Source organism: Pseudomonas kitaguniensis (genome assembly GCF_049199985.1).
Taxonomy (GTDB): domain Bacteria; phylum Pseudomonadota; class Gammaproteobacteria; order Pseudomonadales; family Pseudomonadaceae; genus Aquipseudomonas; species Aquipseudomonas kitaguniensis.
In genome coordinates, this window is sequence record NZ_JBLZPT010000023.1 from 1 (window position 1) to 57671 (window position 57671).

General features: G+C 59.9%; 39 protein-coding genes, 1 tRNA gene and 4 pseudogenes (1 of these 44 running past the window's edge). 25 read left to right on the plus strand and 19 right to left on the minus strand.

The genetic code is table 11. The features are described from left to right. Positions 1-644: 644 nt before the first annotated feature. Positions 645-842 (plus strand): carbon storage regulator CsrA, encoded by a 198-nt coding sequence (gene csrA / locus ACOZK9_RS22360; RefSeq protein ID WP_058415665.1) that lies wholly within the window; start codon positions 645-647, stop codon positions 840-842. Between the two features lie 7 nt (positions 843-849). Here the strand turns inward: csrA and ACOZK9_RS22365 are convergent, their stop codons facing one another. The 5 genes from ACOZK9_RS22365 to mnmC form a co-directional block, all read right to left on the minus strand. Beyond that, positions 850-1077 (minus strand): YheU family protein, encoded by a 228-nt coding sequence (locus tag ACOZK9_RS22365; RefSeq protein WP_058415664.1) that lies wholly within the window; start codon positions 1075-1077, stop codon positions 850-852. Between the two features lie 59 nt (positions 1078-1136). Beyond that, positions 1137-2321 carry an osmoprotectant NAGGN system M42 family peptidase gene (locus ACOZK9_RS22370; protein ID WP_058415663.1) on the minus strand — a complete coding sequence of 395 codons (1185 nt, stop codon included), beginning with the start codon at positions 2319-2321 and terminating at the stop codon, positions 1137-1139. A 78-nt stretch (positions 2322-2399) separates the two neighbouring features. After that, positions 2400-4169 carry an N-acetylglutaminylglutamine synthetase gene (ngg, locus tag ACOZK9_RS22375; protein ID WP_421556583.1) on the minus strand — a complete coding sequence of 590 codons (1770 nt, stop codon included), beginning with the start codon at positions 4167-4169 and terminating at the stop codon, positions 2400-2402. Between the two features lie 3 nt (positions 4170-4172). After that, positions 4173-5945 (minus strand): N-acetylglutaminylglutamine amidotransferase, encoded by a 1773-nt coding sequence (locus ACOZK9_RS22380; RefSeq protein WP_421556584.1) that lies wholly within the window; start codon positions 5943-5945, stop codon positions 4173-4175. 163 nt (positions 5946-6108) lie between these two features. Continuing rightward, the gene (gene mnmC, locus ACOZK9_RS22385) at positions 6109-8097 is read right to left on the minus strand and encodes a bifunctional tRNA (5-methylaminomethyl-2-thiouridine)(34)-methyltransferase MnmC2/FAD-dependent 5-carboxymethylaminomethyl-2-thiouridine(34) oxidoreductase MnmC1 (RefSeq protein WP_122249546.1); all 1989 of its coding nucleotides are present in this window, start codon (positions 8095-8097) and stop codon (positions 6109-6111) included. 154 nt (positions 8098-8251) lie between these two features. Here mnmC and pap point away from each other — a divergent pair, with 154 nt between their 5' ends. The 3 genes from pap to ACOZK9_RS22400 all read left to right on the plus strand — a co-directional run bounded on the left by pap (position 8252) and on the right by ACOZK9_RS22400 (position 12170). Beyond that, the gene (gene pap / locus ACOZK9_RS22390; protein WP_058415659.1) at positions 8252-9766 is read left to right on the plus strand and encodes a polyphosphate:AMP phosphotransferase; all 1515 of its coding nucleotides are present in this window, start codon (positions 8252-8254) and stop codon (positions 9764-9766) included. 159 nt (positions 9767-9925) lie between these two features. Further along, entirely contained in the window at positions 9926-11110 is a 1185-nt protein-coding gene (locus ACOZK9_RS22395; RefSeq protein ID WP_421556585.1) for a thiolase family protein, read from the plus strand. Between the two features lie 112 nt (positions 11111-11222). Continuing rightward, complete coding sequence (locus tag ACOZK9_RS22400) at positions 11223-12170, plus strand: DMT family transporter (protein WP_421556586.1); 948 nt, start codon at positions 11223-11225, stop codon at positions 12168-12170. 735 nt (positions 12171-12905) lie between these two features. Here the strand turns inward: ACOZK9_RS22400 and ACOZK9_RS22405 are convergent. Next, a complete protein-coding gene (locus ACOZK9_RS22405; protein WP_152746715.1) occupies positions 12906-14294 on the minus strand; it encodes a class II fumarate hydratase in 1389 nt (462 codons plus the stop codon). A 194-nt stretch (positions 14295-14488) separates the two neighbouring features. Here ACOZK9_RS22405 and ACOZK9_RS22410 point away from each other — a divergent pair, with 194 nt between their 5' ends. From ACOZK9_RS22410 to ACOZK9_RS22420, 3 genes are all read left to right on the plus strand, one after another. Next, positions 14489-15007 carry a DUF2059 domain-containing protein gene (locus tag ACOZK9_RS22410; protein ID WP_003236690.1) on the plus strand — a complete coding sequence of 173 codons (519 nt, stop codon included), beginning with the start codon at positions 14489-14491 and terminating at the stop codon, positions 15005-15007. Positions 15008-15013: 6 nt separating this feature from the next. Continuing rightward, a complete protein-coding gene (locus ACOZK9_RS22415; RefSeq protein ID WP_152746716.1) occupies positions 15014-15307 on the plus strand; it encodes a BolA family protein in 294 nt (97 codons plus the stop codon). A gap of 136 nt (positions 15308-15443) precedes the next feature. Then, on the plus strand, positions 15444-18437 hold the full coding sequence (locus tag ACOZK9_RS22420; RefSeq protein WP_421556587.1) for an RHS repeat-associated core domain-containing protein: 2994 nt from the start codon (positions 15444-15446) through the stop codon (positions 18435-18437). A gap of 54 nt (positions 18438-18491) precedes the next feature. Here ACOZK9_RS22420 and ACOZK9_RS22425 read toward each other — a convergent pair whose 3' ends face one another. The 3 genes from ACOZK9_RS22425 to ACOZK9_RS22435 are packed head-to-tail and all read right to left on the minus strand — an operon-like array spanning position 18492 to position 30723. Continuing rightward, positions 18492-23075, minus strand: a complete 4584-nt coding sequence (locus tag ACOZK9_RS22425; protein ID WP_421556588.1) for a SpvB/TcaC N-terminal domain-containing protein — start codon at positions 23073-23075, stop codon at positions 18492-18494. Continuing rightward, positions 23072-27886 (minus strand): Tc toxin subunit A-related protein, encoded by a 4815-nt coding sequence (locus ACOZK9_RS22430; RefSeq protein WP_421556589.1) that lies wholly within the window; start codon positions 27884-27886, stop codon positions 23072-23074. The genes ACOZK9_RS22425 and ACOZK9_RS22430 overlap by 4 nt, the downstream gene beginning before the upstream one ends. A 44-nt stretch (positions 27887-27930) precedes the next feature. Then, the gene (locus ACOZK9_RS22435; protein WP_421556590.1) at positions 27931-30723 is read right to left on the minus strand and encodes a Tc toxin subunit A; all 2793 of its coding nucleotides are present in this window, start codon (positions 30721-30723) and stop codon (positions 27931-27933) included. Between the two features lie 235 nt (positions 30724-30958). On the opposite strand from ACOZK9_RS22435, the gene trhO reads away from it, so the two are divergent. The 5 genes from trhO (at position 30959) to ACOZK9_RS22460 (ending at position 37887) form a co-directional block, all read left to right on the plus strand. After that, positions 30959-31900: an oxygen-dependent tRNA uridine(34) hydroxylase TrhO gene (trhO, locus tag ACOZK9_RS22440; RefSeq protein ID WP_122250581.1), complete on the plus strand. Its 942-nt coding sequence runs from the start codon at positions 30959-30961 to the stop codon at positions 31898-31900. A gap of 3 nt (positions 31901-31903) precedes the next feature. Further along, positions 31904-32539: a DsbA family protein gene (locus tag ACOZK9_RS22445; RefSeq protein ID WP_122250582.1), complete on the plus strand. Its 636-nt coding sequence runs from the start codon at positions 31904-31906 to the stop codon at positions 32537-32539. Positions 32540-32546: 7 nt separating this feature from the next. After that, positions 32547-34364 carry an ABC transporter ATP-binding protein gene (locus tag ACOZK9_RS22450; RefSeq protein ID WP_421556607.1) on the plus strand — a complete coding sequence of 606 codons (1818 nt, stop codon included), beginning with the start codon at positions 32547-32549 and terminating at the stop codon, positions 34362-34364. 196 nt (positions 34365-34560) lie between these two features. Beyond that, positions 34561-37035, plus strand: a complete 2475-nt coding sequence (locus ACOZK9_RS22455; RefSeq protein ID WP_122250583.1) for an EAL domain-containing protein — start codon at positions 34561-34563, stop codon at positions 37033-37035. A gap of 78 nt (positions 37036-37113) precedes the next feature. After that, complete coding sequence (locus tag ACOZK9_RS22460; protein ID WP_421556608.1) at positions 37114-37887, plus strand: iron-containing redox enzyme family protein; 774 nt, start codon at positions 37114-37116, stop codon at positions 37885-37887. Between the two features lie 55 nt (positions 37888-37942). On the opposite strand, the gene ACOZK9_RS22465 is transcribed toward ACOZK9_RS22460, so the two are convergent. Next, positions 37943-38869: a GGDEF domain-containing protein gene (locus ACOZK9_RS22465; protein ID WP_058411929.1), complete on the minus strand. Its 927-nt coding sequence runs from the start codon at positions 38867-38869 to the stop codon at positions 37943-37945. A 416-nt stretch (positions 38870-39285) separates the two neighbouring features. Here ACOZK9_RS22465 and ACOZK9_RS22470 point away from each other — a divergent pair. Beyond that, positions 39286-39361 (plus strand) — tRNA-Asn (locus ACOZK9_RS22470). Between the two features lie 144 nt (positions 39362-39505). Here the strand turns inward: ACOZK9_RS22470 and ACOZK9_RS22475 are convergent. Further along, a complete protein-coding gene (locus ACOZK9_RS22475) occupies positions 39506-40171 on the minus strand; it encodes a TetR/AcrR family transcriptional regulator (RefSeq protein ID WP_152750571.1) in 666 nt (221 codons plus the stop codon). Positions 40172-40290: 119 nt separating this feature from the next. Between ACOZK9_RS22475 and ACOZK9_RS22480 the strand changes: the two genes are divergently transcribed. Then, complete coding sequence (locus tag ACOZK9_RS22480; protein WP_421556591.1) at positions 40291-41508, plus strand: MFS transporter; 1218 nt, start codon at positions 40291-40293, stop codon at positions 41506-41508. Between the two features lie 57 nt (positions 41509-41565). Here the strand turns inward: ACOZK9_RS22480 and ACOZK9_RS22485 are convergent, their stop codons facing one another. Further along, positions 41566-42627: an SDR family oxidoreductase gene (locus tag ACOZK9_RS22485; RefSeq protein ID WP_421556592.1), complete on the minus strand. Its 1062-nt coding sequence runs from the start codon at positions 42625-42627 to the stop codon at positions 41566-41568. Between the two features lie 189 nt (positions 42628-42816). On the opposite strand from ACOZK9_RS22485, the gene ACOZK9_RS22490 reads away from it, so the two are divergent. After that, on the plus strand, positions 42817-43614 hold the full coding sequence (locus ACOZK9_RS22490) for a DNA/RNA non-specific endonuclease (protein ID WP_058411924.1): 798 nt from the start codon (positions 42817-42819) through the stop codon (positions 43612-43614). Between the two features lie 34 nt (positions 43615-43648). Here ACOZK9_RS22490 and ACOZK9_RS22495 read toward each other — a convergent pair whose 3' ends face one another. Continuing rightward, complete coding sequence (locus ACOZK9_RS22495; RefSeq protein WP_152746728.1) at positions 43649-43828, minus strand: DUF1289 domain-containing protein; 180 nt, start codon at positions 43826-43828, stop codon at positions 43649-43651. Between the two features lie 262 nt (positions 43829-44090). On the opposite strand from ACOZK9_RS22495, the gene ACOZK9_RS22500 reads away from it, so the two are divergent. The 3 genes from ACOZK9_RS22500 (at position 44091) to ACOZK9_RS22510 (ending at position 46974) form a co-directional block, all read left to right on the plus strand. Next, positions 44091-45302, plus strand: a complete 1212-nt coding sequence (locus ACOZK9_RS22500; protein ID WP_421556593.1) for a YeeE/YedE family protein — start codon at positions 44091-44093, stop codon at positions 45300-45302. Between the two features lie 141 nt (positions 45303-45443). Next, entirely contained in the window at positions 45444-45986 is a 543-nt protein-coding gene (locus tag ACOZK9_RS22505) for a cysteine hydrolase family protein (protein ID WP_152750578.1), read from the plus strand. Between the two features lie 4 nt (positions 45987-45990). After that, a complete protein-coding gene (locus ACOZK9_RS22510) occupies positions 45991-46974 on the plus strand; it encodes a GlxA family transcriptional regulator (RefSeq protein WP_421556594.1) in 984 nt (327 codons plus the stop codon). Here the strand turns inward: ACOZK9_RS22510 and ACOZK9_RS22515 are convergent. Then, positions 46945-47112 carry a DUF2986 domain-containing protein gene (locus tag ACOZK9_RS22515; RefSeq protein ID WP_122250591.1) on the minus strand — a complete coding sequence of 56 codons (168 nt, stop codon included), beginning with the start codon at positions 47110-47112 and terminating at the stop codon, positions 46945-46947. The genes ACOZK9_RS22510 and ACOZK9_RS22515 overlap by 30 nt on opposite strands. A 188-nt stretch (positions 47113-47300) precedes the next feature. On the opposite strand from ACOZK9_RS22515, the pseudogene ACOZK9_RS22520 reads away from it, so the two are divergent. The 3 genes and pseudogenes from ACOZK9_RS22520 to ACOZK9_RS22530 form a co-directional block, all read left to right on the plus strand. Continuing rightward, positions 47301-47600, plus strand: a pseudogene (locus ACOZK9_RS22520) (methyl-accepting chemotaxis protein); the annotation flags it as partial. Between the two features lie 214 nt (positions 47601-47814). Then, positions 47815-48549: pseudogene (locus ACOZK9_RS22525) on the plus strand (MCP four helix bundle domain-containing protein); the annotation flags it as partial. Positions 48550-48750: 201 nt separating this feature from the next. Next, positions 48751-49455 (plus strand): methyl-accepting chemotaxis protein, encoded by a 705-nt coding sequence (locus ACOZK9_RS22530; RefSeq protein ID WP_478372216.1) that lies wholly within the window; start codon positions 48751-48753, stop codon positions 49453-49455. Positions 49456-49622: 167 nt separating this feature from the next. Here the strand turns inward: ACOZK9_RS22530 and ACOZK9_RS22535 are convergent. The 3 genes and pseudogenes from ACOZK9_RS22535 to ACOZK9_RS22545 form a co-directional block, all read right to left on the minus strand. Next, positions 49623-50620 (minus strand): annotated as a pseudogene (locus ACOZK9_RS22535) (type II toxin-antitoxin system HipA family toxin). Then, positions 50613-50858: a helix-turn-helix domain-containing protein gene (locus ACOZK9_RS22540; protein ID WP_058411918.1), complete on the minus strand. Its 246-nt coding sequence runs from the start codon at positions 50856-50858 to the stop codon at positions 50613-50615. The pseudogene ACOZK9_RS22535 and the gene ACOZK9_RS22540 overlap by 8 nt, the downstream one beginning before the upstream one ends. A gap of 197 nt (positions 50859-51055) precedes the next feature. Next, positions 51056-53077 (minus strand): methyl-accepting chemotaxis protein, encoded by a 2022-nt coding sequence (locus tag ACOZK9_RS22545; RefSeq protein WP_421556595.1) that lies wholly within the window; start codon positions 53075-53077, stop codon positions 51056-51058. A 207-nt stretch (positions 53078-53284) separates the two neighbouring features. On the opposite strand from ACOZK9_RS22545, the gene msrA reads away from it, so the two are divergent. Continuing rightward, positions 53285-53791: a peptide-methionine (S)-S-oxide reductase MsrA gene (gene msrA, locus ACOZK9_RS22550; RefSeq protein ID WP_058411916.1), complete on the plus strand. Its 507-nt coding sequence runs from the start codon at positions 53285-53287 to the stop codon at positions 53789-53791. A 149-nt stretch (positions 53792-53940) separates the two neighbouring features. Continuing rightward, positions 53941-54297: a DUF7079 family protein gene (locus ACOZK9_RS22555; RefSeq protein WP_421556596.1), complete on the plus strand. Its 357-nt coding sequence runs from the start codon at positions 53941-53943 to the stop codon at positions 54295-54297. 388 nt (positions 54298-54685) lie between these two features. Here ACOZK9_RS22555 and ACOZK9_RS22560 read toward each other — a convergent pair whose 3' ends face one another. After that, the gene (locus ACOZK9_RS22560; protein WP_172979427.1) at positions 54686-55114 is read right to left on the minus strand and encodes a VirK family protein; all 429 of its coding nucleotides are present in this window, start codon (positions 55112-55114) and stop codon (positions 54686-54688) included. A gap of 124 nt (positions 55115-55238) precedes the next feature. Continuing rightward, positions 55239-55778, minus strand: coding sequence for an ATP-binding protein (locus ACOZK9_RS22565; RefSeq protein WP_421556597.1), 540 nt, complete (start codon positions 55776-55778; stop codon positions 55239-55241). Positions 55779-56173: 395 nt separating this feature from the next. Here ACOZK9_RS22565 and ACOZK9_RS22570 point away from each other — a divergent pair. Together ACOZK9_RS22570 and ACOZK9_RS22575 are read left to right on the plus strand one after the other, a co-directional pair. Continuing rightward, positions 56174-57079: pseudogene (locus tag ACOZK9_RS22570) on the plus strand (GAF domain-containing protein); the annotation flags it as partial. Positions 57080-57082: 3 nt separating this feature from the next. Further along, positions 57083-57671, plus strand: the 5' portion of a protein-coding gene (locus ACOZK9_RS22575; protein ID WP_421556610.1) for a PAS domain S-box protein. The gene runs 1418 nt beyond the window's last position; only the first 589 of its 2007 coding nucleotides appear in the window; the start codon lies at positions 57083-57085; the stop codon falls past the right edge of the window.

The window sequence follows — 57671 nt, forward strand, 5'->3', positions numbered from 1 at the left end:
GCTTGCTCCCGATAGCAGTTTTACAGTTGATACATGAATTGACTGACCCACCGCCATCGGGAGCAAGCCCCCTCCCACAGTTGACTGCATTCAGCCTGGAAGATTGGGTCGGCTTTCAGGCCGCCTGCTTTTGATTTTGAGTGGTTGAAGCGGATCAAATGCGGCTTTGCATACACAGCAGATCTGCTTTTGCATTTTGTGGGAGGGGGCTTGCTCCCGATAGCAGTTTTACAGTTGATACATGAATTGACTGACCCACCGCCATCGGCATCAAGCCCCCTCCCACAGTTTGACTGCATTCAGCCTGGAAGATTGGGTCGGCTTTCAGGCCGCCTGCTTTTGATTTTAATACCCGCCGTAAGGGCGCAACCCAAAACCCAAGGAACAAACCTAAGCGGGAGGTGCGCAATATCGTATGTAATCGATTGAATAAGCATAAATTCCAATAGCGAAAACAATAGGTTATTTGTAGTTTGATAGGCGCGCATTCGGCTTGCGAGATTGGGTTGGCTGAATATACACGCGCGTCTGTCAGGCAAATTACCGTCGCGTGTAGCCCCCGCCTGTTTTCAGCGCAAGGCATTGTTGTCGTCCATCCAAAAGGGCATGGTCAAGCCTCTGTCACTCCCAAAAGGACAACTGCCATGCTGGTCCTAAGCCGCTCCCCGGGCGAAAGTATTTCCATCGGCGATGACATCGCCGTGCACATCCTCGAGCTAAACGGTAAACAGGTGAAATTCGGCATCGACGCACCCAAGGGCGTCAAAGTCCACCGCGCCGAGGTGTATCAAAAAATCCTCGCGCGCCAATCCACACCAGGCCAAACCGAAACCCGTTCCTAGAACCGTCTCAGTCGAACAAATGCTTGGGCACGTCGTGCTTGAGCATCAATTGGCATTGCTCGCTGTCAGGGTCGAACACGATCAGTGCCTGGCCCTTGGTCAGCGCATGGCGCACGCGCAACACACGGGTTTCGAGTGGCGTTTCATCGCCGTTATCGGTGCCGTCGCGGGTGACGAAATCTTCGATAAGCCGGGTCAGCGTATCGACTTCAAGTGCGTCGTAGGGAATCAGCATACAAGCCTCAGAGGTAAGAACCCGGCGATCCTACTGCGCCGGGCTCGTCGTTGCCAGCGTCAGGATTTTTGACCGACCAGGCTGTCCACCGATGGCACGCGCGTGTCGCTCTCCATCTGTGTCTCATGCTCGATTTGATGACTGAAGCGGTCCAGTGAACCCTGCGCCGGTTGCGCGTCGCTGGCGAATACCGGCGGGCTGAGGATGTACGCACCCAGCAGGCGGCTCAGCGCGGCCAGGCTGTCGATGTGCGTGCGCTCGTAGCCATGGGTCGCGTCGCAGCCGAACGCGAGCAATGCGGTACGAATGTCGTGGCCGGCGGTCACCGCCGAATGCGCATCGCTGAAGTAATACCGGAACAGGTCACGACGCACCGGCAGGTCATTGTCAGACGCCAGGCGCAACAGGTGGCGCGACAGATGATAGTCATACGGCCCGCCGGAATCCTGCATGGCCACGCTCACCGCGTGTTCGCTGGAGTGCTGGCCGGGCGCGACCGGGGCAATATCAATGCCGACAAATTCGCTGACATCCCAGGGCAGAGCGGCCGCTGCGCCACTGCCGGTTTCTTCGGTAATGGTGAACAGCGGGTGGCAGTCGATCAGCAGCGGTTCACCACTGTCGATAATTGCTTTGAGCGCCGCCAACAGCGCGGCGACACCGGCTTTATCGTCCAGGTGACGGGCACTGATGTGCCCGCTTTCGGTGAACTCGGGCAGCGGGTCAAAGGCTACATAGTCGCCAATGCTGATGCCCAGCGAATCGCAGTCGGCGCGGGTGGCGCAGTACGCGTCCAGGCGCAATTCGACGTGGTCCCAGCTCACCGGCATTTCATCCACAGCGGTGTTGAATGCGTGCCCGGAGGCCATCAACGGCAACACACTGCCGCGGATCACGCCGTTGTCGGTGAACAGGCTGACCCGGCTGCCTTCGGCAAAACGGCTGGACCAGCAACCCACCGGCGCCAGGCTCAGGCGGCCGTTGTCTTTGACCGCACGCACGGCGGCGCCGATGGTGTCCAGGTGTGCGGACACGGCGCGGTCGGGGCTGTTTTTCTGGCCCTTGAGGGTGGCGCGAATGGTCCCGCGCCGCGTCATTTCAAAGGGTATGCCGAGTTCTTCGAGGCGCTCGGCAACGTAACGCACGATGGTGTCGGTAAAGCCTGTAGGGCTGGGAATGGCGAGCATTTCCAGCAGCACTTTTTGCAGGTAGTTGAGATCCGGTTCGGGAATGGTTCGGCTCATAAAGGTTTCCTTTAGGTGCAAGCTTTTAGCGGTAAGCTTTTAGCGGCAAGCTTCAAGCTAAATGCGGTCTCAGAGGTTTCACTCTTGTGGCTTGCAACTTGTGACTTGTGGCTTCCCGCTGTGGGGAAACAACAAATCCACAAATTTCTCGGCAGTCGGTTGCGGCTCGTGATTGGCCAGGCCAGCGCGTTCGTTGGCTTCGATAAACACGTACTCGGGTTGGTCGGCGGCGGGCACCATCAGGTCGAGCCCCACCATGGGAATGTCGAGTGCGCGGGCGGCACGCACGGCGGCGTCCACCAGCGTGGGGTGCAGAATCGCGGTGACGTCTTCCAGGCAGCCGCCGGTGTGCAGGTTGGCGGTGCGACGCACGGCCAGGGTTTGCCCGCGCGGCAGGATGCTGTCGTAGTCGTAACCCGCGGCTTTCAGCGTGCGCTCGGTTTCGCCGTCGAGGGGTATTTTGCTTTCGCCGTCGGTCGCCGCCTGGCGACGACGGCTCTGCGCTTCGATCAGCGCGCGGATGGAATGCTGACCGTCACCGGTCACTTCGGCGGGGCGTCGAATCGCCGCGGCGACCACTTCAAAACCGATCACCAGAATGCGCAGGTCGAGGCCTTGGTGAAAGCTTTCGAGTAACACGCGGCTGTCGAATTGGCGCGCCGCTTCAATCGCTTGCTGCACCTCTTCGATGGTCTGTAAGCCCACCGCCACGCCATGGCCTTGCTCACCGTCGAGCGGCTTGACGACGATGCACTGGTGCGCGTCGAGAAACTCAAGATTGTCATCGGCACTGCCCGCCAATTGCTGCTCGGGCAGCTTCAAACCGGCGGCTTTCAGCACCTTGTGGGTCAGGCTTTTGTCTTGGCACAAGGTCATGCTGATGGCGCTGGTCAGGTCACTCAGCGATTCGCGGCAACGCACACGGCGGCCGCCGTGGCTGAGGGTGAACAGGCCCGCGGCGGCGTCGTCGACCTGCACATCGATGCCGCGCCGATGGGCTTCCTCGACAATGATTCGCGCATACGGGTTGAAGTCCGCTTGTGGCCCCGGGCCGAGAAACAGCGGCTGGTTGATGCCGTTCTTGCGCTTGATCGCAAAGGTGGTCAGCGCACGAAAACCCAGCTTGGCATACAGGCTCTTGGCCTGACGGTTATCGTGCAGCACCGACAGGTCGAGGTAACTCAGGCCACGGCTCATAAAGTGTTCGACCAAGTGGCGCACCAGCACCTCACCCACGCCGGGGCGCGAGCATTGTGGGTCGACCGCCAGGCACCACAGGCTGCAGCCGTTTTCCGGGTCGTGAAAAGCCTTTTGATGGTTGAGGCCCATCACACTGCCGATCACCGCGCCGCTGTCTTCATCCTCGGCCAGCCAATACACCGGCCCACCTTGATGGCGTGGCGTCAGGCGTTCGGGGTCGACGGGCAACATGCCGCGCCCTTGGTACAACTGATTCACCGCCAGCCAATCGGCCTCGGTCTGCGCGCGACGGATACGAAAACCGCGAAATACGCGGGTGGCCGGGCGGTAATCGGTGAACCACAAACGCAGCGTATCGGACGGGTCGAGGAACAGTTGCTGCGGGTCGATGCCGAGGATCTGTTGCGGCGCGGCCACGTACAACGCGATGTCGCGCTCGCCCGGTTGCTCATTCAGCAACTCCACGGCCAGGCTCGACGGGTCTGGAAACGTGTGGCCGATCAATAGCCGGCCCCAACCGCAATGCACCGCAATCGGTTCGGCACCCAAGGGGCTGCCGTCTTCCGCCAATCGGGCTTGCAGGCGCTCGTACGACGGCGCCTGGCCCTTCAGCAAGCGTTGGCTGTAAGCCGCTGCATGGGATTTCATCAATCAGATTCCTTGTTCGCTGAGCCACAGGTTCAGCGCTGCCAGTTGCCACAACTTGGAGCCGCGCAACGGGGTCAGTTGGCCTTGCGGGTCGGTCAGCAAGCGGTCGAGCATCGCCGGGTTGAACAGGCCGCGATCCTGGCTCGGGTCCAGCAGCAGTTCACGCACCCAGTTCAAGGTGTCGCCCTGCAAGTGCTTGAGGCCCGGCACCGGGAAGTAACCTTTTTTGCGGTCGATGACCTCGCTCGGAATGACCCGGCGCGCCGCCTCTTTCAAGACTTGCTTGCCGCCGTCGGGCAGTTTGAACTTGCCTGGCACGCGCGCTGACAGTTCCACCAGGCGGTAATCCAGAAACGGCGTGCGCGCTTCCAGGCCCCAGGCCATGGTCATGTTGTCGACGCGTTTGACCGGGTCGTCGACCAGCATCACCGTGCTGTCCAGGCGCAGCGCCTTGTCCACGGCGGCCTCTGCGCCCGGCATGGCGAAATGCTCGCGCACGAAGTCACCGGCGGCGTCATTCGCGGTCAGCCATTTTGGGGCGACAGTGGCGGCGTAATCGTCGTAGCTGCGGTCAAAAAACGCATCGCGGTAGGCGGCATACGGGTCGCTGGCACCGTCGACTTGCGGGTACCAGTGGTAACCGGCGAACAGCTCATCGGCGCCCTGGCCGCTCTGCACCACTTTGCAATGCTTGGCCACTTCGCGTGACAGCAGGTAGAACGCGATGCAGTCATGGCTGACCATCGGCTCGCTCATTGCGCGGAACGCCGCCGGCAGTTGCTCGATGATTTCGCGCTCGGCAATGCGCAGTTGGTGGTGGCGCGTGCCGTAGTGCTTGGCGATCAGGTCCGAGTACTGGAACTCGTCGCCGCGCTCGCCACCGGCGTCTTCAAAACCGATCGAGAAGGTCGACAGGTCTTGCACGCCGACTTCGCGCAGCAGGCCCACGAGCATGCTCGAATCGACACCGCCGGAGAGCAACACGCCCACATCCACGGCCGCGCGTTGGCGGATGGCCACGGCTTCGCGGGTGCTGTCGAGCACGCGGTCGGTCCAGTCTTCCAAGGTAAGATTGCGCTCATCCTCACGCGGGCCGTAGGGCAGCGTCCACCAGGTTTTCTGCTCGGTCTTGCCGCTCGCATCAATGCGCAGCCAGCTCGCCGGCGGCAGTTTTTCGATGCCCGCCAGCAAGGTGCGCGGTGCAGGCACCACGGCGTGGAAGTTCAGGTAGTGGTTAAGCGCCACCGGATCAAGGATCGGGTTGATGTCGCCGCCTTTAAGCAGCGCCGGTAACGCCGAGGCAAAGCGCAGGCGCTGGCCGGTACGCGACAGGTACAGAGGCTTTACGCCGAGGCGGTCACGCGCAATGAACAAGCGCTGCGCGTCGCGCTCCCAAATCGCAAAGGCAAACATGCCGTTAAGTTTTGGCAGCAGTGCTTCGCCCCAGGCGTGGTAACCCTTGAGCAGCACTTCGGTGTCGCCACCGGAATAGAAGGCGTAGCCCAGGGCTTCCAGCTCTTCACGCAATTCCGGGAAGTTGTAGATGGCGCCGTTAAAAGCCAGGGAAAGCCCCAGTTGGGCGTCGACCATCGGTTGGGCTGAGCCGTCCGACAGGTCCATGATTTTCAGGCGCCGATGGCCCAGCGCAACCGGCCCTTGGGCATGGAAGCCCCAGGCGTCGGGGCCACGCGGGGCCAGGTGATGGGTGATGCGCTCAACGGCAGCCAAGTCGGCAGGTTGGGCATCGAAACGTAATTCTCCAGCTAATCCGCACATAAATTCCTTACCGGTTTTTCCGTTGGGGAGGGTCAATACTCAATACGCCCAAAGGGCGCGTACCCAGAAACTGACCCAGTGCTATGCGCGGAGTTTTAGACCGATAAGTTATAAGGCCAATCGCCTTGACGGTGTGAACGAAGCATTTTGCAGCGATAACGGCTCACGCTTTCAAGGCCTTGCCGCGCACCAATGCACGCAAAGCAAACCGGTTCGGGTGGCAGGCCTCGGCCACGCTGGAGGGCACCGGCAGTGGCTCATCCGTCAACCAGGCGGCCAACAATTCGCCGCACAATGGCGCGGTGATCAACCCGCGTGAACCGTGGCCGCTGTTGATGTATACGCCGGGCAGCCATGGGCAGGGCGTCTCCGGCACTTGGCGGGCGTCTTTGCTCAGCACGGCATAAGCCTGTTGGAATGCCGCGTGTTCAGCCAGCGGCCCGACGATCGGCAGGTAGTCCGGGCTGGTGCAGCGGAACGCGGCGCGGCCCTCAAGCTGTTCGGCGGGTAACTGGTCAGCGCCCAAGCGCGCCAGCAGGTCTGCGGAAATCTCGCGCAGCATCTGCAGGTTGCCGGCATGTTCGGCGACCGTGGGCGTGAGGTCTTGGTTATTGAAATCAAAACTGGCGCCCAAGGTGTGTTCGCCCAGCCTTGCCGGTGCAACGTAGCCTTCGGCGCAGACCACGGTGGCCAAGGCCGCGCTGGCCGGGGTTTGCGTCAGTCGGGTGATTTGCCCGCGTATGCGCTTGAGCGGCAAGTCGGCGCTGAACGCGAACTGCTTGATCTCGGCGGCACCGGCCAGCACCACCACACTGGCGCTGGCCAGCACGCGCTCGCCGTCGCGGGCTTGCCACTGCTCGTCGACGCGCTGCAGTTCCAGCGCTTGGTGATGCGTCAGCACTGTAATCAGCGGGTGCGCCGCTTGCCATTCGCACAGCGCCGGGGGATGCACCCAGCCGCCCTGCGGGAAAAACAGGCCGCCCTGGGCCAGGTCGATTCCGGCCTGTTGCCGGGCCTGGTCGCGGCCCAGCAGGTGCAACAAGTCTGGCGCAAAGGCCTCGGCCAGTTGCGCCTGGCGCTGCGCTTCCTTGGCATCAAACGCCAGTTGCAGCACGCCGCAGCCATCCCAATCGACGCCGCGGTGCAAGTGCTCCAGCAGGCGCCGGGTGTGGCCAAAACCGCTGAGTATCAACTGCGACAACGCCGTACCATGTGCCGAAAGCTTGAGGTACAGCACGCCCTGCGGGTTGCCTGACGCTTCCTGTGCCAGGCCGCCATGGCGCTCCAACAGGCTGACACGCCAACCCCGCGCGGCCAGGCTGGCGGCAGTCGCGCACCCGGCCAGGCCGCCGCCGATGACCATCGCGTGGCGCTCGCCCTCAATGGGCGCAGGCCGCGCGAACCACGGCTTGGCGGCAACGGCTGCGGGCGCCTGCGCGGGCCAGCCGAGGAACTCCCCACGGAGGATTTCCCACTTGTGGCCGATGCCTGGCGTGCGCTTCATTTTGAAGCCTGCCGCGTTGATCAAGCGGCGCACCCAGCCGGTGCTGGTGAAGGTGCTGATCGTCGACCCCGGTGCGGCCAGCCGCGCCAGTTCGGCAAACAGCTCGGCGCTCCACATGTCGGGGTTTTTCGCGGGTGCAAAGCCGTCCAGAAACCACGCATCGACCTGCGCATCCAGTTGCGGCAATTGCTCCAGGGCATCGCCGATCAACAGGGTCAGGGTCACGCGGCCGTTGTCCAGCACCAGGCGCTGAAAGCCTTGGTGAATGGCGATGTACTGCGCCAGTAATTGCTCGGCCAAGGGTTGCAGTTCCGGCCAGAGGGCGAGGGCGCGTTGCAGGTCGGCGTGGCTCAGCGGGTACTTTTCGACGCTGACAAAGTGCAGCCGCGCGCCGGCCACCGCGTGTTGCTCGAAGAGTTGCCAGGCACACAGAAAATTCAAGCCGGTGCCGAAGCCGGTCTCGCCAATCACCAATCGCCCGCCCACCGGCAACGCGGCAAAGCGCGCCTGCAAACGGTTCTGTTCGAGGAACACATAACGGGTTTCTTCAAGGCCCGACGTGTCGGAAAAATACACGTCGTCGAACACCCGCGAGTGCGGGCGACCTTGTTCATCCCAGTCGAGTTGGGCGTGCGATACGGGGTTCATGGGCGACTCATAAATAGAAGCAGGCAAAGGCAAGGCGGCCATTCTAGCCGATCAACCGGCGTTGAATTGACCTATGGCAAGTCGCCGGGGAATTTCCTCCCGCGCGCCGTTGCCCAATCCGCTAGTCTTGATCCATCTTGAAACGGAGCTGCCCATGTTCGAATCCGCCGAAATCGGTCACGCCATCGACAAAGACACTTATGAAGCGCAAGTGCCGGCCCTGCGCGAAGCCTTGCTGGAAGTGCAGTACGAGCTGCAACAGCAGAAGCGCTTCCCGGTGATCATCCTGATCAACGGCATCGAAGGCGCCGGCAAGGGCGAGACCGTCAAGTTGCTCAATGAATGGATGGACCCGCGCCTGATCGAGGTGCGCACCTTTGACCAGCAAACCGATGAAGAACTGGCGCGGCCACCGGCTTGGCGCTACTGGCGGCAACTGCCCGCCAAAGGCCGCATGGGTATTTTTTTCGGCAACTGGTACAGCCAGATGCTGCAAAGCCGGGTGCATGGCCAGATCAAGGATGCGCGGCTCGACCAGGCGATTGCCGGCGCCGAGCGCCTGGAAAAGATGCTCTGCGATGAAGGCGCGCTGATCTTCAAGTTCTGGTTCCACCTGTCCAAAAAACAGATGAAGGCGCGGCTCAAGGCCTTGGCCGATGACCCGCTGCACAGCTGGCGCATCAGCCCGTTGGACTGGCAGCAGTCCGCGACCTACGACAAATTTGTGCATTTTGGTGAGCGTATCCTGCGCCGCACCAGCCGCGACTACGCGCCGTGGCATGTGATTGAAGGCGTCGACGCGCATTACCGCAGCCTCACCGTGGGCAAGATTTTGCTCGAGAGCCTGCAAAATGCCTTGAAGCTGGCCAAAGGCAAGGCCAGCGGCATGAACCCGGCGCCGTTGCTGGCGTCGGTGGATCAGAAGAGCCTGCTGGACAGCCTCGACATGACCTTGAGCCTGGACAAGGACGATTACGAAGAACAACTGATTACCGAACAGGCGCGTTTCTCCGGGCTGATGCGCGACAAGCGCATGCGCAAGCACGCGTTGGTCACGGTATTTGAAGGCAATGACGCAGCGGGCAAGGGCGGTGCGATCCGCCGTGTGGCGGCAGCGCTGGACCCGCGCCAGTACCACATCGTGCCGATTGCCGCGCCGAGTGAAGACGAGCGCGCGCAACCTTACCTGTGGCGGTTCTGGCAGAAGATCCCGGCGCGCGGCATGTTCACCGTGTTCGACCGCTCGTGGTACGGCCGCGTACTGGTGGAGCGCATCGAAGGCTTCTGCTCCCCGGCGGACTGGATGCGTGCCTATGGCGAGATCAATGACTTTGAAGAGCAACTGCGCGATGCCGGTGTGATCGTGGTCAAGTTTTGGTTGGCGATCGACAAGCAAACCCAGTTGGAGCGTTTCCAGGCCCGCGAGGATATTCCGTTCAAGCGCTTCAAAATCACCGAAGACGACTGGCGCAACCGCGACAAATGGGACGATTATCGCGCCGCCGTCGGCGACATGGTCGACCGCACCAGCACCGAGATTGCACCCTGGACGCTGGTGGAAGCCAACGACAAGCGCTGGGCGCGGGTCAAGGTACTGCGCACCATCAACCGCGCGCTGGAAGAGGCGTTCGACAAAACCGACAAGCACGATAAAAAGAAAAAGAAATAACCCGCGCGCGGCCCGGCCAGGCTCACTGGCCGCTATCAACCGGCTTTGCACAAGGTGAGCTCATGCTTTTGCATACGCCGGATGAATGATCGTCGCGGTCGCCAATGCCTTGCCTCTATCCTCGGTTCAACACACCCAACAACAAGATCGAGGCAGCTTATGCGGGAAGTAGTGATCGTCGACAGCGTGCGAACCGGCTTGGCCAAATCCTTTCGCGGCAAGTTCAACCAGACCCGCCCCGATGACATGGCGGCGCATTGCGTCAATGCGTTGCTTGCGCGCAATGGCATCGACCCGGCGACGGTGGAGGACTGCATCGTCGGCGCCGGCTCCAACGAAGGCGCGCAGGGCTATAACATCGGGCGTAATGTGGCGGTGCTGTCGCAGTTAGGCACCGGTACGGCGGGCATGACCCTCAACCGTTTCTGCTCCTCGGGCTTGCAGGCGATTGCGATTGCGGCCAACCAGATCGCTTCAGGCTGCAGCGAGATCATCGTCGCCGGCGGCGTCGAATCCATCAGCCTGACCCTGAAAAGCGTCAACACCGACCATCTGATCAACCCACTGCTGCAAGAACAGGTGCCGGGCATCTACTTGCCGATGGGCCAGACTGCCGAAATCGTCGCGCGCCGCTATAACGTCAGCCGCGAAGAGCAAGACCTGTACGCCCTGCAAAGCCAGCAACGCACCGCGCAGGCTCAGGCCGACGGCTTGTTTGACGATGAAATCGTGCCGATGGCGGTCAAGTACCGCGTAGAAGACAAGCACACCGGCGAGGTTCAGATGCTGGAGGGTGTGGTCGACCGCGACGACTGCAACCGCCCCGACACCACGCTCGCCAGCCTGCAGGGCTTGAAACCGGTGTTTGCCGACGACGGCTCGGTGACGGCGGGCAACTCGTCGCAGTTGTCCGACGGCGCCTCAATGACCCTGGTGATGAGCCTGGAAAAAGCCTTGGAACTGGGGCTGAAGCCCAAGGCGTTTTTCCGTGGTTTTACCGTGGCCGGTTGCGAGCCGGATGAGATGGGCATCGGCCCGGTGTTCTCGGTGCCCAAGTTGCTCAAGGCCAAGGGCTTGCAAGTGGCGGACATCGACCTGTGGGAACTCAACGAGGCGTTCGCCTCGCAATGCCTGTACGCGCGTAACCGCTTGGGCATTGATAATGCCAGGTACAACGTCAATGGCGGTTCTATTTCTATCGGGCACCCGTTCGGCATGACCGGTTCGCGGCAAGTCGGGCATTTGGTGCGCGAGCTGCAGCGGCGCACTCTGCGTTACGGCATCGTCACCATGTGCGTGGGCGGCGGCATGGGCGCCAGCGGGCTATTCGAAGCCGTTGGCTAATTAAAAATCGGCAAGGCGGTTTGTGCGGCTACCCATTTGAGCTGCGGCGTATCCTGATGTGATGACTTGCCCCTAGAATGCCGGTTCCACTTCCTCTGGCCTTGGGGCACTCATGCATATCTCTTCCGGTCGCTGGGTCTATGGCTTTGGCTTGACCCTGCTGACCGCGTTGCTCTGGGGCATTCTGCCGATCAAACTCAAACAGGTGCTGCAAGTGATGGACCCGGTGACCGTCACCTGGTTTCGCCTGACCGTCGCCGGTGGTTGCCTGTTCCTGTACCTGGCGGCCACCAAGCGCCTGCCGCGTCGTGCTGTGCTCGGTGCCAAAGGCGGTTGGCTGGTGGCAATGGCCGTGTGTGGGCTGGTGGGCAACTACGTGCTGTACCTGGTCGGCTTGAAAATGCTCAGCCCTGGCACGGCGCAGTTGGTGGTGCAGATGGGGCCGATCTTTTTGATGGTTGCCAGTGTGTTTGTGTTCAAGGAGCGTTTCAGCCTGGGGCAGGGCATCGGCCTGGTGGTGCTGATTTTTGGCTTTGGGCTGTTCTTCAACCAGCGCCTGTCGGAGCTGCTGACGTCACTGGGCACCTACACCGCCGGGGTGCTGACGGTGCTGCTTGCCACCACCATCTGGGTGTTCTATGCCTTGGGTCAGAAGCAATTGCTGACGGTGTGGAATTCGTTGCAAGTGATGATGGTGATCTATCTGTCATGCGCGCTGTTGCTGACGCCGTGGGCGCATCCGCTGGAGGCGTTGCAATTGAGCCCGCTGCAAGGTTGGTTGTTGTTGGCGTGCTGCATGAACACGCTGGTGGCTTATGGCGCGTTTGCCGAGGCCTTGGCGCACTGGGAGGCGTCGAGGGTCAGTGCGACTTTGTCGCTGACGCCGCTGGTGACGTTTGTCGCGGTGGCCTTGGCAGCGTGGTTATGGCCGGAGTTTGTGCAGGCCGAGGCGATTAACGCAGTGGGTTATGTCGGGGCATTGGTGGTGGTGCTGGGTTCGGCGACGGTGGCGTTGGCGCCGTCGTTGCTGGCCGGGCTGCGGGCTCGGCGGGGGGCGTGAGTAAAGCGGGGCTTGCGTAGACAGGCAATGTGCTTTTTGTGGGAGGTACCATTGCATCTTTGATGTTGCGCTGTGGCGCGGCAAGTGGGCTTGGGGGTGTTGTTCAGGTTGGGTACATATCCGTTATTGGGTTTATGGCTTATATCGGTTTCGCTCTTACAGCGAGTCACTTTTGAAAGGACCGGAAGCCGGCCCAGCCAAAACTAACCAAAAGGTCCTCGCCCCACCACTCGGTGCCTCGCTTAGGCTCGGCATGCCCGCACACAGGCTTGAATCCGTGGGCCGCCGCGATGGGCCATCCTTGGCCCAGCGCGGCTAACCCGGCGTCCTGCCGGGTTACCCACGGATTCAAGCCTGCGTGCGGCCATCGTGGTTTAACGGGGCGCTTCTCAGATCAAGATCACAAGCAAGAGCACGGCGGCCTGAAAGCCGACCTGAGTGGTTGAAGCAGATCAAAGGCGAGTTTTGCATACACGGCAGATCTGCTTTTTTTGCTTTTTGTGGGAGGGGGCTTGCTCCCGATAGCAGTTTTACAGTTGATACATGAGTTGACTGACCCACAGCCATCGGGAGCAAGCCCCCTCCCACAGTTTGAATGCATTCTGCTTGGGGGATTGGGCCGGCTTCCGGGCTTTTCAAAAGTGACCCGCGGTAAGAGCGGAACCGATATAAGCCATAACCTCAATAACGGATATGCACTCAAAACCCAAGTCACAAACCTAAACGGCTATACGCTTAGTGCCCCGCTTCGAGCATGTTTTCCGGGCGTACCCACTGGTCGAACTCGGCGTCGGTGAGGTAACCCAGCGCCAGCGCCGCTTCGCGCAGTGTCAGCCCTTCGGCGTACGCCTTCTTGGCGATCTGCGCGGACTTGTCGTAGCCGATGTGCGGGTTAAGCGCCGTCACCAGCATCAGCCCGCGCTCGAGGTGTTCGGCCATTTGCTCGGCATCTGGCTCAAGACCGGCAACGCAGTGTTCCTGGAAGTTGTTGCAACCGTCGGCGAGCAGGCGGATCGACTCAAGCAGGTTGTGGATGATCACCGGCTTGTACACGTTCAACTGCAAGTGCCCCTGGCTGGCGGCAATGCCGATGGTCACGTCATTGCCGAGCACCTGGCACGCCAGCATCGACAGCGCTTCGCACTGGGTAGGGTTGACCTTGCCCGGCATGATCGAGCTGCCCGGTTCGTTGGCCGGCAACTTGACTTCGGCCAGCCCGGCGCGCGGGCCGGAGCCCAGCAGGCGCAGGTCGTTGGCGATTTTCATCAGCGCCACGGCCAGGGTTTTCAGCGCGCCGTGCAGGGTCACCAATGGCTCATGGCCTGAGAGCGCGGCAAATTTGTTCGGTGCAGTCACGAACGGCAACCCCGACAACGCCGCCAGCTCGGCGGCAATCGCTTCGCCAAAGCCGTGCGGTGAATTCAGCCCGGTGCCGACGGCGGTACCGCCCTGGGCCAGTTCGCAGACTGCAGGCAGGGCGCTGCGAATCGCGCGTTCGGCGTAATCCAGCTGGGCGATAAACGCCGAGACTTCCTGGCCAAACGTGATCGGTGTGGCGTCCATCATGTGCGTGCGACCGGTTTTCACCAGTTTCATGTGCCGCGCCGAGAGTTCTGCCAGGCCGCCCGACAAGTGGTTGATAGCGGGCAGCAGTTGCTTGGTCACCGCCTGCACCGCCGCGATGCTCATGGCGGTGGGGAAGCAGTCATTCGAGCTTTGCGAGCGGTTGACGTGATCATTCGGGTGCACCGGGCTCTTGCCGCCACGCGGCTTGCCCGACAGCTCGTTGGCGCGGCCGGCGATCACTTCATTGGCGTTCATGTTGCTTTGCGTACCGCTGCCGGTTTGCCACACCACCAGTGGGAACTGGTCGTCATGCGAGCCTGCAAGCACCTCGTCGGCGGCCTGTTCAATGAGGCGGGCAATATCGGCGGGCAGGTCGCCGTTGCGGTCGTTGACCCGGGCCGCGGCCTTTTTGATCAGGGCCAGCGCGTGCAGTACCGCCAGGGGCATGCGCTGCTCACCGATGGCAAAGTTGACCAGCGATCTTTGGGTCTGCGCACCCCAGTAAGCGTCATCCGGGACGTGAACTTCCCCCAGGCTGTCGGTTTCGATACGGCTCATCGGGCATACTCCTTCAAGTTCGTTTGCGCAGTTTAGGCCGTGATGGGCCTATGGGGTTCCATAAAAGACTTTTCATCGCATTGAACCCCCGTAAAACCTGGCCGAAGTACGGGTGGGGTTGAGCCGTGGAGTTTTTTAGGCGCAGAATAGCCGCCCTTGGGGGTAAGACCTCGCCTGCTAGAAAAGGAAACTCGATGACTCGTCTTCGTGCCATCTGTACCGCGGTTGCTCTGGTTTGCGCCAGCGGCCAAGTCTTTGCCGATACCGCCAGCCACAACGCCAGTGCCGAAGCTTTCCTGACGCTGGCGCACGCTGACAAGCTGGGCACTCCGGTGTACATGCAAGTGCAGCAAATGTTCGCCCAGCGTTTCGAACAGACCAAGGCGCCTGCCGCCAAGCAGTCGGTATTGGACAGCTACCAGGCCAAGGCCAACGCCGCGCTGGACCAGGCCATTGGCTGGCCCAAGCTGAAACCGGACATGGTCAAGCTTTACACCACCAACTTCAGCGAATCCGAGCTCAAGGACCTGGTAGCGTTCTACCAGTCGCCACTGGGCAAGAAAGTCCTGGAAAAAATGCCGCAGCTGACCCAACAGTCGGCCCAAATGACCCAAGCCAAGCTGGAAAGCGCCGTGCCGGTGGTGAACAAGCTGTTGGAAGACATGACCAACGAGCTTACGCCTAAAGCCGCTGCACCGGCCAAGAAGAAGTAAGCAGCAATGACCATGCAACAGCGTATCGAAACGGCACTTGCCGCCCTGAGCCCGCAACACTTGAGCGTGTTGGATGAAAGCCACCTGCACAGCCGTGGGTTGCAAACTCACTTTAAGGCCGTGCTGGTCAGCCAGCAGTTCGAGGGGCTTAACCGGGTCAAGCGCCATCAGACCGTCTACGCCACTCTGGGTGACCTGATGAGCGAGTTTCATGCGCTCGCGCTGCATACCTATTCGCCTGAAGAATGGGCGAAAATCGACGCAGCCCCGGCCTCGCCGACCTGCGCCGGCGGGCACTGAGCGCAGCCTCGACCCGCGCGAGCGGGTCGAGGCGATGTGCGTACGCAGACACACAAAACATCCTCCTGCACCACCTGCACCCATCCCCTCTCACTAGCCTTCCAGGACTACTTACTCAAAATAAGGTCTTGAGGGCATGTCTAATTTGATCCATCGAAACACGCCGTCTCTGGCAGCGTTCGACCCGCGTGGGTTGGTTGTGCGTAACGTCGACTACCACCGCTCCACCGCACAGGTTGAAGCGCAAGCACGTATTCAACGACAGGTGTTAAGCAGTACGGGTTTGCTGATTGAACAGTGGGACCCGCGCTTGTTTCAATTGTCGCGCTCGCAGCCCGACATTCAGGCCAATCAACGCACGGTCTACAGCCTGGGTGGGCAAGCATTGCGCACTGACAGCGTGGATGCCGGCTGGCGCATCACCTTGCCGGGAGCGGCCGGGCAGTTGCTCGAAGAATGGGATGCGCGCGGCGCCCACCAGGTGCATCACTACGATCAATACGTGCGCCCGGTTGCGGTGTTTGAACACATGGCCGGTGACGCGCATGCGCTGTGTGTCGAACGCCTTGCCTATGCTGAACAGTCGGATGAAGAGGCTGCACGTAATCGCTGTGGCCAAGTGCTGCGTCATGACGACGGGGGCGGTTCGTTGTTCCATGAGTTTTACGGGTTGCGCGCAGAAGTTATTCAGCAGACCCGGCAATTTCGGCAGGCCTCGGCAGCCCTGGATTGGCCGCAGCCCGATGCACAACGCGACCTGCGCCTGGCGCCCGAGCGCTTCCAGACAACGGTTGGGTTCAACGCGCTGGGTGAACGCCTGCAGCACATGGATGCCAAGGGCAACCGTTTCGAGTACGCCTACGGCGTTGACGGCCAACCGGCGAGCATTTTTCTGTTACCCAAGGGCGGCAAGCGCACGCAGTTGATGGGCGAGCGTGGTTACAACGCGGCGGGCAAGGTCATCTCCGAGCGCGCCGGCAATCGCGTGCTGCGTACGATGCACTACCGTCAGTTCGATGGTCGCTTGCGCCAGATGACGGCCCATCCGCTAGGGCCGGTGGCGGTGGGTAACGCGCTGCAAGACCTGACCTACGACTATGACTGCGTGGGTAACGTGGTGCGTATCGACGACCGTGCGCAGCCGACGCAATGGTCGAGTAACACCTTGGTCAATTCGGCCAGCCTTTATGATTACGATACGTTATCGCAACTGACCAAGGCCACCGGGCGCGAAACCGTCGGCAGCCATGGCGGCCCGGGTTTACCGGCCAGCGTGACGTTCGGCTCGACTGACGACAGCGTATGGCGCCGCTACACCCAGCGGTTCAGCTATGACGAGGCGGGCAATGTGCTGACATTGCAGCATGTGCCCAGCAGCGGCACCGGCTTCACTCGCGAGCTTCGCGTAGCTGCCGGCAGCAATCATTTTTCGCCGCACTCCGAAGGCGGCGCAGCGCCGGGCCTGGGCCGGGGCTTTGACCACAGCGGCAACCTGCAAGGGCTGGAGGGCACGCCCGGCATGGGCTGGGATGTGCGCAATCAACTGGTGCGCATGACGCAAGTGGCACGCGAGGGCGGTGACGATGATGAAGAGTGTTACGCATACGATGCGACGGGGCAGCGCCTCCTCAAGCGACGGGTAACGCACGCCAAGGGCGTGATGCATACGGCCGAGGTGCGCTATTTGCCTGGATTGGAGATTCGCCATGACAGCGCAACGGGTGAGCAGTTGAATGTACTCAACCTGAATCTGGGCACCACCACTGTGCGGGTACTGCTCTGGGATCGCCATCCTTCGGGCGTCAGCCAGGAGGTGCAGATACGTTTCGGTTTGTCCGACCACTTGGGCAGCAGCGGCCTGGAACTCGGTGAGCAGGCGCAATTGCTCAGCCAGGAAAGCTATTACCCCTATGGCGGCACGGCGTGGCGGGCGGCTAAAAATGCCAGCGAGGCGAGTTACAGGTTTATTCGCTACTCGGGCAAGGAGCGCGATGCCAGTGGGCTTTATTACTACGGGTTCAGGTATTACGCGCCGTGGTTGTGCCGTTGGGTCAGCCCGGACCCGACCGGCGATGCCGATGGCTTGAATCTGTACGCCATGGTCGGCGGTAACCCCATCACAGAGATTGATCAGCAAGGGCTGACGGGCATCCCGGCGCTTGAATCGGGTGAGGGTCAAAAAAACCAGCTGTCGTTGGCCAGGCGCGGGATAGCCAGTATGGGACGTATTTTGCGACCGCGGATAAACGAAGCCGCTTCGGCGGCCATTCGTGATGGTTTAGCAACCTACATCGCCAACACCATCGCGACAGGCATCGATCTGGCGGTGTTCAGCAATGTCGAACCCACGCCGCAACGCAACCAGATCCTGCGCTATACCGTCGCGGGGCTGGATGCGCTGTCCGTGGCACACATGAGCTCAGGGGGCGCCGGTAACTGGACGCGTTTTGCGCCACATATCGGCTTTATTTCGGCAGGCATCGCAGGTATCGGGTATGCCGCGCATGCCGACGCGCAGGGTTCGCAAGCCGGTGAGGGCTGGGACCCTGTGGCGACCGTGCGCTTGAGCGGGCATATACGCTCGCTGAGCCGGGAGTTGGTGCGGCAGGTCATCCGCGGGCACGGCACCGGCGTATCCTGGGGCAGCACGCCAATGAGGGCCAGGGTTGGGCGCACCGCCGCATCGACGGCGACCTATGCGGTCGCAACCATTGCCAATGCGATGTATGGCGCGGATGTGCCCGCGCTGATCAGCCCCAATGTGATGCCCGCAGTGGAAGCCTACGACGCCGCAATGGGCACCCTGATTCGCGCCGGGCACGAGACGGCCACCCGTGACCCGCATGGCCAAACCCTGCAGCTTCCAGACCCCGTGGCGACGATGCACGGTGGGCTAAGCAGAATGTTCAATCAGGTCTGGGCCTACTGGGCATCCACCGGCGTTGAGGCCTTGACCGTCGCGATAACCGGCCTGCCCGTGGCTGCGCAAGGCCGTGGGACTCGCATGCTGGTGATGGCTGCCCGTGGCGTTATATCAGCGCTGACCCAATGGCGGGGCTTTTTAGTCGAGGTGGCCACGCGCGGGTATGCCTCCCTCGGTGCACGTTGGCGCCGAAACGCAGGCGTCTGACGGGAGGGAGAATGGGCCAGCGCCACGGCCCATTCCTCTATCGACGCACTCGGGTCACGGGGTTTTCAACTGCTTTGATGCCTGCATTTCTTCATCGGTATCGTTTTCGTCCTCATTCACGCTGTACCACGCCCAATGGGTGGTACGCCGCATGAACCCGCTTGCGGTCAATGTCTGGGTGGGGCGCCCCAGTGGGTCGTAGAATTGCTGGTCACTGTGAGCCAACTCGCGCATCGATTGATCATTGATGTAGCCGTGCTTGTTGGCGAAGTAAGGACGGTAGATACGAATGGCCAAGCCTTTGTTGTTGTGTTCGACACGTTCACTGACGCGCCAGCGCGGGTCGGCATGCACTTGGCGTAGCTGTTTCTTGAAGACGCCGGGCGCAGTACCCGGCAGGTCGTCGACCAACAGGTCGCCCTTTTCATCGACGGCATTGGCCGTGCCAGGCTCGGTTTTTTGTTGGCTCTGCAAGACGCGGCTAAAGCCATCCCAATAGCTCAAGCTCAGCCGAATCTGTTGGGCGGGATCGTCCGGGTAGCAATCGGCTTGCAGCATGAGCCCATGTACCGGTGTTCGTCCGGCTTTGTCGATCAATGCCTTAAGTTGTTTGTCACTCTCGTTGAGCGCTTGGCGACTGCCACCCAGGCGCAGCCGCGCGCTCATTCGAATATGCCCGCTGGGCAACACATACGCCTTGGCAAGCCACTCGGGCTTGACCAGGGCCAAATCGACGCTGCCCATCCAGCTAAACGGAGCGTAACAGTGCGCGCTGGCCACTTTCTGCAAGACGGCTTTCGCGTTTTCAATGGCAAACGCGGGCGTCACATCCTTGGGTGGGCTGTAGTCTTTCAACGCCGAAAACCCCAGCGCAAGGCCGTGTTCATGGCCGTAAAAGGTGCTGGCGAGTACCTGCCCAAAACCGTCATACAGGGCCTCTTGAATGGTGCCGTTGGGGTCGACAATTTTTTTCGGCAGCAGCGATTGATAGTCGTATTCGGCTTTGGTCAAACCGCCGTCCGGCGTTTTCACCCGAATGATTTGCAGCGCGTAGGCGTCGTACGCCAGCGTTGTTTCGCCGTGGGCCTCGGTCGCGCGCAGCGCCCTTAAACGATAAAACCGGGTTGCCTTGGCATAGCGCGGGAAGTGCCGGCGGATCGACCACAATCGATGGTCTGCAGGCGGCACCTCGCCGTCGAAAAGAAAAAACAGCAGCATGGTGCGGTAGCCGCTGTCCGTGAGCTTTTGCACCAGCTCTGCCGGAGGCTGGTTGGGCAAAGTCGGCAGGTCTTTGTAGACATCCAGGGCTTTGCCGTCCAGCTCTGCGGTTTCAAGGTAATCAGTCAATGCCTGAGTCGTCGCGACGCCCGGCTCCAAGGCCTTGCCGTGACCACCGGCTTGCCGATAGTGCTGCACCGACAAACCACTCAGTTCACGCTTGGCACTGCTGGCCAACGGCCCGTTACGGTTATCGATGAACCGTTCATAGGCGATGTGCTCAAGGTTTAATCCATCGGCTGCGGGTGCCTTGGGCAACACCAGCGCATTGTGTCGTTGCCGGTAGGGCAAGGCCAGGCAGCGCAGTTGTGGCTCGTCCAGATGAATATGTTGCGCCAGGGTTTCGCGCAGGTAATAGGACTGTTGCGCGCTGTCATGGGTATCGCGCCACCAGCGTTGGTGATGTTCATCAGCCAGCACGGCAGGCGCCGAGTCGTCGGCGCTTGTACGGCGGGCATAATCAATCGTGACGCCATGCACCAGGCAGCCATAGGCATCTCTTCGCAGGTGGATATGGTGGCGGCAGACGGGATCGTCTGCCACGCCTTCGTATTGATAGCTGATGGACTCCAGCGCTAATGGCAGCAGCCGGGCGTAGCGCGTGTGGGCGCTGGGCGGTGCCAGTTCGCGCAGAAGATAACGGTGTTGGGTGACCGAGTAGGGCACTGCGCCCTGCGCCGGGTCCGCCGCCATCACCTCCACGCGCAGAACCGCCCCGCTGAGTGCATGTGCGGCTTCGCGCAACAGCGACGGCGCAGGCTCGCTGATCAAGTCGTCGTGATGGTCAAGCGGCTGCACCAGCCCCGTCGCCCGGTATTGGCTTAACAGCGTTGGGCCGATGGCCTTGGCCTTGACGTCGTGGGCGCTATGGCCGAGGACGGCCATATCAACCGACTGGCCGGTATGAAACCACGTCTTGGTGCGCACGGGAGCGCTGAAACCTTGAGTGTTTTCGTTGTTTTTGTGGCTGTCGGTGTCGGTCTGCAACAACAGCCCGAAGCCGCGAAATTCGCGGTCGGCCCGGTCGTAATAAGCCTGCCTGTAGCTCAAGCGCTGGGTGAGTTGGTTGCCGGTTATTTCATCCTGCCGGGTGTGTTGGCTGACCAGGCACAGCGCGAAGGGTAACTGGCAAATGGCAAGCTCGCCGTTGGCGTGCCGTTCACGTTTTTCATCCAACCACTCTTGGGCGCTGCTGCGATACACGATGGATGCGCGTGTGCCCATGTTGTTATAGGTGCGCATGAGCCGCCAGGGCTTCTGGGTGAAAAAGTCGTAGCGCCAGTGGATCGGCGTCTGGTGGGCGGCGCTGAAGATCAGGCTCGGGCAGCCCAGGCCGATCAGATCGACCAGGCTGACCTGGCAGCGGTCGTCATATTGCACGCCGTCTGGCCACGGCACTTTGATTGCCTTTGCCGCAAAGCCGTTGCCGCCTTTATTGAGGAAGATACTCAGGTGATCGGCGCTCAAATACAGCAAGTCGGTAGCACCGCTGCCATTGAGGTCGACCAGCCGCACATTCGCTGCGTGGAATGTTTGATAAGGCAATGCCAGCGTGGCGAACACAAACCCTTGGGCGAAACGTCCTCGACCCAGGTTCGGCCAACATTTCACTTCGTTATGGCGGATACGCACCAAGTGCTGTTGGCCCGTGGCGAGCACATCGCTGAAGGCCACCAGCTCGTTAGGCGAGGCGGAAATGATCGGTAGGCCGTCGTCGGCTGTATGCGGCACCTCGATGGCCGGCGCGAAGCCGGATTTTCGGCGATTGGCATACAGGCGCACGCTGCGCGGGCCAATCATGGCAAAGTCGTGGGCACCCGAGCCCATCAGGTCGGCCAGCGCTCCCTGGGCATGGAAGAACTCCGACGGAAACGCATCGAAGGGTGTGAAGGCTGACCAATTGCGCTGCTCGTCCAGGCTGAAAAAGCCGCTCATGCCCGGTTGTGCAACCAGCCAGTCCAGCCGACCGTCGCCATTGATATCGGCCAGCGCTTGGTGGATGGGCCGTGTACTGTCGGCTACCGGGATTCGCGTCAACGCTTGCGCCGCACCGAAGATCACCTCGTCGCCGGTCTCGGTGTGCTGCGGCCTTAGCGGCTCGCGGTAATACCAACTTTTGTCAGTGCGATACAACACACCCGGTATGCCCTCGCCATACAGGTCGACCAGTTGATACCGATCGCCGTCATTGAGCGCGGGCAACGAGCTGAAGGCCTGATAGCGGCGCGGGTCCGACTTGAGCTGGCCCGATTGATAGAGGCACTCCAGCGGCGGGCGGCTCACGCTATTGCCGGCGCCGTCGAAGGCCTGCTCGTGCGCCGCACTCAACAGGCTGACATGCGCGTGGGTGCTGTACTCCAGCAGCAAGCGCTTGACCAGCATTGGCTCGGTGCCCATGTGCGTTTCTTTGGGGAAGTGGTGATACAGCAGAATCTGGTTGCACAGGCGCAGCGTGCGTAACTCAAAGCCGAAGGCAAAGTCCGAGCAAGCGTCGCCGCGTGCCGGCCATGCACGGGCTGGCTGATAAGTCGGTCGCTGATCCGGTTCCAGGGCGCGTTCGCCATAATCAAAGAGCAATTGAAAGTGCCAGCCCACCGTCGGTTTATCCTCGGTCTGCCACAGGTAAAGCTGTTCCTGTTCCCTGGCGGTGAAGTTGCCGTAGCAGACGCTTTCCAGGTAGTGCTGAGCGCGGCAGTCGCGTGGGTAACGCGATTGATCGGTTTCTTTTTTGTAGTGGTAATAAATGTGCTCGCCGTGGGCGTTCAGGCTTTCCTGCAATAACCATTGCGCCACATGGTGCGGGTGGTCGGGATCGGCAATGCGCGCCAACGCGTTTTTGCCGTAGAAGTGTTGGCTGCCATCAGCACGTTGTATCAGCCAAAAGCCAGCTCGGTCGGTTTCCGATTGCCAGTGTTCCATACGGTCGAAGCGGCTCTCGACCCTGGGGAAGTACCGGGTGACCACGTAGGTGGTGCTCAGCGCCAAGCCATTGAACGAGGCGGCGCGGTGGCTGATGATCGCGCCCTCGGCGTTGCGTTCGGGTAAGGCTATTTGCGCGTCGGGGCCTAACAGCACATCGTCGATCGTGTAGCCAGGCACGCCCAGGGACGTACGCCGGCTGACGGCGCCGATCGGCAGCGTCCAACCCAGCCCGAACGGGCCGTTGCCGGCGGTGCTGTGGTAGGTCAGCGCCATGGCTGGCGCATAGCCGCGCGCCGCCGACACCGGCAAGGCAATTTCAAAGGTTGCCGTACCGCTGGCGCCGACCGGGCCCCAGCCCTTGCCGGTGCCTTGGATGGCACCGCCACCGGTGGGCAGCGCCGGGCTATTGATCTGCAGGTTCAGGTTGTCGTCGCTCATGCGTTGCCCCCGCTGGCAGCCGTCGCCCTGGCGGTGTAACGCAGGTGAATGACAATATCGTTGATCGTTTCGAGTATGGCTTTTTGCTGAGGCGGATTGGGGAACTCCAGCGTCCAGTCGGAGATGGCCCCGGTGTATTCAAAGGGCAAGTAGCGATCATTGCTGTCGAACGTGAGCCTGAACAGGCCGTTGTCATCAAGGCCGGTGGAGAGGGCGATTTGCTGATGCACGCGCATGTCCGTGCGCCGCTGGCCTGTGGGCAATACGATTTCGTTGCGGGTCTGGGTCAATATCGCTTTGATGTCTTGGTAAGGCCCCAGCGTTGCGGGCAACGATACGCTGATGCCTTTGATCCGCCGCAGGCTGTGGCCGGGGTAATCATCTTCAAACAGCGCTTCGGTGAGTTTGAAGCACAGCCTGCCTTGGCTGACCAGTTGTTGTTTATGTGAAGCCCAGGGGTCATCAGTGCTTGTAAGGTGAGTGGCTTGAGCGGTGTTGGCGTGGGGCGTGGCGACCACACAATCGATGAGGTGATGACGCAACGAGATAGTTTTGACGATCTCCAGATCCCGCACGTTATTGTTCAAGTAGGCGGTGTTCATGCTCAACAGCGATAGCTTCAGGGCCTCACCCGCCAGGTAACCACGGTAATTGTTGTTCCAGGCGCTGGGCTGGATAAACGTGCGTGCGTAGTCCGCAACCTCGTACTGCCAGCACGCTTGCGCGGTTCGGCACAGCGAAAGGCTAAGGTCATAGACTTGGTAGTAGAACTTGCTGAGTTGAACATTCAGCCAGTCATACAACTGTGCTTTGGAAAAGCGCCGGGCGAGTAATTGATAGTTCGACCAGGCGTGTGTCAGGGCAGTTTCGGCCAGGCGCAACTGCAGGCTCGTGGCTTTTTCCTGTTCGGCGCAGGTGTGTAGCTGAGCATCCACCTGCGCCAGTTCAAGTTGGGCTTGCTCCTGAGCATAGGCCCACTCCTGTGCCCGGCGGCGGAATTGTTCGGTACGGTCAAGGTCCGCAGCCGTGCCGCGCAGCGCCGTCGCAACGCCTTGGGCCAGGGCTTGAACGGCATAGAACGGGCCTTCCCAGCGCGAGCCGCCGACACTGGTACCGAAAATGTTCGGCGCCATCATCGCGATGCCGGCCCCTGCGGCGGCGGCGGAACCTGCGGTATCGAATCCGGTACTGGTCAAGTAGAGCAGGCCGGCATGCGCTTCCGAGGGGCTGATACCTTCTTTGAGTTGATGTTCGTAGTAGCGCAGCCGGGCCTCGATTATGTGCCGACTGGTGTTGAGCGCCTGGCGGTTTTTCTGATCGATCAACAACGCTTGGGTTTGTTGAGTGACGACGATATTGGCCAGGTCCCACGCTTGTTGTTGCTGTAGCTCCAGGTATTCAGACTGCTCCTTGCGTTCAATCAGGGTCAGCAGCGTATGGCCGAATTGAATCAATGCTTCGGTCGCCGTGAGCGCATGGCCCAGCATGATCTGGAACCGATAATGGCCGACCTGTGTGTCCGCAAGCGCAGCGGCACGCGCGTTGTCGAAACCGCCTTTGCCCTGGCCGGCCACCAGGCTGCGGGGTGACAACGAGGCCGCGTACAGCGGCAAGTGCAAGGGTTTACCGGTAATGTCGAGGTTATTCCGCAGGTTATGCAGACGACTTTCGAGCGTATCCCAGCGAGCCACCAGCTCACTGTTAAAGGGTAGGCACAGCGAGTCGGTCAGCGTCAGCGACGCCGCTGTGACGCCTTCAACCGGGCGCGTGATCTCGATGCTCGGGGCTTGCTGCTCAAGTGCCATCAGCGCTGGCGAGCCAGACGTTGCGAGGGCGGCGAGGGTGATTTTCGACCACGGTTCAAGACGGGTGATGCTGGGGCGTGTGCCGAGGAACTGATGCGCTCGCGTGTACCAGAGTTTGGCGTGCGTCAGGCTGTCCGGGGTGAGCTGGCGATAGGCAGCGTCGCCGCGATTGAGCAGAATATCGAGGTAAAACAGGTAGATCGCTTTGCGAAAATGCACCGGCGCACGAACCGCCAGCGCGTGAGGGTCGTGGGTGGCATGGCCCGGGGCCTGATCTTCTCGCAGCAGCTCGCTGAAGCCCCAAAAGGCCGGGCGGTCAATGGAACCCTCGGCTGCCCGCGCAGGGTCGAATAGGTAGCGGAGCCAGGTGTGTGCTTCGTCATACTGCTGTTCCTGGTTAAGGCGATGGGCGATCAGCCAGGGCACATACAGGAACAGCTCCCAGAAATACTTGCCGTTAGCGCCTTTGAAGTCGATATCTTGCGCTGTACCACCCGGCGCAAGTGGAGGCTCCTGCCAGGTTTTCGGGGTTAACGAAAACAGGTGTTCGAGACTGATGTTGGCTGCCTGAATCAGCTTGCCGGCAAAGCAGGTGTTCATACGCAGGGTGGTCGGCAGGCCGGCAGGCAGCGTGTCTTTGCTGTTTGAAAAATCAATGAATTCGGCGCTGCCGAGGGTTTCCGATGCATAGCGTTTGATGGTCGGCGCGAGTTGCTGGCTAAGCGGCGCGTCAGACACGGGCGCGGCCAGTTTCAAGGTGGCGGCTTTTAGTGCGTAGCCGAGAATTTTCGGGCCGTCGGCGCTGGGCTCAAGTGTCACCACCCCATGGATCAGGGTAATGCCGGACGCCGCCTGCGCGCGTGTTATTGAAATACGCGTGGTGGCCCGATGCCCGGCAGGCAGTTCGGGCGTGGAGCTGGCGAGGCTTTCGTGAGACGTGTGCTGAAAGTTGATGATTTTATGTGAATTGGCGTTGATGGTTTCGGTGAAGGGGTAGTCTTGAAAGTTTGCACTCATGATGATGTGTTTGTAGGCGCGCAACGTCGAGGTGGCCACGTCGGTGTTGTTGATCAGCAGCACATTTTGGGAGTGCAACTGGTTCAGTTTTTCAGGCAGGTGGTAATGGCCGTAACGGTTAAGCGTGATGTGAAAGTGTTTGTGCGTGTACAGATTTACGAAAGCGTTCTTGTCGATAAATTTGCCTTCCAGCGAAAGGGTAGTGTCGCCGACTTGCTCGGGTGTAGAGGTAAACAGTGACCCATCTTCGTCGTGTACAGCGTTGGGGTATTCTTCATGCGTGGTCGCGTTTTTAAAATAGAGTGCATAAAAATCAGAGGTTAATACTTCTACCGTGCCGGTGATTTTAGAACCCTTGCTCAGTTTGAGTTGAGTCGTGTTGGGGTCGTCCAATGCCGCATCGGTCATCAGTGTGATGGTGATAGGCGTCGTGCGCCTTGCGCTCAAGGTGACGGTGTACGGGTGTTGAAAGCGCTCTTTGAGAATCGAAGAAAATATAATCTCGTCGGTATTAGCGTCAAAAGCGACGGCGCTCTGCTCGGTGTCTTTTATGTTCAGTTGGTGTTTTTCAAAGTCCCAATCGTTTTTGTCCGCGAACGGCGTTTGCACGGTGACCGAAATCGAATGTTTGGAGGCCGGCGTTACCTTGAACTGCAGGTTGCCCTGGTTTTTGTGCGCAAAGAAGGTGAGGTATTGCCTGGCGTTGTCAGGTAGCAATTCGCTGTAATAGCCGTTAGTGCTTTGGAGTACCGCGCGCACCCTGGTTTTCTGCGAGGGGTCAAAGGGTTCCAGCAGCCGGTTTATTTCTTCGTCCACGTCTGAGCCCGGCAGCACGCTATAACGCTCGGGGCTGCCGCCATCGGCGAGCGTGGTGATGTTGAAGGACTGGTCGATTTGCACCGACTGGAAAAATTTGCCAATAAAGTTCTCCTGCTGTTTAGGGTCTTTACGTGCGGTTGCAAGGACACTTAAAAACAGCACGGGCGGGCCGCTGGCATCGACGATCGCCACCGTTTGCGTGATCGTCTTCAGAAAGTCCGTGGTCGATGCGTTGACGTCTTCGGTGGCGCAGTATTGTTCAATACACGCCTGCGGTACGCTCCAACTGCCATCGTGTTTTTTATAAGAAAAGTTAAGCCGAAACTTGACGTAGTGGTTGTCTATCCATGCGGTGAGCTGTGCTTTTTCTCCCGCATTCGATTGGTCGGCTTTGAAGACGCTGGTGGGGGTGGGTTTGATGCATTCGGCCCAGATGAAGAAGATTCGATTATTAAAAAACACCGGGCGGATACTCTGCTCGGCAGTGGCGTCGGAGACCGATAAGTTCACCCGCTCCCAATCAGACCAGGCACCTTGGGCAAGCCCCGCGCCGGAACGCTTGGACAGGTCGAGGGAGCGCCAGTAATAGGTATGCTCGGAGCTTGATTTGCCGACAAAGTAATAGGTGCCGCTACACAGCTCGCTTGAACCTGCGTCGATGTACCCGTTGATCGTGCGTATGTTGGCGGTCTCTTCGAACCTGGCAAGGTAACGGTTAACTGCGGTGGTCACGGTGTCCCGTTGAATTCGATATTGGCTAAGGTCGTTTTCCAAGTGTTGAAAACTCGCCGTCTTGTCACGCCGTAACGTCGGGTCCAGATAGTTGGCGGGGTGGTAGCGCAGCTGTTGGTTGGCATTCCACAGTGGGTAGGTGTGCAAGCGTTCGCGCCAGGTCTGGTGCTGTTGCGCAGTCATCGCATGCGTTTCATAACCGGGTTCGAGGCCCAGTTGAATGCGCGTGATGTATTGCTGCAGGCTGGAAATCGCACAGGCTACCGGGCTGGTCGGCACGGCTTGGCTGACCTGCACGTCGAGTAGCCAGTACTCGTAGAGAGCGTCGGCGTTGGTGATTTTACTTTTTAACGCGTCAGGCACTTTGTGGGTCAGGTAATACGCGAGCATCGCGTCGCGCAGGCTTTCATTGAGGTGTTGATTGAGCGAGTGAGACATGATCAGTCCTTGAACAGGTCGAAAAAAAGTGGGGTATTAGTCAGTTACTGTTGGGCGCTCGTGAGCGCCTCGCCCACGGCCTTCCATTCGGCAAACGTCGAGTCGGTTTTAAGCTGGCTGGCCTGAATCAGCATGCGGGTCGACAGGCCGGTGTCGGCGCTTGCCTGGCGGCAGCGCAGCACCCAGTCCACGCGGTCCATGGAGGTAATGCGCGGCGGTGTCAGTTGGCTGCTTAAACTGTCGATTTCACTGGCACTCCAGCCTAAAAGTTGTGCCAGTCGCGCGTTTTTTTCTTCAGGGGGGGGCTGCACAGCGCTGTTGGGTAAGGCATGGGCATGTTCGAAGTAGGCGAGAAGCTGTTCCTCGGTGGTGCCACAGCGAGTGATGCACTGTTTGAATTGCTGCATGAGGTAGAGAGTGCGCGGGGTCAGTTCAAGCAACGAAGAGACCGCGTACTCACTCTCAAGCCAGTGCGGATTGAGCAGAAATTGATGCAGTGCATGTGGGCTGAGCGGAAGTTGCAGAATGTCGGCGGCGTTAGGTAACAGCAGTATCAAGTAGCCGAGGGTGTGTAGCGGCGGGGCAGTGGGCGCGTGTAAACGCAGGAACTGGTTGGCATGATCATATTTGACATGGCCGCTGGTATCGCTTGGCGCATGGGCCGTGGCTTGAATGATTGCTTTCAGGCGTAAATGAAGGCGCCAGAGCTCGTCACGCACCTCGCTCAATAGGGGCAGGAGGATGAGCCTGGCTTGCTCGATCAAAAATGCATTACGAACAGCGTCGACGCTTATTTTAAGCGGCGTTAGAACGTCATTCAGCGCAGCTTCCACGCTCGCGACAGCGCGAATCCTTTGCAGTACCTGCTGGCCGATGGACGCCCAATCAATCGCGGGCAGGTGATTTTTTTCGTCGTCTCTTTCATCAGCGTTTTGTTGAGGCAGGGTCAGTCGCTTCAACTTTTGGGCGAGAGACGCCTGGTCGTAGGCGGCGAACGCGTTGACCAGCTGCTTAATGGCAGGGTCTTGGGCCAATGGGTGCAGCGATCGTTGAGGGTTTAACAGTGACAGGCTGTTCCCGCTTTGCTTGAGCCAGCGGCTGGCCCAGTCCAGGTGCATGAGCATATCGAGGAAGTCAGTCGCGCCTTTCGGCTTGCGGCGTAATGTCGGATTACGCAGTTGCGTTGCGAAGGTCGCCTGCCCGAGCATGTGCAGCCATTGCTGGCAGTCCAGGACCGACAGGCCAAACAGGCGGGCAATGTGTGCTTGCCGATAAATCGCGCTGACGGTCTCGATCGTACGTGTGGCAGGCACTTCGGGGCTGATCAGTAGCTGCAGCGACGTCTGGGTGTCTTGCAGGCCCAACCCCGCGCAGAGTTGTTGCCGAGTGGTCGCGTCGAATGCACCGCCGTCCAGATACAGCGGTGGCAGAGCAGAGCCTGCGCGATTGAATACCTGATCAAACAAGGGCAGGCGCTCGCCTGAGGCATGCACGGGCAACTGATGGAGCCAGGCGGCAAACTCCTCGGCCTGCAGCCCGTAGTGTTTGCTTAGATAGCAAAAAACGCCCAGCGCCCTCAGGGTGTTATGGCTGATCAGCAGCGAAGGGTTACTGCTGCCCTCGCAGCGCATGACGCTGGTTATCAGGGTGTCCAGTTGCGCGAACGGCAGGCCGAGCCAGCGCTGCAGGCGAATCATGCGTTGCAACCTGTCGAAGCGCTCAGGGTTAACGTTGACCAGTTGGGCAGGCGCGCTGTTGTCCAGGCTGATAACGGGCGTGGTTGCGCCGTTGACGTAACACGCGCCGTACGTCAGGTGCGTGCTCTGCGGGCAGTAAGGTGATTTGCGCGGTGCGTGCGTCTGTTGTGCAAGCAGCGCCTGAAGTTGTTCGGCATCGAGTTGTGAGATGCGCAGAAAGTCGCTGATCTTCTCGGGACCTTTTGGCGTCTCTCGCCACTGGTAATAGTCACGAAAAAAAGTGTGCGCGCCGTCTGCGGCGACCAGGCTATTTTTCAGCAGTGTTTGTTGTTCAGGGCTCAACCCGGATAACAAGCATTGGGCCTCGTTATTCTGGGTGATGACCTGCCCGTAAGCGCCGGCTTTTGCTGCCAGCGGCAGCTCGCGACTGATGCGATAGTTCAATTCGCCCAACGCCGGCGTGTCGCCTGCCAGACTCAGTCGGCATTGCTGATGGTGAAAGTGGTAGGGCAGAGAAAATGGATACCAGGTTTTGCTCAGTAACGTGTAGGCATCCTTGTCGTCGGCGCCCGTTATATTTTTGAGCAAGGTCTGGTTGATGATCGACAACATGGGCACCTGACCCGACACGCTGTGTTGGTCGATCACCAGCGCGTGCAGGTCCGCGCGTCGATCGTTCAACGTGACGGCGTTTGACCCTTGGGCGTTTTGTTCCAGTTGCATGGCGAACAGGTAGAGCGCCCGCAGGTACGCCGCTGGCGAATCGACTGCGGCGATGGAGGTGCTGGAGCAGAACTGTTGCCAGTTCTCGTTGAACAAGGCTTGGTAGGTCGCTCCGGTTTCGGCGGCAACCTTGCGTTTATTGCGCAGGGCAGTGGCGTCTGACGCGACTTGTTGTTGGCGAAATAATGTCTCCAGTTGCGCGGCGGCACTCTGGGCCTTGAGGTACACCGGGTGGGCATCGTCGTCATTGCAGGTTGCCAATTGCTTGGCGAACTCGCGCTCGGACACGCGCACGATGTCGAACACCGAGTTGATATTGAGGCGCTGCAGAGCGGTCTTGAAATCGTCCCGGCCATGCGCAGGCGGGCGGGCGTGGTCAATCAGTTGAGCAAGCAAGGGGCTGGTGTCGGCTTCCATATCCATAGGTTCCTTCAATCCCTCCGGCAGATCCGGAGGGGCAGGAAACGCTATCACGCAGGCTGTCGCGGCCTGCGTCAGGCGGTGCTGCGATAGCACTAGGGAAATATCAGCGCGTCAGAGTCGATGCCATACCGAGGCAGGTTTTGCTAGAATCCGCCCGCGCCTTACCACGTTGGCGTTTTTTGATATCCGGTTCACCCTTTACGAGGGTAGCCACCTGGAGAGAACACCCATGACTCAACCGATTGTCGTGGCGGCACTGTATAAGTTCGTCACCCTGGAAGATTACGTCGCCCTGCGCGAGCCACTGCTGCAGGCGATGGTCGACAACGGCATCAAAGGCACCTTGCTGATCGCCGAAGAAGGCATCAACGGCACCGTTTCCGGCAGCCGCGAAGGCATTGATGGCCTGATGGCCTGGCTGAAGAACGACCCGCGCATGGTCGACATCGACCACAAAGAATCCTACTGCGACGACCAGCCGTTCTACCGCACCAAGGTCAAACTGAAAAAAGAGATCGTGACCCTGGGCGTTGAAGGCGTCGACCCGAACAAAAAAGTTGGCACCTACGTCAACCCGCAGGACTGGAACGCGCTGATCAGCGACCCGGAAGTGCTGTTGATCGATACGCGCAACGACTACGAAGTGTCGATCGGCACCTTCGAAGGCGCGATTGACCCGAAAACTACTAGCTTTCGCGAATTTCCCGACTATATCAAAGCCAACTTCGACCCGGCCAAGCACAAGAAAGTCGCCATGTTCTGCACGGGCGGTATTCGTTGCGAAAAGGCCTCAAGCTACATGCTCAGCGAAGGCTTTGACGAGGTTTACCACCTCAAGGGCGGTATCTTGAAGTACCTCGAAGAGGTGCCGCAGGCGGAGACTAAATGGCAGGGCGACTGCTTTGTGTTCGACAACCGGGTGACCGTGCGTCACGACCTGAGCGAAGGCGACTACGATCAATGCCATGCCTGCCGCACACCGGTGAGCGTAGAAGACCGCGCGTCCGAGCACTATGTGGCCGGCATCAGTTGCCCGCATTGCTGGGATAAGCTGCCGGAGAAGACCCGTCGCAGCGCAATCGACCGGCAAAAGCAGATTGAACTGGCCAAGGCCCGCAATATGCCGCACCCGATTGGCTTCAACTATAAGCAAACCCCTTCCGAGGCCTGACCCATGCCCGCGCGCCTGCTCTATGTAATGGACCCGATGTGTTCCTGGTGCTGGGGCTTTGCGCCCGTTGCCAAAGCCTTGGTTGAGCAGGCTCAGGCCGCCGGCGTCGAACTGCACCTGGTGGTGGGCGGCTTGCGCACCGGCAGCGGCGCGGCATTGGAACCCACCACCCGGCGTTACATCCTCGAACACTGGCAGGCGGTAACGGATGCCACTGGTCAGTCGTTCACGTTTGAGGGGGCGTTGCCCGAAGGTTTTGTCTACGACACGGAGCCGGCCTGCCGCGCCATCGTCACTGCGCGCAGCCTGGCACCGGATTGCGCCTGGACGCTGCTGGGGCTGATCCAGCATGCGTTTTATGTAGAGGGGCGCGATGTGACCCTCGCCAGTGTGCTGGTGGAACTGGCGGAGGAGGCGGGCATACCGCGTATCGAGTTTGCCGGTGCCTTCGACCGCGCCGAGCAACACGCCGCGACGGCTGCTGATTTCACTTGGGTGAAGGATTTGGGCATCGACGGTTTCCCGACGTTGCTCGCCGAGCGTAATGGCCAGATGGCCTTGTTGACCAACGGTTACCAGCCACTCTCCGAGTTGTCGCCATTGCTCGCCCGTTGGTTGGAGCGAGCCGCCTGTGTATGAAAAACCTGTGCATGACCAGCCGGACGGTGGCGAGCCGCCCCAGCGCACTGATCGCCTGACCTGGGCAGAAATTCGCCGCCTCGCCCTGCGCCACAAGAAATCCCTGTGGATCGCCAATGGCGTCGCCGTGCTGGCGACCCTGTGCAGCGTGCCCATCCCTTTGCTGTTGCCGTTACTGGTCGACGAAGTGTTGCTGGGCCAGGGCGATGCGGCGCTGAAGGTGATGAACCACGCGCTGCCCTTGGGCTGGCAGAAGGCGGCCGGTTATATCGGCCTGATGCTGTTGGTGACCTTGACGCTGCGCTCTGGTGCGCTGGTGTTCGGTGTGGTGCAGTCGCGCTTGTTTGCGCGGCTGGCCAAAGACATCGTGTACCGCATCCGCGTGCGGCTGATCGAGCGGCTCAAGCGCATTTCCCTGAGTGAATACGAAAGCCTCGGCAGCGGCACGGTGACCACGCATCTGGTGACCGACCTGGATACGCTGGACAAGTTTGTCGGCGAAACCCTCAGCCGTTTCCTCGTGGCCATGCTGACCCTGGTTGGCACCTCGGCGATCCTGGTGTGGATGCATTGGCAACTGGCGTTGCTGATTTTGTTGTTCAACCCGTTGGTGATCTACGCCACGGTGCAGTTGGGCAAGCGCGTCAAGCACCTGAAGAAGCTGGAGAACGACAGCACCTCGCGCTTCACGCAGGCGCTGACCGAAACCCTCGACGCTATCCAGGAAGTGCGCGCCGGCAACCGTCAGGGCTTTTTCCTCGGCCGCCTTGGCCAGCGTGCCAAGGAAGTGCGTGACTACGCGATTCACTCGCAGTGGAAAACCGACGCCTCCAGCCGCGCCAGTGGCTTGCTGTTCCAGTTCGGCATCGACATCTTTCGCGCAGCGGCGATGCTCACCGTATTGTTTTCCGACCTGTCGATCGGCCAGATGCTCGCGGTATTCAGCTACTTATGGTTCATGATCGGCCCGGTGGAGCAGTTGCTCAACCTGCAATACGCCTTCTATGCGGCGGGCGGGGCGCTGACGCGGATCAACGAACTGCTGGCGCGTGCCGACGAGCCGCAATACGCAGGCGGCGAAGACCCGTTCACCGGGCGTGAGACCGTCGGCATTGAGGTGCGTGGCGTTGATTTCGGCTATGGCGACGACCGCGTGCTCGATCAGTTGAACCTGACCATCGCGCCGGGTGAGAAGGTGGCGATTGTCGGCGCCAGCGGCGGCGGCAAAAGTACCCTGGTGCAATTGCTGTTGGGGCTCTACACGCCGCAGGCTGGCAGCATTCGCTTCGGCGGGGCGATCCAGCAGGAAATCGGGCTCGCGACCATTCGTGAAAACGTTGCTGTAGTGCTGCAACATCCGGCGCTGTTCAACGATACGGTGCGCGCCAACCTGACCATGGGCCGCACACGTACCGACCAAGCGTGTTGGCAGGCACTGGAAATCGCCCAATTGGATGCTACCGTCAAGGCACTGCCCTTGGGGCTTGACAGTGTGGTGGGGCGCTCCGGTGTGCGTTTTTCCGGCGGGCAGCGCCAACGCTTGGCCATCGCCAGAATGGTGTTGGCCGAGCCTAAAGTGGTGATCTTGGATGAGGCCACCTCTGCCCTGGACGCTGCCACCGAGTACAACCTCCATCAAGCGCTGGCGCGGTTTCTCAGTGGGCGTACTACACTGATCATCGCCCACCGGCTTTCGGCGGTGAAACAGGCTGACCGTGTGCTGGTGTTTGATGGTGGGCATATCGCCGAGGATGGCGACCATCAGCAACTGATCGCCGATGGTGGCCTTTATGCAAAGCTGTACGGGCATTTACAGCAAGTTTGAACTGTTTAGTTTGAAACATGTTCTGTGCTTAGTACGAGGGCCCTCTGCAAACACAGTGGCCCTGCTGAACTGTTTACGGCGCCCGCCTTGGATAGGCACGTCGTAGCTGATCGGATTGAACGACGTTAGCCAGAGCTGTGCTGTCAGGAGCGTTAACCACTCGCGTGTTTTTGGTAGTGCTTATGCAAGGGACCTCATGAAGCAAAAGCGCACTCTTGGAATGACGTTTAGTACCCCTCGGTTATTGGGCATCGTCTGGCCTTTTATCGCAGTGGTACTGCTTCAGGCGTTATTGGGCTGCGTGAGCCTTTACGTACTGTCGGCTGTACGCGGTTATGTGGCGGGTGAAAGTCTATGGTCCAAAGGCCAGAAAGATGCCATCTATTACCTGACCCTTTACGCCGACAAGCGCGACGAGGCGACCTTCCTCAAATACCAGCAAGCCATCGCCGTGCCCCAGGGCGGCCATGAACTGCGCGTCGCGCTGGACCGCCCCACGCCAGACCTCGCCGCTGCACGCCAAGGCATTCTCAAAGGCGGCAACCACCCCGATGACGTGTCCAGCCTGATCTGGCTGTACCTCAATTTCCGGCATTTTACCTACCTGGAAAAAGCCATTGAATCGTGGACCGTGGGCGACGCTTACCTGGTGCAATTGGATGACTTGGCTCAGGCGATGCATCGGGCGATCAGCAGCGGTCAAGTCAACAGCCTGGATGTGAGTGAATGGAAGGCGCACATCATTGCGATCAACGACGGCGTCGCGCCAGCCGCCAAGGCCTTCAGCGATGCCCTGGGCGAAGGTTCGCGGGTCATCCTGCGGCTGTTGTTGATCACCAACCTTGCGACCGCCCTGTGCCTGATTGCCCTGGCGCTGTTGCGGACGCATAAATTGCTGACACAGCGCCACGCGTTCGCCGACGCGTTGCAGATGGAGCGCGAGCGTGCGCAGACTACCCTTGAGTCGATCGGCGACGGCGTGATCACCACCGATGTCGACGGCGCCATCGCCTACATGAACCCTGCGGCCGAGGCGCTGACCCACTGGAAAACTGCCCAGGCGCAGGGCTTGCCCCTGGCGGCATTATTCAAGCTGCTGGATGAAAATGCCGAGCCCGACGGGTTTGCCCTGATCGAGCACATTATCAAGGGCCGGCTCAGTGGCGGCAGCGAACACTCCAAACTGATCCAGCGTCTGGACGGCAGCACGGTGTCGGTCACCCTGGTGGGCGCGCCGATCATCAGTGCCGGCCGGGTCAGCGGCGCGGTGCTGGTGCTGCACGACATGACTCAAGAGCGACAGTACATCGCCAATTTGTCGTGGCAAGCGACCCACGACGCCCTGACGGGCCTGGCCAACCGCCGCGAATTCGAGTTCCGTCTCGAGCAGGTGTTGCAACAGGTGACGCGCCAGCCAAACGGAAGGCATGCGCTGATGTTTCTCGACCTGGACCAGTTCAAGCTGGTCAACGACACCTGCGGCCATGCGGCGGGTGACGAGCTGTTACGGCATATTTGCGCACTGCTGCAATCAGACTTGCGCGAAGGTGACACCCTTGCGCGCCTGGGGGGCGACGAGTTCGGCATTCTGTTGGAGAACTGCCCGGCACTGGTCGCGGAGAAGATCGCCGAAAGCCTGCGGCACACCGTGCAGAGCCTGCATTTTGTGTGGAAGGGTCGCCCGTTCATGACCACTGTGAGTATTGGCCTGGTGCATATCTCGCACACCCCGACCACCTTGGAAACGTCGCTGCGGGCCGCCGATATGGCGTGCTATATGGCCAAGGAAAAGGGCCGCAACCGTGTGCAGGTGTATCACGACGATGACTCGGAGCTGTCCGTGCGTTTTGGCGAAATGGCCTGGGTGCAGCGTTTGCATATCGCCCTGGAGGAAAACCGCTTTTGCCTGTATGCGCAGGAAATCTCGGCGCTGGGCAACACCGACGCCGGTAACGGGCATGTCGAAATCCTGCTGCGGCTGCACGATGAGGCGGGTCGAATAATTCTTCCCAACAGTTTTATTCCTGCGGCCGAACGTTATGGGTTGATGACGTCCCTGGACCGCTGGGTAGTTGATAATGTATTCAAAATTATTGCCCGCTGCATACATGAGCGGCCAGGCCGCCCCATGGCCATGTGTGCGATAAATCTGTCAGGCATTACTATCGGAGATGACGATTTTTTAGAGTTTTTACATGAGAAATTCGAGGCTTACAGCATACCTGCGGAAATGATTTGTTTTGAAATAACCGAGACCGTTGCCATTGCCAATTTGGGCAGTGCGATCAGGTTTATTAATGAACTCAAAGCGTTAGGCTGCCATTTCTCACTCGATGACTTCTGCGCCGGAATGTCCTCGTTCGCTTATCTCAAACATTTACCTGTAGACTTCTTGAAGATCGATGGAAGTTTCGTAAAGGATATGCTGGACGACCCGATTAACCGCGCTATGGTCGAAGTGATTAACCACATAGGTCACGTCATGGGTAAGCGCACAATTGCCGAGTTTGTTGAAACACCGCAAATCGAACAGGCACTGCTTGAGATCGGTGTGGATTACGCTCAAGGCTATCTGATTGAGCGCCCGCAATTGTTTACCTGTGACAGCTTGCAATGCCGACCCGCGCGGCCGCAGCCTTTGTTGTTCAAGGCGCCCGGCACGTTCCGCTGAAACATTTACTGGTCTGTAAAATCACACTTAAAAAGGAGCCCTACAGTGATCGACACATTCAACAGAACCGGCCCGCTTATGGAAGCCTCGAGTTACCCTGCCTGGGCGCAGCAATTGATCCAGGACTGTAGCGAAAGCAAGCGCCGGGTTGTCGAGCACGAACTGTACCAGCGCATGCGTGATAACACGCTCAGCGCCAAGACCCTGCGCCACTACCTGATCGGTGGTTGGCCAGTGGTTGAACAGTTTGCCTTGTACATGGCACAGAACCTCACCAAGACCAAGTTTGCCCGCCACCCTGGCGAGGACATGGCGCGCCGGTGGTTGATGCGCAATATTCGCGTGGAACTCAACCACGCCGATTACTGGGTGAATTGGGCCTGCGCGCATGGTGTCAGCCTCGAAGAGCTGCAAGCGCAGAACGTACCGCCTGAGTTGCACGCACTGAGCCATTGGTGCTGGCACACCAGCTCGGCCGATTCATTGATCGTCGCGATTGCTGCGACCAACTATGCGATCGAGGGGGCGACCGGCGAGTGGTCCGCCGTGGTCTGTTCTACCGGTGTGTATGCGGCAGCCTTCCCTGAAGAAGACCGCAAGCGCGCCATGAAGTGGCTGAAGATGCATGCCCAGTACGACGATGCTCACCCTTGGGAAGCGCTGGAAATCATCTGCACCCTGGCCGGCATGAACCCAAGCAAAGCCCTGCAGATAGAGCTGCGCGATGCCGTGCGCAAGAGCTACGACTACATGTACCTGTTTTTGGAAAGCTGCATGCGCTTGGAAGCAGACCAGGAAAAGCCGCCAGCCGTGTTTCGCGAGCGTCAGGCGCGCATCGCCAGCGAGGCTTGATGTAAGCGAGTTGGCGGGGATGTGAGGGGGATGTGGCGGGGATGTGGCGGGATAGTTACCCCGCCATTGCCAGGCGGTTGCGGCCCTCGCGTTTGGCCACGTACAAGGCGCTGTCCGCCCGGCGCAACAGGCTTTCGGCAGATTCGGCGGCCAACAAGGTCGAGCAGCCCAGACTCACCGTCAAGTCAATGCGCATGTCATCTGCCCAGTAATCCTGAGCTTGCGCTGCACGGCGCAAGCGCTCGCCGACCATTTCTGCCGCGTCCCGTCCGGTATTCGAGAGCAGGATCAGAAACTCTTCCCCGCCAAACCGAAACACCATGTCCACATTGCGCAGCTGGCTTTTGATCGAGGCGGCCACCGCGCGCAGCACCGCATCGCCGGCTGCATGGCCGTAGGTGTCGTTAATTGTCTTGAAGTGATCAATGTCCAGCATCAGCAAGGACAGCGGGCTCAAGTGCCGCTTCGCCATGTCGATTTCCCGTTGCAGGGTCTGGTCCATGGCGATGCGATTGCCGGTTTCAGTCAATGGGTCACGCAGCGCGCTGCGGGTGGCGGCGCGGTAGAGCAGCGCGTTGCGCATAGGGTAAAGCAAGCTCGCGAGCAGGGACTCAAGCTGGCCGAGTTCGTCTTCCATAAAGCGCTGGTTGCGACGGAAGATCAGCTCGCCCAAATGCTCGCCTTCATGGCTCAAGGTGTAGCTGACCGAATGGTGGCCGCGCTGCCCGAACTCCAGGCGCAAGTCGCTGGCTTCATGGCGATAGTGCAGCGCGTCGAGAGGCACCAACCGCTGGATCTCGCGAAAGAACAAACCCAAGATGCGTTCCGGTTCCAGGCTGGTCTGCAATTGCTGACCCAATTGCCGGCGAAGTTCGGAAAAAGTGACGGGGCGGTGAGGACGCAGAGATGGCTGACCAAACCCCAGGCGTTGCAATTTAGCGCTGTCGAAGTCAATTGCGTTGGTCTGGGTCGGTGTTTTCATAAGTTGACGGCCTCTAAGCGCTAAACTGTCCTACAGGCTCGGTGAGCGTGGCGAGTGCCAAGCGTCTGACTGTTCCTTCAGTTCCGTGAAACTTGAGAAACAGTTTAGACCGCTTTGCCGTGGGTTATAAGCCCCGGGCACTGCCACACGTCTTGTCATCGCTTGACCTGCTTGAAGGGTTTAGAGCGAGATTCATGCCATAACGTTTCATTATATTAAAACTCTTATAAATCAATCGACTGCTAGTATCGGCATGAGCAAGCGCCGCGTGACCGCGCCAGTTATTTGGCTAATTGGCTGAAAGTCACTGCCAGCGCGCGCCTGCGCACCCCGTTTAGCCTGGTCGAATCCTGGATTTCAGGCAGTTGCCGCACGATGCTTGACTTTCTCTTTTTAATCAGTAACATACGGCGCATTCCGCGATAGCTCAGTTGGTAGAGCAAATGACTGTTAATCATTGGGTCCCTGGTTCGAGTCCAGGTCGTGGAGCCAGACAGTAAAAAGCCTGCAGAGATGCAGGCTTTTTTTTGCCCTGGATTTGGCGGCGTTCAAAAGTCCCTGGGCTAGAGCGCGCGCACTGCCTGGCAGGCCGCCGTCAGGTTGCAGGCTGTTCTGCTACCCGGTTACCGCGATTCATCAGGATGCTTGCTGCGCCACTGCTGCAGCGTCGCCTTTGGCTTGGAGCGTAACGCTCGACGCAGCAATGTCCCATGTCAGCAGGACCTGTGTGATGGCCGCATCAAGGGTCGCGTGCGATGCGTTATCGCGCGCAAGTATCGACACGCCCTGCAAGAAACCGTCAAACACGGTAGCTAGCGCCTCTACATCAAGCGTGGCCGGTAGCTGCCCCGCACTGACCCCGCGCTCAACACACGCCAGGATGCCAGCGCGCGTTCGCGCCCTGGAGTGCGTTAATGCTTGGGCAACCTGCGCATTGTCGGGGCTCGGTGCACTCATAACCCCAAGCGTCACCATGCAGCCTTTGGGATGCCCGTCTTCACACTGCATACGCGCCGACTGGCGCAGCGCAGTGTCAATGGCTTGTCGCGGAGGCAGGGTTTCATCCCACAGGCATTCGGTGACTTGGGCGTAGGTCGCCAGATAGCGCTGCACGCATTCATCGAACAGCGCCTCTTTAGAACCGAACGCCGCGTAAAAGCTCGGCGCAGAAATACCGCCCCCCAGGCCGGCCTTGAGCTGGGTCAGCGAAGTGGCGTCGTAGCCGTGTTCCCAGAACAGGTGCATGGCCTGTTCCACGGCGTGGTCACGGTCGAAATTACGCGGGCGGCCCATTTGTGCCATGTCAGCAATCCTCTGAATAACGAGATAAATACTAGTCGATACATAAGTCTTTGACAATCTGCAGTGCGTACTGCAACATCTGTATCGATCGATATTTAAGTCGCCTCAAGGAGTCTCTCGTGACACCCTCACTCAGCGTAGCCGCAGCATCCGACCGCTTGCCGATAGGCGCCTTACTCGCCTTGGCCATGACGGGTTTTATCTGCATCGTCACCGAAACCCTGCCCGCAGGCCTTTTGCCGTTGATCAGCGAAGGCTTGGCGATTTCCCCGTCGATGGCTGGGCAGATGGTCACCGCCTACGCGCTGGGTTCGGTACTGGCGGTGATCCCCATGACCATCGCCACCCGTGGCTGGCGGCGGCGTAATGTGCTGATGCTGACGATTGTCGGCTTTCTGCTGTTCAACTCCATCACGGCGTTTTCGGCGCACTACGGCGTGACCTTGGTGGCGCGATTTTTTGCCGGTGTGGCGGCCGGGTTGGCCTGGAGTTTGTTGGCCGGTTACGCCCGGCGCATGGTCGCGCCGCATCAGCAGGGCAAGGCGCTCGCACTGGCGATGGTCGGCACACCGATTGCGCTGTCGCTGGGCGTACCGCTCGGCACCTGGCTAGGCGGCCTGGTGGGCTGGCGCACGACGTTCGGCATCATGTCGGCGCTGACACTGGCATTAATCGTCTGGGTGTTGGTGAAGGTGCCCGACTATCCGCCACAGGCTGAGCACCAGCGTGTGTCGCTGCGCAACGTGCTGACCACGCCCGGCGTAAGGCCAGTGCTGGCGGTGGTGATCAGTTGGATGCTGGCGCACAACATTCTGTACACCTATATCGCGCCATTTTTGCAGCCGGCCGGTTTGGCTGGCCGCGTGGACCTGGTGTTGCTGGTGTTCGGCGTTGCCGCGTTGGCCGGCATTTGGCTGACGGCCAAATTGGTCGAGCCGTTGCTGCGCAAGACTGTGCTGGCAAGCCTGGCGATGTTTGCGACGGTGAGTGTGGCATTCGGTTTGCTGGGCGATGTGCCGCAGGTGATTTACCTCGGCGTAGCGGTGTGGGGCCTAAGTTTTGGCGGCGCCGCAACGTTGCTGCAAACTGCGCTTGCAGACGCAGCGGGCGATGGCGCAGACGTGGCGCTATCGTTGAATGTGGTGGCGTGGAACAGCGCCATTGCCGCCAGCGGTATCCTCGGCGCAGTGTTGCTGGATACGTGGGGCGTGGCGTCATTCCCGTGGGCGATGCTGGTGTTGTTGGCGGTGGCGTTGTGTATCGCGTGGTCGGCGCAGGCGCATGGTTTCAAACCGGGGCAGCGCTCTGCCGATGGGCCTGCGGCGTCAGGGCATTAGGCGCAAGGCGCTTGACCGCTGCCGGTCAAGCGCGCGCTCGGCCCGCGGTAGCCAGCCTCAAGGAATCAAGCGCTGGGCCCGCAGTTGATCGAACACATCAAAAAACGCCTGGTCGCTGGCCTGGTAGGCGGTGAACCCCATTTTGCGGCTCTTGGACATGTCCGTGACCACCTCGATCGGCCGGCCAAGGTCGGCATCGGTATGCCAAGGCGAGGCCAAGCGGCTGATGTCGATTTCTGCCAGGCCATGTTGCTCGGCGATCTGGCGCCAGGTGTTCTGATCATCGGCCATCTGCTGTTCAAGCGGGGTGACGGAGGCCGGGAAGTCGGCGGGTGTCAGGCCGAAATAACCAGCGATCTGGCCCCACATCCATTGCCAGCGAAACACATCGCCATTGGTGATGTTGAACGCCTGGTTGGCCGCCGCCGGCGTGGTGGCGGCCCACAGCTGCTGTTTGGCCAGTTGCCGCGCGTCGGTCATGTCGGTGAGGCTGTCCCACTGCACGCGCGAGCCCGGAAACACAAACGGGCGCCCGGTGTGCTTGCAGATGCTGGCGTAGACGGCGAGGGTGGTCGCCATGTTCATCGCATTGCCCACGGCGACGCCGGTGACGGTATGCGGGCGGTGAACGCTCCAGGTGAAACCGTCCTTTTCAGCGGCGGCGAACACTTCGTCTTCCTGCGCGTAATAGAAGTTCTCCACATCCAGTCGGCCCTGTTCTTCACGGAACGGGGTCTGCGGCAGGCTGCCTTTGCCGTAAGCTTCGAACGGGCCAAGGTAGTGCTTCAAACCGGTGACCAATGCCACGTGCTGCACGCTGCCAGCCGGGCGCACGGCGTCGAGTACGTTGCGCACCATGGCGGCATTGACGCGAATATTCTCGGCCTCGGTGGCCTGGCGAGACCAGGTGGTGATGAACACATGGGCCGGCTTCAGGTCGGCCAGCGCTTGTTGCACTGAAGCCGGGTCTTGCAGGTCGGCAGCCACCGGGATCACCCCAGGCACTTTCGAGGGGCTGCGGGAAAGCGCGGCGACCTGCCATTGATTGTCGAGCAGTAATTGGGTGATGGCGCTGCCAACGATGCCGCTGGCGCCCACGACTAATGCGATTTGGGTCATAAGATTCTCCCGAGGATGTAGGGTTCTGAGCCCCTGAGGCCACTGAGGTTCAACCTGTGCACGACACCCGCGGCACCAAAGGCGCTTATGAGGGTCCATAAGCCCCGCACGATCGTCAGCGCTCGTGCCTCTGTCGGTTCCATGAGCCGGAATTCGTTATCCGTTTACCCTCACCATAAGATCTAACGCATGTACCTACGCAACCTTGCAATCGGGCTCTCGGCCCTTGTTTTACTTTCCACCTCGGCGCACGCCCGCAGCCTGGCAAACCCTTATACCGCCGAGCAGCGAAAGGCTTCGTTTGACAGTTGCGCTGAACTCTTCCCCGCATCGAACCCAATCAAGACGGCCACCGTACCCGCGTCGATGAAGCCCATGGCGCTGTGTTCCGACACGTTTGCGGTGCTGTATTCGCAAACCAGCAAGACGCCGCTATTGGTCGTCGAGCGCCTGAACGCTGCCCAACTGCGCGATGCCAAAGGTGAGGAGCGCACCAACCAGTTCTACCCGGACCCGCGCATCCCGAAAAGTGGTCGTGCAGAGTTGAGCGACTACCGCAGCCAGAAGCCGGCCATGGACCGCGGCCATCAAGCCCCCGCTGCCGATGCACCGAACGCGCATGCGATGGCGCAGTCGTTCGCGCTGTCGAACATGGTGCCGCAAAACCCCACCAACAATCGCAAGATCTGGAGCAAGGTCGAGGCGGACGTGCGCAAGTTTGCCAAGCGCGCCGGCGGCAATGTGTATGTGTTCACCGGCCCTTTGTTTGACACGGGTTACCGAACCACGGGCCGCAACAAAGTGTGGGTGCCGACGCGCCTGTTCAAGCTGGTGTATGACGCCTCCTCGAAACGCGCCTGGGCCTACGTGCTGCCCAATGCTGAAACGCGTATTCAACGGCCGATGGACTACGACACGTTTGTGAAGACCACCGGGCTCAAGCTGCTGGGCAATCTGCCGGTCACCGGCTCCATCGGTCGAGGCTGATGTGACGCCCCAAAGGCTGGCTGCAGCGCCAGCCTTACCTGGGCTTTTTCAGCGCCTTCAAGCGCAACGTTGCACGTTGAACGGCGGCCATTTTTTCGGGGCGTTTCATGCGTTTCCATTTGCGTATGTCGTCCTTGGTCCGGCCGCAGCTGACGCATAAATCGCCACTGAGCTGGCACGTGGAAATGCACGGGTTCTCAATATCTTTAGCCAAGGGTTCACCTGCCTATGCAAAGCCTCACTACGCAGAGGCTGCGTTTTGCGTTTTACTCGTGGGCCGCGCCAAGCAACCCGTGGTTGTGTGCACAAGCGCCTTACTGTGGGAACGGGCAAGTCCACTCCCACATTTGACTGCATGGCGGCGCTATCAGCGCGCAACCGATACGCACCCCGGATTACTCCCAAAAAAGCGCCGCCACAGGGTTTATACTCGCCGCCATCGTACTCACCCCCATTCATACACACCGAGATACCCCATGAGTCACGCTATTCCCCTCGCCCCCGCGCGCAAGCCAATCGCGCCGTGGGCGGCTCTCATCATTCTGGTGATGGGCGCTATATTACTGCAAAGCAGCGTCGGCTCACGCCAGGTGCTGCTGTTGGTAGTCGGCGCCGCGCTGGGCTTGACCCTGTACCACGCAGCCTTTGGTTTCACCTCCGCCTGGCGGGTGTTTATCAATGACCGGCGTGGCGCCGGTCTGCGTGCGCAAATGGTGATGCTGGCCGTGGCGGTGCTGCTGTTCTTCCCCGCGCTGGGCGCGGGCACACTGTTTGGCCAGCCGGTGGTCGGGCTGGTGGCGCCGGCCGGTGTGTCGGTGGTGTTTGGTGCGTTTATTTTCGGCATCGGCATGCAGTTGGGTGGCGGTTGCGCGTCGGGCACCTTGTTCACTGCGGGCGGCGGTAATGCGCGCATGTTGGTCACGTTGCTGTTCTTTATTTGCGGTTCGTTGATCGCCACGCACCATGTTGACTGGTGGTTTGCGCTGCCGGCGTTCCCTGCGGTGTCCATCGTCAAAAGCTTCGGCGTGCTGCCTGCTTTGCTCATCAGCCTGGCGGTGTTCGGCCTGATTGCTGCCGTCACGGTGCGCCTGGAAAAACGCCGCCACGGCCAGCTTGAACAGGCCGTGACCAGTCAACACACGGGCCTGCGCCGCTTTCTGCGCGGGCCGTGGCCATTGGTGTGGGGCGCCATAGGCTTGGCGCTGCTCAACTACGCGACCCTGGCGTTGGCCGGGCGGCCTTGGGGCATCACCTCGGCGTTCGCGTTGTGGGGCGCCAAAGTGGCGAGCGGGTTGGGGGTGGATGTGGCCAGTTGGGCGTTCTGGCAAATGCCGGGCAATGCCAAGGCACTCGCCGCGCCGGTCTGGGAAGACATCACCAGCGTCATGGACATCGGCATTATGCTCGGTGCCTTGTTGGCCGCAGGGTTGGCTGGGCGTTTCGCCCCCAGCCTGAAAATTCCGGCGCGCTCGCTGGTGGCTGCGGTGATCGGTGGCCTGTTACTCGGTTATGGCTCGCGTCTGGCGTACGGTTGCAATATCGGTGCGTACTTCAGCGGTATCGCCTCGGGCAGCTTGCATGGCTGGGTATGGTTAGTGGCGGCGTTTATCGGCAATAGCGCAGGCGTGCGGTTGCGGCCATGGTTCTTTGCGGGCGAGCGGCCGCAGGTGGCATTGAGCGGTTGCTGAACCCATCAGGGTGCGCAGAGTGCCTTGGGTAATGATGTCCGAATACGTCCTCAAGTGGTCCGAAGTACGCCTGTTGTTCACCCGGCATCGGCCTTAGCATGGCTTGCATCATTCCTCACGATGCAAGCCTTAAGGACCCTTATGAGCCACAAAGCGCTTATTGTTATCGACGCCCAGCAGTCGTTCCGCTATTCAGACTATTGGTCCGAAAATGACCTGCCCGGTTACCTGGCAAAACAACAGGCACTGATCGATGGGTGTGTTCAACACGGCATCCCGGTGATACAAGTCTTGCATGTTGAGGACCACGGGCATTTTTCACTGGCCTCGGGTCACGTCAGGGCATTCAGCGAGTTGTCGATCAACCCGGACCTGATCATTCACAAGCGCTACCACAGCGCTTTTGCCGGAACGCCCCTGGCGGCCCGGCTCACACAGATGGGAGTCACGACGCTGATTATCAGTGGCATTCGTACCGAACAATGCTGTGAAACCACCACGCGGCACGCGTCCGACAGCGGCTTCAATGTGGACTTTGTCAGCGAAGCGACGCTGACCTTCGAGATGACGCACGCGCGCAGTGGCCGGCGTTACACCCCGGCCGAGATTCGCGAGCGCACGGAGTTGGTTCTGGAACACCGTTTTGCGCGCATCGTCACCGTCGCCCAGGCGTTGCAGGGTTGAAGCCATGAGCGTGCCGGTGCTGTTCGTGCTGTTGCCCAACGCACTGATGCTGGATTTGGCCGGGCCTGCCGAAGTATTGCGCCTTGCCGCGCAAGCCGAAGGCCCGGCGTCGGTCGCTTTCGACTTGCAGTACGTTAGCCCGGTAGCGGCGCTGCAAACGTCCATCGGCCTGCCGCTGAATGGCTTGGCGCCGCTGCCGCCAGCCTTGGCACCTGGCACGCTGGTGGTGTTGGTGGGCTCCACGCCGCCGCTGACGACAGCCTGTCAGCAGGCATTCGAGGCGGCCAGCGCGGTGCTCACCGAGTGGCTGCAAAATGTTTTTGCGCCCTCGGGCGAGCGGTTGGTGTGCGTGTGCGCGGGGGCGTTGAGTGCCGCTCGGGCGGGGCTGCTCAATGGGCGCCAGTGCACCACGCACCACGCGTTGTGCGCGACATTGCAGGCCATCGCGCCCACGGCCCGGGTGCTTGAAAACCGCCTGTATGTCATCGACGGCCCGGTCAGTTGCAGCGCCGGGGTGACGGCCGGTATCGACCTGATGCTGCACCTGGTTGCCGAGCTGGCGGGGCCACGGCTGGCCTGCGCCGTCGCGCGCGACATGGTGGTGTACATGCGCCGCAGCGGCGCCGACCCGCAACTGTCGCCTTGGTTAGCCGGTCGCAACCACGTGCACCCGGCCGTGCATCGGGTGCAGGACGCCATAACGGCCGCCCCGTGCGAGGCATGGAGCGTCACGCGCATGGCCGCCCTGGCCTGCACCAGCAGCCGCCACTTGGCGCGGTTATTCCACGAACATGCAGGCATCAGCCCGCTGGATTACTTGCACACGCTGCGTCTGACCGTGGCGCGTGAATTACTCGCCGAGTCGGCCCTGAACATCGACACCGTCGCCGAGCGCGCAGGTTTTGGTTCGGCGCGCCACTTGCGGCGTATCTGGGGCAAATACGAAGTCGGTACGCCTTCAACTGGACGCGTCGCACTCGGTGGTTGACGCTGGCTCACCCTCAGCCGCCAGTTTCGCGCGGTCGGCCTTGCTGATGTATTGATCTTTGTTTTTCGGCGCCAGTTTGGCGCTGGCCTTTTTGGCTTTGGCCTTAAACAGCTGCTTCAGTTTTTTCTGGCGATTCATCGTTTGCTACTCAGCGGGTAAGTGCCGGAATCATATCAGCTTAAGCCCTGCGCCCAAGTATCCGCCGGAATGACTCTGAGTTGGCAAGATCCCTGCACTCGGCCCCTCAAGACCGGCCCACTCAAGTCGATATGTTAGGTATTCAGCCGTTAAGGCTCCCTCCGCAGTTACATCTCTGCCACCAGAGTTCCATGCAAGGCAACACTGAATTGGCCGCCAGCACCTTGCTCATCGCAGAAGGCGCGAGCGAAGCCCTTGGCAAAATCAACGCGGCGATCAGCGAGATTAATGGTCTGAATTTAGTCATCGCCAGCGCATCGCAGGAACAAGCGCACGTGGCTCGGGAGGTTGATCGTAATCTGGTCAACATCCGCGACTTGTCTATCCAGTCATCCCAGGGCGCCTCGCAGACGACCGGCGCCAGCCATGAGTTGTCGCGGCTGGCCGAAGACTTGAGTGCAACTGTTGGACGATTCAGGCTTATTTAAAGAAAGGTCTGCGTAGCGGCTGGCGCAACCAGTCGCGGGTTGCACTGTTGACTGCCGTTACGTCGCGCCCCTGAAGCGACCTACAGAAAGCACCTCTGGTCTCTGAACGTTAAAGCGTCACATGTTCTTGCCGACAAACTTTAAGAGCGCGGTTAATACCGCGTCTCTGCTCATTTCAGGGCTTACCTTTACTACAGATCATAGGGTGAAAAATATGCATTGGTTTCGTGATGCGAAGCTGTCCAGCAAACTAATCGCAGCATTTGGTGTGTGTGCGGTTATCACCCTGGTGGTTGGGTTACTCGGTAACCGTGGGGTCACGCAGTTATCCGACAGCCTGAATTTGACGTTTTCGAACAACCTTGTTTCAGTGGCGAAAACCGCCGAAGCCAAAACTAATGCCATCGCCCAGCTTCGCGATTTGTACAGCCTCGTTTCCGCCACCGCTGCCGGGGCGCCACAAAGCGCCAAGGACGAGATATTAAATAACCTGACCGCCAGCCGCGTGGCCAGTGAAAAAGCCTTTGCCGAGTACCGAACCACGCCGCTGGCAGATGACGAGCGCGCGGCGGGTGACAAGATGGTAAAGGACTGGCCGGATTATCAGGCGCAAGTGCAAAAAGCAGTCAGCGCGTTGCAAGCTGGCGACGTTCCGGCGGCTCGTTCGCTGATTGCCGGTGACGTGCAACGCGGTTTCAACACGGTCATTGACGAGATGACTATCATGGTCGAATCAAACAATCGCCAAATCGGCGAAGGTGCCAAAGACGCTGATGATTTGGGGCGGTCAGCAACCACCACACTTTACATCGGCATCGCGATTGCCTTTGTTGCAGCCTTGCTCTTGGGTATTTTCATCAGCCGACTCATCAGCCGGCCTATCGCGTTGGCTGTTTCCAGCGCCGAACGTATTGCCCAAGGTGACCTGACCCAGACCATCCACAGTGACGCGCGCGATGAGACCGGGCAATTGTTGACCGCCTTGGGGGCAATGCAGGGCAGCCTTAAAACCACCATCCACCAGATTGCGGATGCGTCCAATCAGTTGGCGTCAGCCGCCGAGGAATTGAACGCGGTGACCGAAGACGGCAGCCGCGGGCTGCTTCGCCAAAATGATGAGATTCAGCAGGCGGCCACTGCGGTGACCGAAATGACCTCGGCGGTGGAAGAGGTTGCGCGTAATGCGCAGTCGGCCTCCGAAGCGTCCAAATCAGCCAGCTCGCAGGCCAGCCAGGGTGTGGGTCAGGCACAGAGCGCGGTGACTGCGGTGAACAGCGCGACCGTGGAAATCAAGTCGTCGACCGCCATCGTGGAAGACCTGGCAGTGCAGGTTCGCGACATTGGCAAGGTGCTCGACGTGATCCGCGGCATTGCCGAACAAACCAACTTGCTGGCGCTGAATGCTGCCATCGAGGCTGCCCGGGCGGGCGAGCAAGGCCGTGGTTTTGCGGTGGTTGCAGACGAAGTGCGCGCATTGGCGGCCAGGACGCAATCGTCCACGGGCGAAATTGAAAGCATGATCGGCGCAGTGCAATCCAGGGCCGATCAGGCCGTGGTAGCGATGGGCAAGAGCCAGTCGCTGGTCACCGACACGCAAGTGCTGGCCCAGGCCACCGGGGATGCGCTGGAGCAGATCGCGCAAGGCATCGGCCAGATCAACGACCGCAACCTCGTTATCGCCAGTGCATGCGAGGAGCAAGCCAATGTCGCGCGCGAGGTAGACCGCAACTTGATCAACATCCAGGACCTGTCGACACAGACGGCTGCAGGCGCGCATCAGACCACGGCGTCTTCACAAGACCTGTCGCGCCTGGCGGTTTCGTTTAATGAATTGGTCAGCCGGTTCAAGCTGTGAAGCGCGGCTGAAAAGCACGATGCGCGCTGAGCGACCAAGCGCGCTGATCGCGTAGTAAAGTAAAAGGCCCCGGCGTTATCAGGCGAGCGGGGCATTTGCGTTGAAGGGGCAAGCCGTATGCGCTGTGACTGTTGCCCAATAGCCCTGCGCGCAAGTAACCGGCGAAATCACTCTGGCTCGATACTCCGCACCAGCCCGGTAGCCCACGCAGCGCTCATCCTTTCCCCGAACGCCTCGAACTCAGGGTGGGTACTCTGATAATCCGAAAGCTCCACCCTCGCACGGCTCACGCCACTGTGCACGCGCGCCAGCAATTGGGTGCAGCGAGCTTCCGTCAAATTGCACGAGCTGCGCGCGAACTGCACCAGCATCTTGCGTGTTGGCCAAGCCTTTGAGCCGCCAAGCAACAGACCCATAATATCGTTGACTTGATATACCGTGGTCGTCACCAGATCGTAAGCGGGGGCGAGCCAAACATCAGCGTCTTCGCCACAATGCTCATACAGCAAACCGAAATTCTTTAAATGCGCGTCACCATTTTGAAGGGCGGCAGAAAGCGCCACCATCATGAAGAAGTCCTCCAACGCCTTGGTCACGCGGTGCGGGGATACATACGTCTTGATCAGCTTCGCGCAGCCCTGATAGCTGCCGTCGTACTTCTTATTCGTCCCCCATCCTGATAGGACGCACATGTCCTCAAACCCGAGGTAGGCGGTAGCACCGATGTCGAACCGCTTAACCACCAGAAATTTAGCGTGTTGGCTAAGCTGGCATTCAGGCACGTCCAGGCCTGTATGAAAGGCCGCACGCATGCAGAAAAACTCATTGGCCGCCAGATGCGCGAAGTCGGTGTCATTGAACGCCTTGGACCGACGATTCCCAGTAAGGCAAAGTCGTCAAAACCGCGCACTGATTTACTGAAACGCCGCACGAGTTCCGCTTTGAGGTGCCCCTCGGGAATGTGCATCTCAAACAGCGGGTGGATTCCATACGCCCAGTTGTAGCTCTGCAAGCGCACGGGCATGGTCAAGGAAACCGCGTCTTTTTCGGTTACGGCTGCGTTGTACGAGAACACCGAATCGCGCAGGTGTTCTTCGCTGCGCCCGAGCGTTGCTGCCGCCACGCTGCCGACGCCGATACAGAGTCGGTCACGTTGCCTACTCATGGACGTTTCCTGCTTTCAGTTCGTCGAGCGTCATACGTCGATGCTTGGGTATTGCGGTCAACGCGTAACCCAAGCCCTCAAGGATCGCAGCAACCTTGCGAATCCCTACCTCAGGGACGGTGTTGTTCTCAATCCCCGAAATTGTCGCGCGACTCATACCGTGCCGTTGCGCGAGCTGGCTTTGTGAAAGGCCAGCCGCCTTACGCAGGCTTTTGATCAGGAGGCCCAAGTCTTCCATATCAATTCGCATTCTATACGGTGCATTTTTGTATAAATGCTGTTTTTTGCATCGTATTCGATACGTTTGCGTTTGAGTAGTGCTTTGTTTTAATGGATTACCGCCTGCCCCAAAAACCGATACATCATGGCCTCCAACAGCGGCTCAATGTCACACTGCGCTGCCGGTTATTAACCCGAACTGCGCCCCGTTAAAGCTCACGCATGCGTTAGCCCAGTCAACGTATCCGCAAGGGTCTTCGTACGCTGCGCCGTACCCTCGGTCGCGCGGCTGGACGCCTCCAGCGCATCGAGCATTTCGCGCAAGGCGCCCACACCCGTGGACTGGTCTTCGATTTGCTGGGCGACGCGTTGGATCTCGCTGGACAGCAGGCCAATATCCACGCCGATGTCCGCCGCATTCTTGCGGGTGATTTCCGCCAGCTTGCGCACCTCGTCCGCCACCACCGCAAAGCCACGGCCCAAGTCGCCTGCTCGCGCGGCCTCGATAGCGGCGTTGAGCGCCAACAAGTTGGTTTGCCCGGCGATCTGCTGAATCACTTGCACAATCGACTGGATGCGCAAACTCGAACCGGCCAGGCTGCGCGCGCCCACCACGGCGTCGTCGGCTTGGCTGGACAGGTCTTCGACCGTGGCCCCGGCCTGCGCCGACACGGTGTTTTGCCGGTCGATGGTGCCGACCAGTTCGTCCATCGATGCGTGCAACTCGCCGGAGTAGTGCTTGAGCTGCGAGGCGATTTGCGCCTGTTGGTGCTCGGCGTGGGCCAACACCTGGCCCAAGTCCGCGAGGCCTTCGAACACCGGCAAAATATTGCTGTCGAGCCCGCGGGTGTTCAGGGTGCCGGTGAAGTCATTGTTCTTGAACGCGGCAATCTGCTTGACCACCACGTGGTTCAATCCCGCCAGCTTCTTCACTTGGCGGCGCAGGAAAAACGCCTTGAACTCGCCATAATGCGCAATAAAGTTGTCGACGTATTCGTCGCTGAAACTCGCGCCCTTGGCCACCCGAAAGAAGAAAATCGCGGTCAGCGTCTGGTTCAAGTTCAAACCGAGAATTTCACCAAAGGTCGAAAAACCGGCCAGCGGCACATCCCCAAACGTACCGGCCATGCTGCCCAGTTCGGCGCCGTTGTTCAGCCTGCGCAAAATGCAGTCATTCAGAATGCCCGCCACCGGCTGGCCGCCCTTGCCACGCAGGAATTGCTCGTAGTCCAAACGGGTGGCCTCACGCAACGGCGTGCGCCGCACCATGACCAACTCCTCGCCGGGCGCCACGTCGCAAAACAGCTGGACGATTTGCTGCTCGTAGTCGATGCGCGCGATGGAGCGCACAAACAACTCACTGCCCACGCGGATGGCAAACGAGTAATCCGCCAACTTTTGCTCCAGCGCCTGGGCCGTGCAATTGAAGGCATCGCACAGCGCCTGCACCATGCTCTTGATGTTGCCGCTGCTGTCAATCACCTGGTCAATCGTGCGGTCTTCTACCGAGGCGGTCAGCACACTGAAGGTCAAATCCGCCGGCTTGAAGTTCTGGCTTTTAAACACACCAAACCGCACCTGCGCCGCCGTTTTCAGGAACACAATTTGTGCATGGTTCTGATAACTGCGCTGGCCGTCATGGATCAGCGTCTTTTGAAAGTCCGACTTGCCGCCCGCTGAACCGCCGACAAACAAACATGGAAAACGCCCCGACTCATACAGCGCCTCCATAAAAAACGACTCCGACGCTGACAACCCATCGAACACCACATACGCCAACGTATCGCGATGATCGATCTGCGTGCGCACCTGCACCCGCTTGATGTTGCCCACCAACTTGGCGATGCGTTCCTGCATCCCCAAGCGCTTGCCGCCACTGCGAATGTCTTCACATTCCAGCGGCACCATCACCACTTCGGCGGAGGCGATCACACTCTCATCAAACAGCTGCAACACAATCCGGTCCCAACGCTCGCCTGTGGCGCAGTACAGCGCTTCGGCCGAATTGCACAGCTCGCCGGAGGTGGTGCACAGGCTGATAGCACTGTGCGTAAAGCGGCGTTTGAGTTTGGCGGCGACGTGGTCGATGTCCAGGTGAGGCGAGATGAAACCGGTGATCAGCGTGGGCGTGATGTGCAGGTGGGTGAGGGCGGCGTCGAGTTCATTCGCGGTGCAGGTCAGGGTGGCGCTGCCCTGGCGATTGGCCCGGGTTTTTTTCAGGAAGGAAAATGGCTGCATTAGGGGGCTCGATCGGATGGGGGGCACGCGGGATCTTGACTGTGCGGTTAACCGGGGTATCGGCAGGCGGGATGTGGAATAGAGGGGGGATCGCCCGTATGCGACCGATGGCCGCAATTACCCGCGCGAATAACCTGCAGCGCAGGCTTGGTATTGGCCGGCACGGCCCCATAACTAAGCCATATCCATTAAGGGGAAGCACCGACCATGACCAACCAAACCGAAACCGCGATCCTCGCCGGTGGCTGCTTCTGGGGCATGCAAGACCTGTTGCGTCGCTACCCCGGCGTGCTGCACACACGCGTCGGCTACACCGGCGGCGATGTGCCGAATGCCACCTACCGCAACCATGGTAACCATGCTGAAGCGATTGAAATCGTCTTCGACCCGGCGGTGATCACATACCGGCAGATTCTTGAATTCTTTTTCCAGATACACGACCCCAGCACGCCAAACCGCCAGGGCAACGACCTTGGGCCAGGTTATCGCTCGGCGATCTATTACCTGAGCGAACAGCAACGCGACGTTGCTGAGGATACCGCTGCCGACGTAGACGCCTCGAAGTTATGGCCGGGCCGCGTGGTGACTGAAATCGAACCGGCGGGGCCGTTTTGGGAAGCGGAGCCGGAGCATCAGGATTATCTGGAGCGGATACCGAACGGCTATACGTGCCACTTTGTGCGGCCGAACTGGAAGCTGCCGAAGCGTGGTTGAGAGAGGCGTTTCTCGGGGGCAAGGTCGTTGTGCGGTCCAGGCGCCCCCATTTTCGCAATAGCAGTTGTCTTGGCTGGGACAATTGCCGGTCGGGTCGCGGGCGAAGCGATGGCGAGCTCACTGGACGAAGAGTTAGAGGCGCTCATACATTGGGAAATCTTCTGACCGAACCACTACTGACGAAAGTCAGAGCTGCGCTTTCCGAGCCATTCAATGATTTTCCCGTCGACTATGAGTACGTGGCGAATCAGGTGAGAGGCGTCGACCCTGAAAAACTTTACACGATCCTCTATTCAGAGGTCGCGCCGGTGTGCTTCACCAATCCAGTCGCAGCGGTGCCTCCGGTATGGACGGGATTCGACACCGAACTACTCAGAGAGTCGATAGAAGAGAGGCTGGCAGCTAGAGAGCGCAACTGGTTCCGTCGGCAGTTCGATAAAGTCCTGGTTCGCTGGCTGCAATACAACTACGCCTACATCTGGAAGGAAATCGCCAGTAGGCTTTGAACCCGAACGCACAATGGACTAGCGACTCGCTGAAATTTAGGAAAAACCCGCAACTCACTCAACTGGTGAAAAGGGTGGCAGCGGTACGCAGGTTAGTAGACCGGGGAATTATGCAAAGCCGGCGCGCCCGGAGGCGCCCTGCGCACAGCCGCCATCAAACCCAGACAGAACTGTCTAATTGAGGAGGCTTGTGCACTCAAGCGCACAAGCCGGCCGATTCTGACGCAAGCGTAGGCAATGGAGCAAGGCGCTGGCTGAGACTGCCTGCGGCCAACAGCGGTCTTTACGCTAGTGCTTTAAAACAGTCAGCACGACGGGGGCTGAACCTGTAAAACTTCACTGCCAGTCCCGACAGTAATCGGTCAGCGCAGCCCCAGCCCCATTGAAGTCAATCGGCGGCAAAAAAACTCATGCCCTTGCCGATAGCGCAGTTGTAAGTGAGGGTTTTATCCATCTGCTGGTAATTGGGCACGGAGAATATCGTCATGCTGAATTCGGCAGTGCCATCTGCGTGCACCCGGTAGCGCAGGAATTGATTAATCGGCTTGTCTTCACGATTCACCGTGAAGTGATCGTCGGCGAATGCCAGGGTGCCGTCTTCAGTGATGCGAAAGGCATCAATACGCAGGCCACCGCGGGTTTTGGTCGGCTTGGCCTCACTTGATCCCGGCTTACACAGGCCCAGATCAAGTACCACGGACACAGATTTACCCGCCAACAACGACTGTGTGACGGCAGGCAAATTGGGTAAAGCATCGCTGGCCCAGCTCATGGCGGGGAGGGACATTGCGAGCAAAAAAGTGCAGAACTTGTTCATGGCGTCTCCAGTAAGGGGCATGGCGGGTGCAGGCGCTGCCTGCAAGGGGGTTTTACAATACGCCGGGTTTATGAACATTTGCAGTGTGTGCCGACAGAGCGGCGATGCGTCGATACCACGCTGCTTAAAGCGCGGATGACAACGCTTGAATGACATCTGCCGCCATTTTTTCAGCACTGCTCAACCCATCAACCCTTGCCGTCGGTACTGTTTGCGTCGACATCCAGCGCTCGTGCCACGCCCTGTTGCGGCCGGAGAACGTTGGGTCGTCATACTGCGAGGCCCATTCCCGGAACGCCACATGGATCTCATGCATGTCGCCGCCGGGTGCGATTCGGTCTCCAAAGCGCTGCTTTTCACGTGCGGCCAATCGTTCGAGGCGAACCAGGGTTGGCGTTACCACAAACACGATCAGATCGACGTTGCTGATCAGCGCGTCGCCCCAACCCATGCAGGAGCCGGTCAGTACCCAACCGTCATCACCGAAGTTTTGTTGAATCAGAGCTACACGCTCATCCGGTGGGCGCTTGGTTGTAAATGGAGGGTTGGAGGGCAGCCAATAGAAGTCATCGACATCAAGATGGCGCAGGCTGAGCAAAGAGGCGAGGGTACGGCCCAGCGTTGTCACGCCTGCGCAGGAGGCGCCTGTGATGTAGATCCGCATTGTTGCTCCATGAGTAAAAGTCGGTTTCGCACGGGGAATATTAATACCCATTAAAGTTGCACCCTTTCATGGACGATAACTGGCTGCAACCCGGCGCGATTGTCTCAAACGTTGCCCGCAACCTGCGTACTTATGGCTTTCTTGGCTCTCATGCGGACTTTTAGCTTATCCGGATGTCTGAGCGTTTAGGTCGTTGCTTAGGCTCGACTGCAGCCAGCTCAAATCACGGCTCAATTCCCACACTAAATCTCACGGTGGGAGAGGTCAGGTGCAACCTGGCGGAAATCTTTTGAACGCTGAATTTTCACTTTTCGAGTAAACCTGCGATGCCAGATATGTCGGTCGATAGTGTGTGCCCCGCTGAATTGGCAATCGACCAGGCGGACATAGCGTGCATGGGCGCGATCTCTGCGTTGCTGGAAACCGTGTGCGGTATGACCGGGATGGGCTTTGCAGCGGTTGCCCGCGTGATTCAGGGGCGTTCAATGGCCTGCGCGGTGCGCGATGCCATCGGTTTGAATGTGCAGCCGGGCGATGAACTGAAGTGTGTGCCTGCCATTGACCATCAGGCCGGCGCAGCCAAGCAAGCGATAGTCATCAGCAACCTTGCCGAGCACCCTTGTCATCCGAGTCTTCAGGGGCAGGGGTTTCAGAGCTGTCTGTTCATGCCCATCGTCTTGAAAGATGGCAGCCTGTGGGGCGGTCTGTGCGCTGTGGGTCCACACCCGGCCCGCCTGGATAACCCATCGGTTCTGGACATGGTCAAAGGCTTCGCGCATCTCATTGCGTTGCATCTGGATGATGCCCGGTGCGACCGGTTGCACGCCGCCGAGCGCCTTCAACACAGGTTTCAGCTTGCGCTGGAAGATCAACTGCGAGCGTTTTCCAATCCGTTGGAGATGATGGCGCGGGCCGCCGCACTGCTCGGTGAGCATTTGGGCGTCGATCATGTCGGCTTCGGTGAAATGGATGACACGCAAACGCAGGTCTCAGTGCTGCGCGAGTGGAATGGGGCAAAAGCCGCCTCGATGCCGGGTACGTGGCGTTTGGATGATTTTGCACCCGCTTTTAGTGCGCGGTTGAAGCAAGGCCAGACTGTCGCGCTGCAGGATGGCCACGAAGATTGGATGGCCTCGGGTCCAACCCCTGCGTTCAACGTCATCAAGGCTCGCGCGATTCTTGGCGTTCCATACGTGCGAGCGGGTCGCTTGCTGGGGATCTTGTTTGTTCGGCATGCACAGCCGCGCACGTGGGACGAGGCTGAAGTGGCGATCGTTGAAACGACGTGCGCGCGCCTGTGGTCGTTGCTCGAAAGTACGCGCGCCGACGCAAGGCTGCGCGAAAGCGAAGAGCGGCTGCGCGTCATATTTACCAGCGCTACGGTTGGCTTGTCTGAGGTCGACCCCGCAGGCCGCTTCATTCGAGTCAACAGTGAACTGTGCCGTATTCTTGGGCGTTCTGAAGCTGAGATGCTCCAGCTAGGCGTCGCAGACATAACCTATGTCGAGGATTTGCCGCCCACCCTGGCGGCAGTAGAGCAGGCGATTCGTACGGGCAGCAGCACTGCCCTGGATAAGCGTTATTGCCGCCCCGACGGCTCGTTGGTCTGGGCCAACAGCAGCATCCAGCGCATTGTTGATGCGGCAGGATTGCTTGGAAACCTATTGGTGGCCACGGTGGATTTGACTCAGCGCAAAGACGCGGAGGAAGCACTGCGGGCCAGTGAGGAGTTCAACCGTCGTGTGCTCGCAAGCTCGGCTGACTGCATTAAAGTGCTCGACCTGGATGCCCGCTTGGAGTTCATGACCGAGGGCGGCATGTGTGTGATGGAGGTCGATGACTTCGGTGCTATTCAAGGCGCGTGCTGGCCTGATTTATGGCAAGGCGAGGAGC

Bases quoted from the DNA above. Each gene is read 5' to 3' on its own strand.
- csrA (WP_058415665.1), top strand. From the start codon at position 645: ATGCTGGTCCTAAGCCGCTCCCCGGGCGAAAGTATTTCCATCGGCGAT.
- ACOZK9_RS22365 (WP_058415664.1), bottom strand. From the start codon at position 1,077: ATGCTGATTCCCTACGACGCACTTGAAGTCGATACGCTGACCCGGCTT.
- ACOZK9_RS22370 (WP_058415663.1), bottom strand. From the start codon at position 2,321: ATGAGCCGAACCATTCCCGAACCGGATCTCAACTACCTGCAAAAAGTG.
- ngg (WP_421556583.1), bottom strand. From the start codon at position 4,169: ATGAAATCCCATGCAGCGGCTTACAGCCAACGCTTGCTGAAGGGCCAG.
- ACOZK9_RS22380 (WP_421556584.1), bottom strand. From the start codon at position 5,945: ATGTGCGGATTAGCTGGAGAATTACGTTTCGATGCCCAACCTGCCGAC.
- mnmC (WP_122249546.1), bottom strand. From the start codon at position 8,097: ATGAACCCCGTATCGCACGCCCAACTCGACTGGGATGAACAAGGTCGC.
- pap (WP_058415659.1), top strand. From the start codon at position 8,252: ATGTTCGAATCCGCCGAAATCGGTCACGCCATCGACAAAGACACTTAT.
- ACOZK9_RS22395 (WP_421556585.1), top strand. From the start codon at position 9,926: ATGCGGGAAGTAGTGATCGTCGACAGCGTGCGAACCGGCTTGGCCAAA.
- ACOZK9_RS22400 (WP_421556586.1), top strand. From the start codon at position 11,223: ATGCATATCTCTTCCGGTCGCTGGGTCTATGGCTTTGGCTTGACCCTG.
- ACOZK9_RS22405 (WP_152746715.1), bottom strand. From the start codon at position 14,294: ATGAGCCGTATCGAAACCGACAGCCTGGGGGAAGTTCACGTCCCGGAT.
- ACOZK9_RS22410 (WP_003236690.1), top strand. From the start codon at position 14,489: ATGACTCGTCTTCGTGCCATCTGTACCGCGGTTGCTCTGGTTTGCGCC.
- ACOZK9_RS22415 (WP_152746716.1), top strand. From the start codon at position 15,014: ATGACCATGCAACAGCGTATCGAAACGGCACTTGCCGCCCTGAGCCCG.
- ACOZK9_RS22420 (WP_421556587.1), top strand. From the start codon at position 15,444: ATGTCTAATTTGATCCATCGAAACACGCCGTCTCTGGCAGCGTTCGAC.
- ACOZK9_RS22425 (WP_421556588.1), bottom strand. From the start codon at position 23,075: ATGAGCGACGACAACCTGAACCTGCAGATCAATAGCCCGGCGCTGCCC.
- ACOZK9_RS22430 (WP_421556589.1), bottom strand. From the start codon at position 27,886: ATGTCTCACTCGCTCAATCAACACCTCAATGAAAGCCTGCGCGACGCG.
- ACOZK9_RS22435 (WP_421556590.1), bottom strand. From the start codon at position 30,723: ATGGAAGCCGACACCAGCCCCTTGCTTGCTCAACTGATTGACCACGCC.
- trhO (WP_122250581.1), top strand. From the start codon at position 30,959: ATGACTCAACCGATTGTCGTGGCGGCACTGTATAAGTTCGTCACCCTG.
- ACOZK9_RS22445 (WP_122250582.1), top strand. From the start codon at position 31,904: ATGCCCGCGCGCCTGCTCTATGTAATGGACCCGATGTGTTCCTGGTGC.
- ACOZK9_RS22455 (WP_122250583.1), top strand. From the start codon at position 34,561: ATGAAGCAAAAGCGCACTCTTGGAATGACGTTTAGTACCCCTCGGTTA.
- ACOZK9_RS22460 (WP_421556608.1), top strand. From the start codon at position 37,114: ATGGAAGCCTCGAGTTACCCTGCCTGGGCGCAGCAATTGATCCAGGAC.
- ACOZK9_RS22465 (WP_058411929.1), bottom strand. From the start codon at position 38,869: ATGAAAACACCGACCCAGACCAACGCAATTGACTTCGACAGCGCTAAA.
- ACOZK9_RS22475 (WP_152750571.1), bottom strand. From the start codon at position 40,171: ATGGCACAAATGGGCCGCCCGCGTAATTTCGACCGTGACCACGCCGTG.
- ACOZK9_RS22485 (WP_421556592.1), bottom strand. From the start codon at position 42,627: ATGACCCAAATCGCATTAGTCGTGGGCGCCAGCGGCATCGTTGGCAGC.
- ACOZK9_RS22490 (WP_058411924.1), top strand. From the start codon at position 42,817: ATGTACCTACGCAACCTTGCAATCGGGCTCTCGGCCCTTGTTTTACTT.
- ACOZK9_RS22500 (WP_421556593.1), top strand. From the start codon at position 44,091: ATGAGTCACGCTATTCCCCTCGCCCCCGCGCGCAAGCCAATCGCGCCG.
- ACOZK9_RS22505 (WP_152750578.1), top strand. From the start codon at position 45,444: ATGAGCCACAAAGCGCTTATTGTTATCGACGCCCAGCAGTCGTTCCGC.
- ACOZK9_RS22510 (WP_421556594.1), top strand. From the start codon at position 45,991: ATGAGCGTGCCGGTGCTGTTCGTGCTGTTGCCCAACGCACTGATGCTG.
- ACOZK9_RS22515 (WP_122250591.1), bottom strand. From the start codon at position 47,112: ATGAATCGCCAGAAAAAACTGAAGCAGCTGTTTAAGGCCAAAGCCAAA.
- ACOZK9_RS22530 (WP_478372216.1), top strand. From the start codon at position 48,751: ATGACCTCGGCGGTGGAAGAGGTTGCGCGTAATGCGCAGTCGGCCTCC.
- ACOZK9_RS22540 (WP_058411918.1), bottom strand. From the start codon at position 50,858: ATGGAAGACTTGGGCCTCCTGATCAAAAGCCTGCGTAAGGCGGCTGGC.
- ACOZK9_RS22545 (WP_421556595.1), bottom strand. From the start codon at position 53,077: ATGCAGCCATTTTCCTTCCTGAAAAAAACCCGGGCCAATCGCCAGGGC.
- msrA (WP_058411916.1), top strand. From the start codon at position 53,285: ATGACCAACCAAACCGAAACCGCGATCCTCGCCGGTGGCTGCTTCTGG.
- ACOZK9_RS22560 (WP_172979427.1), bottom strand. From the start codon at position 55,114: ATGAACAAGTTCTGCACTTTTTTGCTCGCAATGTCCCTCCCCGCCATG.
- ACOZK9_RS22565 (WP_421556597.1), bottom strand. From the start codon at position 55,778: ATGCGGATCTACATCACAGGCGCCTCCTGCGCAGGCGTGACAACGCTG.